The organism is Bradyrhizobium ingae, from assembly GCF_055791185.1.
Window position 1 is genome coordinate 56,119 of sequence record NZ_JBVUBB010000024.1, and the last position, 56,815, is coordinate 112,933.

Annotated in this window: 53 protein-coding genes, 1 tRNA gene and 1 riboswitch (1 of these 55 cut by a window edge); of the genes, 43 read left to right on the forward strand and 11 right to left on the reverse strand. The window is 63.2% G+C overall.

Annotated features, from left to right (window positions below; translation table 11 throughout):
* The 4 genes from ihpB to ACV1FX_RS28110 all read right to left on the reverse strand — a co-directional run.
* Positions 1-811 carry the 5' portion of a divalent metal ion exporter adaptor subunit IhpB gene (ihpB, locus tag ACV1FX_RS28095; RefSeq protein WP_473120807.1) on the reverse strand. Its footprint begins 161 nt before the window's first position, so only the first 811 of its 972 coding nucleotides appear in the window; it begins with the start codon at positions 809-811; its stop codon lies beyond the left edge, outside the window.
* Positions 808-2,082, reverse strand: coding sequence for a divalent metal ion exporter subunit IhpA (gene ihpA, locus ACV1FX_RS28100; protein ID WP_473120808.1), 1,275 nt, complete (start codon positions 2,080-2,082; stop codon positions 808-810). Before ihpA ends, ihpB begins: the two co-directional genes overlap by 4 nt.
* A gap of 57 nt (positions 2,083-2,139) precedes the next feature.
* Positions 2,140-2,502, reverse strand: a complete 363-nt coding sequence (locus ACV1FX_RS28105) for a hypothetical protein (protein WP_473120809.1) — start codon at positions 2,500-2,502, stop codon at positions 2,140-2,142.
* A gap of 135 nt (positions 2,503-2,637) precedes the next feature.
* Entirely contained in the window at positions 2,638-2,877 is a 240-nt protein-coding gene (locus tag ACV1FX_RS28110) for a hypothetical protein (RefSeq protein ID WP_473120810.1), read from the reverse strand.
* 362 nt (positions 2,878-3,239) lie between these two features.
* Between ACV1FX_RS28110 and ACV1FX_RS28115 the strand changes: the two genes are divergently transcribed.
* A complete protein-coding gene (locus tag ACV1FX_RS28115; protein ID WP_473120811.1) occupies positions 3,240-4,133 on the forward strand; it encodes a hypothetical protein in 894 nt (297 codons plus the stop codon).
* 71 nt (positions 4,134-4,204) lie between these two features.
* On the opposite strand, the gene ACV1FX_RS28120 is transcribed toward ACV1FX_RS28115, so the two are convergent.
* On the reverse strand, positions 4,205-4,564 hold the full coding sequence (locus ACV1FX_RS28120; RefSeq protein WP_473120812.1) for a hemerythrin domain-containing protein: 360 nt from the start codon (positions 4,562-4,564) through the stop codon (positions 4,205-4,207).
* Between the two features lie 223 nt (positions 4,565-4,787).
* Between ACV1FX_RS28120 and chrA the strand changes: the two genes are divergently transcribed.
* Positions 4,788-6,020 (forward strand): chromate efflux transporter, encoded by a 1,233-nt coding sequence (chrA, locus tag ACV1FX_RS28125; protein WP_473120813.1) that lies wholly within the window; start codon positions 4,788-4,790, stop codon positions 6,018-6,020.
* Positions 6,021-6,050: 30 nt separating this feature from the next.
* On the opposite strand, the gene pepT is transcribed toward chrA, so the two are convergent.
* Positions 6,051-7,298 carry a peptidase T gene (pepT, locus tag ACV1FX_RS28130; RefSeq protein WP_473120814.1) on the reverse strand — a complete coding sequence of 416 codons (1,248 nt, stop codon included), beginning with the start codon at positions 7,296-7,298 and terminating at the stop codon, positions 6,051-6,053.
* A 343-nt stretch (positions 7,299-7,641) separates the two neighbouring features.
* Here pepT and ACV1FX_RS28135 point away from each other — a divergent pair.
* Positions 7,642-7,718 (forward strand) — tRNA-Asp (locus ACV1FX_RS28135).
* Between the two features lie 99 nt (positions 7,719-7,817).
* Here the strand turns inward: ACV1FX_RS28135 and ACV1FX_RS28140 are convergent.
* Positions 7,818-8,021: a hypothetical protein gene (locus ACV1FX_RS28140; protein ID WP_473120815.1), complete on the reverse strand. Its 204-nt coding sequence runs from the start codon at positions 8,019-8,021 to the stop codon at positions 7,818-7,820.
* Positions 8,022-8,366: 345 nt separating this feature from the next.
* Here ACV1FX_RS28140 and ACV1FX_RS28145 point away from each other — a divergent pair, with 345 nt between their 5' ends.
* The 26 genes from ACV1FX_RS28145 to mtnK all read left to right on the forward strand — a co-directional run bounded on the left by ACV1FX_RS28145 (position 8,367) and on the right by mtnK (position 37,763).
* On the forward strand, positions 8,367-10,625 hold the full coding sequence (locus ACV1FX_RS28145) for a TonB-dependent siderophore receptor (protein WP_473120816.1): 2,259 nt from the start codon (positions 8,367-8,369) through the stop codon (positions 10,623-10,625).
* Positions 10,626-10,647: 22 nt separating this feature from the next.
* A complete protein-coding gene (locus ACV1FX_RS28150; RefSeq protein WP_473120817.1) occupies positions 10,648-11,784 on the forward strand; it encodes a PepSY-associated TM helix domain-containing protein in 1,137 nt (378 codons plus the stop codon).
* Positions 11,785-11,840: 56 nt separating this feature from the next.
* A complete protein-coding gene (locus ACV1FX_RS28155) occupies positions 11,841-11,990 on the forward strand; it encodes a hypothetical protein (RefSeq protein ID WP_473120818.1) in 150 nt (49 codons plus the stop codon).
* 261 nt (positions 11,991-12,251) lie between these two features.
* On the forward strand, positions 12,252-12,617 hold the full coding sequence (locus ACV1FX_RS28160) for an NADH-quinone oxidoreductase subunit A (RefSeq protein WP_008136158.1): 366 nt from the start codon (positions 12,252-12,254) through the stop codon (positions 12,615-12,617).
* A complete protein-coding gene (locus ACV1FX_RS28165; protein WP_473120864.1) occupies positions 12,614-13,198 on the forward strand; it encodes a NuoB/complex I 20 kDa subunit family protein in 585 nt (194 codons plus the stop codon). Before ACV1FX_RS28160 ends, ACV1FX_RS28165 begins: the two co-directional genes overlap by 4 nt.
* Before the next feature lie 11 nt (positions 13,199-13,209).
* The gene (locus tag ACV1FX_RS28170; protein WP_473120819.1) at positions 13,210-13,821 is read left to right on the forward strand and encodes an NADH-quinone oxidoreductase subunit C; all 612 of its coding nucleotides are present in this window, start codon (positions 13,210-13,212) and stop codon (positions 13,819-13,821) included.
* Between the two features lie 2 nt (positions 13,822-13,823).
* Positions 13,824-15,020 (forward strand): NADH-quinone oxidoreductase subunit D, encoded by a 1,197-nt coding sequence (locus ACV1FX_RS28175; protein ID WP_473120820.1) that lies wholly within the window; start codon positions 13,824-13,826, stop codon positions 15,018-15,020.
* Positions 15,020-15,982, forward strand: a complete 963-nt coding sequence (locus tag ACV1FX_RS28180) for an FkbM family methyltransferase (protein ID WP_473120821.1) — start codon at positions 15,020-15,022, stop codon at positions 15,980-15,982. Before ACV1FX_RS28175 ends, ACV1FX_RS28180 begins: the two co-directional genes overlap by 1 nt.
* A 12-nt stretch (positions 15,983-15,994) precedes the next feature.
* Complete coding sequence (gene nuoE / locus ACV1FX_RS28185; RefSeq protein WP_473120822.1) at positions 15,995-16,606, forward strand: NADH-quinone oxidoreductase subunit NuoE; 612 nt, start codon at positions 15,995-15,997, stop codon at positions 16,604-16,606.
* Positions 16,606-16,806, forward strand: coding sequence for a hypothetical protein (locus tag ACV1FX_RS28190; protein ID WP_473120823.1), 201 nt, complete (start codon positions 16,606-16,608; stop codon positions 16,804-16,806). The genes nuoE and ACV1FX_RS28190 overlap by 1 nt, the downstream gene beginning before the upstream one ends.
* Positions 16,807-16,821: 15 nt before the next feature.
* Positions 16,822-18,147: an NADH-quinone oxidoreductase subunit NuoF gene (gene nuoF, locus ACV1FX_RS28195; protein WP_473120824.1), complete on the forward strand. Its 1,326-nt coding sequence runs from the start codon at positions 16,822-16,824 to the stop codon at positions 18,145-18,147.
* Positions 18,148-18,152: 5 nt separating this feature from the next.
* Positions 18,153-20,228, forward strand: coding sequence for an NADH-quinone oxidoreductase subunit NuoG (gene nuoG, locus ACV1FX_RS28200; protein ID WP_473120825.1), 2,076 nt, complete (start codon positions 18,153-18,155; stop codon positions 20,226-20,228).
* A gap of 10 nt (positions 20,229-20,238) precedes the next feature.
* Positions 20,239-21,306: an NADH-quinone oxidoreductase subunit NuoH gene (nuoH, locus tag ACV1FX_RS28205; RefSeq protein WP_473120826.1), complete on the forward strand. Its 1,068-nt coding sequence runs from the start codon at positions 20,239-20,241 to the stop codon at positions 21,304-21,306.
* 14 nt (positions 21,307-21,320) lie between these two features.
* Entirely contained in the window at positions 21,321-21,809 is a 489-nt protein-coding gene (gene nuoI, locus ACV1FX_RS28210; RefSeq protein WP_026232873.1) for an NADH-quinone oxidoreductase subunit NuoI, read from the forward strand.
* A gap of 9 nt (positions 21,810-21,818) precedes the next feature.
* Positions 21,819-22,457 (forward strand): NADH-quinone oxidoreductase subunit J, encoded by a 639-nt coding sequence (locus tag ACV1FX_RS28215; protein WP_473120827.1) that lies wholly within the window; start codon positions 21,819-21,821, stop codon positions 22,455-22,457.
* Positions 22,454-22,762, forward strand: a complete 309-nt coding sequence (nuoK, locus tag ACV1FX_RS28220) for an NADH-quinone oxidoreductase subunit NuoK (protein ID WP_284263458.1) — start codon at positions 22,454-22,456, stop codon at positions 22,760-22,762. The genes ACV1FX_RS28215 and nuoK overlap by 4 nt, the downstream gene beginning before the upstream one ends.
* Positions 22,763-22,769: 7 nt before the next feature.
* On the forward strand, positions 22,770-24,845 hold the full coding sequence (gene nuoL, locus ACV1FX_RS28225) for an NADH-quinone oxidoreductase subunit L (RefSeq protein ID WP_473120828.1): 2,076 nt from the start codon (positions 22,770-22,772) through the stop codon (positions 24,843-24,845).
* Entirely contained in the window at positions 24,846-26,354 is a 1,509-nt protein-coding gene (locus tag ACV1FX_RS28230; RefSeq protein ID WP_473120829.1) for an NADH-quinone oxidoreductase subunit M, read from the forward strand.
* Positions 26,355-26,376: 22 nt separating this feature from the next.
* A complete protein-coding gene (gene nuoN, locus ACV1FX_RS28235) occupies positions 26,377-27,813 on the forward strand; it encodes an NADH-quinone oxidoreductase subunit NuoN (protein WP_473120830.1) in 1,437 nt (478 codons plus the stop codon).
* 2 nt (positions 27,814-27,815) lie between these two features.
* Positions 27,816-28,622 (forward strand): biotin--[acetyl-CoA-carboxylase] ligase, encoded by an 807-nt coding sequence (locus tag ACV1FX_RS28240; RefSeq protein WP_473120831.1) that lies wholly within the window; start codon positions 27,816-27,818, stop codon positions 28,620-28,622.
* A complete protein-coding gene (locus ACV1FX_RS28245) occupies positions 28,622-30,292 on the forward strand; it encodes a ribonuclease J (protein ID WP_473120832.1) in 1,671 nt (556 codons plus the stop codon). The genes ACV1FX_RS28240 and ACV1FX_RS28245 overlap by 1 nt, the downstream gene beginning before the upstream one ends.
* Before the next feature lie 91 nt (positions 30,293-30,383).
* Positions 30,384-30,788 carry a methylmalonyl-CoA epimerase gene (gene mce / locus ACV1FX_RS28250; RefSeq protein ID WP_284263465.1) on the forward strand — a complete coding sequence of 135 codons (405 nt, stop codon included), beginning with the start codon at positions 30,384-30,386 and terminating at the stop codon, positions 30,786-30,788.
* A gap of 8 nt (positions 30,789-30,796) precedes the next feature.
* Positions 30,797-31,072: a DUF1467 family protein gene (locus ACV1FX_RS28255; protein WP_473120833.1), complete on the forward strand. Its 276-nt coding sequence runs from the start codon at positions 30,797-30,799 to the stop codon at positions 31,070-31,072.
* A 321-nt stretch (positions 31,073-31,393) separates the two neighbouring features.
* Positions 31,394-32,770 carry an FAD-binding oxidoreductase gene (locus tag ACV1FX_RS28260; protein WP_473120834.1) on the forward strand — a complete coding sequence of 459 codons (1,377 nt, stop codon included), beginning with the start codon at positions 31,394-31,396 and terminating at the stop codon, positions 32,768-32,770.
* Between the two features lie 179 nt (positions 32,771-32,949).
* Positions 32,950-36,219 (forward strand): adenylate/guanylate cyclase domain-containing protein, encoded by a 3,270-nt coding sequence (locus tag ACV1FX_RS28265; RefSeq protein WP_473120835.1) that lies wholly within the window; start codon positions 32,950-32,952, stop codon positions 36,217-36,219.
* Positions 36,220-36,473: 254 nt separating this feature from the next.
* Positions 36,474-37,763, forward strand: coding sequence for an S-methyl-5-thioribose kinase (mtnK, locus tag ACV1FX_RS28270; RefSeq protein ID WP_473120836.1), 1,290 nt, complete (start codon positions 36,474-36,476; stop codon positions 37,761-37,763).
* Positions 37,764-37,897: 134 nt separating this feature from the next.
* Here the strand turns inward: mtnK and ACV1FX_RS28275 are convergent, their stop codons facing one another.
* The 4 genes from ACV1FX_RS28275 to ACV1FX_RS28290 all read right to left on the reverse strand — a co-directional run bounded on the left by ACV1FX_RS28275 (position 37,898) and on the right by ACV1FX_RS28290 (position 42,428).
* Positions 37,898-38,521 (reverse strand): histidine phosphatase family protein, encoded by a 624-nt coding sequence (locus ACV1FX_RS28275; protein ID WP_473120865.1) that lies wholly within the window; start codon positions 38,519-38,521, stop codon positions 37,898-37,900.
* Positions 38,522-38,854: 333 nt separating this feature from the next.
* The gene (locus ACV1FX_RS28280) at positions 38,855-39,883 is read right to left on the reverse strand and encodes an ABC transporter permease (protein WP_473120837.1); all 1,029 of its coding nucleotides are present in this window, start codon (positions 39,881-39,883) and stop codon (positions 38,855-38,857) included.
* A gap of 12 nt (positions 39,884-39,895) precedes the next feature.
* On the reverse strand, positions 39,896-41,398 hold the full coding sequence (locus ACV1FX_RS28285) for a sugar ABC transporter ATP-binding protein (protein WP_473120838.1): 1,503 nt from the start codon (positions 41,396-41,398) through the stop codon (positions 39,896-39,898).
* Positions 41,399-41,405: 7 nt separating this feature from the next.
* Positions 41,406-42,428, reverse strand: a complete 1,023-nt coding sequence (locus ACV1FX_RS28290) for a sugar ABC transporter substrate-binding protein (RefSeq protein WP_458147284.1) — start codon at positions 42,426-42,428, stop codon at positions 41,406-41,408.
* Between the two features lie 965 nt (positions 42,429-43,393).
* Between ACV1FX_RS28290 and ACV1FX_RS28295 the strand changes: the two genes are divergently transcribed.
* The 14 genes from ACV1FX_RS28295 to ACV1FX_RS28360 all read left to right on the forward strand — a co-directional run bounded on the left by ACV1FX_RS28295 (position 43,394) and on the right by ACV1FX_RS28360 (position 56,718).
* Complete coding sequence (locus tag ACV1FX_RS28295; RefSeq protein ID WP_473120839.1) at positions 43,394-43,768, forward strand: DUF2946 family protein; 375 nt, start codon at positions 43,394-43,396, stop codon at positions 43,766-43,768.
* Positions 43,769-43,823: 55 nt separating this feature from the next.
* Positions 43,824-44,825 carry a hypothetical protein gene (locus ACV1FX_RS28300; protein WP_473120840.1) on the forward strand — a complete coding sequence of 334 codons (1,002 nt, stop codon included), beginning with the start codon at positions 43,824-43,826 and terminating at the stop codon, positions 44,823-44,825.
* Positions 44,826-44,828: 3 nt separating this feature from the next.
* Positions 44,829-45,197 (forward strand): copper resistance CopC family protein, encoded by a 369-nt coding sequence (locus ACV1FX_RS28305; RefSeq protein ID WP_473120841.1) that lies wholly within the window; start codon positions 44,829-44,831, stop codon positions 45,195-45,197.
* Between the two features lie 14 nt (positions 45,198-45,211).
* Positions 45,212-46,138: a copper homeostasis membrane protein CopD gene (gene copD / locus ACV1FX_RS28310; protein ID WP_473120842.1), complete on the forward strand. Its 927-nt coding sequence runs from the start codon at positions 45,212-45,214 to the stop codon at positions 46,136-46,138.
* A gap of 89 nt (positions 46,139-46,227) precedes the next feature.
* Entirely contained in the window at positions 46,228-46,602 is a 375-nt protein-coding gene (locus ACV1FX_RS28315; protein ID WP_473120866.1) for a DUF2946 domain-containing protein, read from the forward strand.
* 83 nt (positions 46,603-46,685) lie between these two features.
* Complete coding sequence (locus ACV1FX_RS28320; RefSeq protein WP_473120843.1) at positions 46,686-49,169, forward strand: TonB-dependent receptor; 2,484 nt, start codon at positions 46,686-46,688, stop codon at positions 49,167-49,169.
* Between the two features lie 40 nt (positions 49,170-49,209).
* Entirely contained in the window at positions 49,210-49,734 is a 525-nt protein-coding gene (locus tag ACV1FX_RS28325) for a copper chaperone PCu(A)C (protein WP_473120844.1), read from the forward strand.
* A gap of 40 nt (positions 49,735-49,774) precedes the next feature.
* Positions 49,775-50,293 carry a YcnI family copper-binding membrane protein gene (locus ACV1FX_RS28330; protein ID WP_473120867.1) on the forward strand — a complete coding sequence of 173 codons (519 nt, stop codon included), beginning with the start codon at positions 49,775-49,777 and terminating at the stop codon, positions 50,291-50,293.
* Positions 50,293-51,855, forward strand: coding sequence for a copper resistance CopC/CopD family protein (locus ACV1FX_RS28335; protein WP_473120845.1), 1,563 nt, complete (start codon positions 50,293-50,295; stop codon positions 51,853-51,855). Before ACV1FX_RS28330 ends, ACV1FX_RS28335 begins: the two co-directional genes overlap by 1 nt.
* A gap of 175 nt (positions 51,856-52,030) precedes the next feature.
* Positions 52,031-53,350 carry a proline--tRNA ligase gene (gene proS / locus ACV1FX_RS28340; RefSeq protein ID WP_473120846.1) on the forward strand — a complete coding sequence of 440 codons (1,320 nt, stop codon included), beginning with the start codon at positions 52,031-52,033 and terminating at the stop codon, positions 53,348-53,350.
* A 74-nt stretch (positions 53,351-53,424) separates the two neighbouring features.
* Positions 53,425-54,705 carry a lipoprotein-releasing ABC transporter permease subunit gene (locus tag ACV1FX_RS28345; protein ID WP_473120847.1) on the forward strand — a complete coding sequence of 427 codons (1,281 nt, stop codon included), beginning with the start codon at positions 53,425-53,427 and terminating at the stop codon, positions 54,703-54,705.
* 4 nt (positions 54,706-54,709) lie between these two features.
* The gene (locus ACV1FX_RS28350; RefSeq protein WP_473120868.1) at positions 54,710-55,411 is read left to right on the forward strand and encodes an ABC transporter ATP-binding protein; all 702 of its coding nucleotides are present in this window, start codon (positions 54,710-54,712) and stop codon (positions 55,409-55,411) included.
* 221 nt (positions 55,412-55,632) lie between these two features.
* Positions 55,633-55,717, forward strand: a riboswitch (ZMP/ZTP riboswitch).
* Between the two features lie 36 nt (positions 55,718-55,753).
* Entirely contained in the window at positions 55,754-56,155 is a 402-nt protein-coding gene (gene folB / locus ACV1FX_RS28355) for a dihydroneopterin aldolase (protein ID WP_473120848.1), read from the forward strand.
* A gap of 56 nt (positions 56,156-56,211) precedes the next feature.
* Positions 56,212-56,718, forward strand: a complete 507-nt coding sequence (locus ACV1FX_RS28360; RefSeq protein WP_473120849.1) for a GNAT family N-acetyltransferase — start codon at positions 56,212-56,214, stop codon at positions 56,716-56,718.
* Positions 56,719-56,815 lie beyond the last annotated feature (97 nt).

Below are 56,815 nucleotides of genomic sequence, written 5' to 3' on the forward strand. Positions count from 1 at the left end.
CGCGAACGAAGACGATGGTCCGGTTTTCCAGCGTCTGGATGGCGCTGGTTCGGACCGCCACGGTGACGTTGCGCGCGGCAAGGATCAGCCGCGCGCTGACGAACAGGCCGGGCCGCAAGCGTCCGTCGGCGTTTCCCAGCACCACGCGCGCCAGCGCCGTCTGGGTCTCGCTGACGCCGACGGGGGCCAGGTAGGAGATCGTGCCCTTGATCTCGCCGCGGCCATCGTCGGGATCGATCAGGACTTCGTCGCCGAGGTGCACGCGCTTGATGTCCTGGCGATAGATCGAAAGGTCGACCCAGATCGTCGAGAGATCGGCGACGACGAAGGCCGGCTTCTGCTCGGAGGCATATTCGCCGAGCGAGATCTGCCGGTCGATGACCGTGCCGCCGATCGGCGCCTTGAGTTCGTACACCGTCAGGCTCTGGTTGCTTTCGATCGACGCCAGGAGGTCGTCCTTGGCGACGGTGTCGCCGATCCGCTTGCGGATCGACTTGGCGATGCCGGGAAAGCGCGGCGTCACCTGCACCACGGCCTCCTGGTTGGCGCGCAGCACGCCGTTGAAGGAGAGCGTATCGCTCAGCGTCGCGCTTGCCGCTTCCGCCAGCGTTACGCCGGCGGCGGCAAGCTTGACGTCGGAGATCCTGATGCGGTCGGCGCCGTGCTCGTCCTGCTCGACATGATCGTTCGCCGGCTTCTTCTCGTGCGCGTGCTCCGTCGTTTCGACCTTGGCGGGTGCGAGCATGGCGTAGCCATAGGCGCCGAGCGCAGCGGTGATGAGAGCCACGAGCATGGTTGAGGATGTCTTCATCTGGCGCTCTCCCGGGCGAGCGTAAAGGGATTGCCGACGAGGCCCTCGATGGTCGCGACCGCGGCATGAAAGTTCTGCTGCGCTTCCTGCTCGCGCAGCCGCGCCTGCGTCACGCTCGCCTGCGCATCGAGCACCTCGAGCAGCGTGAAGCGGCCCTGGCCGTAGCCCTGCGAGATCGCCTCGGCGGCTTCCTGCGCCTTCGGGATCGCGCTGTCGCGCAAAATTGCGAGCTCACGCAGCGATCCCTGCAGCGAGTCATAGGCGCGGCCGGCAATCACGATCAACGCGTTGCGGTTGGCCTCGCGCTCGGCCTTCGTCTTGGCGAGACTTTCCTGTGCCGAGAGGATGTTGCCCTGGTTCTGGTCGAACACGGGAATCGGCACCGAGACGGTGAGGCGCACCGCGTCGTCATTGGTCTCGTTGAAATGGCGCCAGCCGGCAGCAATCCGCACGTCCGGATACGGTTTCAGGCGCGCCAGCAGCAGCTCGGCATTGCGCTGCGCAAAGACGGCGGTCCAGCGCACCAGTTGCGGATTGGCGTCGATGGCGGCGACGACGGATTCGAATGCGGGTGGACGGCCGGTCGGGTCAAGCCGCCCGGAGACCTCGGAGAATTTCGGCGTCGGATCCCCCATCAACACGGCTAGCTCGCGCCGGGTGCTTGCAAGCGTCGCCTTGAAGCGCTCGCGGTCGGCCTTCACCAGCGTGGAGGCGACCTCGGCGCGGCCGGTCTCGGCGGGCGAAGAGGCGCCGGCCTCGACGCGGCGACGCAGCAGGGGCGTCAGGCGGTCGATTGCGGCCACCTGCTCGTCGAGGATCTGGATGCGGCGCTGGGCGCCGAGCACGCTGAGGAAGGCGATCGCGGTCTCGGACAGCACCTCGAGCCTGATCGCCTTGCGCTGGATCGCGGCAACTTCGACGCCGGCGCTACCCGCGGCGATCCGTGCCTCGCGCTTGCCGAACAGCTCGAAGGCCTGGCTGATCTGCAACGTGGTCTCGGCCGATTTGGTGCCGCGGTAGATGCCGGACCCGAAGGAATTGTCCTGCTCGTAGGAAAGCTCCGGATTGAGCAGCGTGCCGGCCTGGATGCGCTGGCCGTTGGCGATGCCGACGTCGCGCTCGGCGGCCGTCAGCCGCGGGCTCGCGGCCAGCGCGCGTGTCAGCGCAGTGCGCATGGTCAAGGTCTGCGCGTGTCCGGGCTGCGCGAGCAGCGCGTTGATCAAGAAAGCCGACGCGCACGCAAAGCGCGCGGCAGTTCGCCTGCAGAACATGGAAACGACCCGTGAAGGATGAAGCTGAGAGGCGCGCGAGCGCCCCGACCAATCCGTTCAGGCGATATGTTTGGGAGGCGGGGAATCCGTGTCGGGCACCACGCCGGCAATGGCGGGCAGGCGAGGTGGCTGGGGAGCGGCGACGAGCGCGGCCAGCATCTCGGCCTGCGCCGGCTGCGCGACCGTTACCGAGAAGCAGCCATGGCAATGATGACCGGCGAACGCCTTGTGATCGGCATGGCCGACGGTCCCATCGAGCACAGAGACGATCTCCGCCTTGCCGGAGGAGTTGGTCACATCGAGATCGTGCACGCCGTGCAGCAGACCCGACAGCAGGTAGATGGTAGCGACGAGCACAGCTAGCAGCCCGCGCAGATGGCGCGGGCGAAGCATCCCGAAGGGCCGGCAGATCGCGGACACGATGTCACTCTCGTTGCGGGTCGTGTCCCGCCTAGCACGCCCGCGGGAACAGTGTCGACCCGCAACATTGTTACGTCCCGGGAATAAACGCCGCAGTGACGACAGCCTGTTGCGATTGGTTCTCACGTGCGGAATTTATGAGAAGCTGCGCGTCGGGCCGGTGTGATGGGATCGTGCGTCGGCCGCTGCCATTGGCTCCGGAACGTTGCAGCCATCGTCGGCAGCGACCGTCACCGCGACGTGGCAGCTCGCTTCCATCGCCCGTTCCAGCCATTTGATGGCTTCATCGATCCATTGATCGTGGTGCTCGGGATCGGCGAGCGCCTTTTCCCGGAATGCGTTCGCCTGGTTCAGGCACGCCGTTCTGCGATCCACGCGGCTCTCCCTCTCCTGGAGGTTCCGCCCCGGCCCGCATCTTTGATGATCATTAGATCGGCGTCGTTAACATACGACAGCGAATGCAGTGCAAAACGGAAGGCCCCAGCTCCCGGCGAAGACCGGGCTGGGGCCTTTGTGCTCACAATCTATGTTTCCCTTGGACTTGTGCAGATAACCCGCATCTCGATGGTTCGTTCCCATCTGACAGTACCACTTAGGAACATTCTGTTGGCCTCTTCATTAGCGCCGCGGAGCATTTGAGGAGGACGGGCTTATGGACGGATTGATCTATCTCATCGGCTTGATCGTCGTGATCATGGCGATCCTGTCGTTCTTCGGCCTGCGCTGAGAACGCCGCGATGACTATCGAAGCTCTCGTGCAGGAGGAAGTCCTGGAAGGTGGGATGCCGGCCGCTGAAAGGCGCTCGGCGGTCCAGTGGAGTTCGGTGCTGGCAGGTGCGTTCGCTGCCGGTGCACTGTCGTTCATCCTGGTCGGCTTTGGCGTCGCCATCGGGCTCGGCGTCAGCTCGACCTCGCCGACATGGCGCGATGCGTCATCGGCGCTGGCGCTACTGTCGGGACTATATCTGATCCTTCAGGCGATCGTCAGCTTCGGTTTTGGCGGCTACATCGCCGGGCGGATCGCGCGGCCTGCGCCTGCGCTCGTAACGATCGAGGATGACGGCGAGCGGTGGGACGGGTTGCACGGACTGACGTCATGGGCTGTCGCGGTGCTGATCGGTGCGGCACTGCTTACGGTCCTCGGTGCGTCGGCGATCGAGCGCTCGCCGGTGCGTAGTTCGGCAAGCAACGCGACAGCCGCCGAACCCCTGTTGAGCTACGAGCTCGACAAGCTGTTCCGCGCGCCACGGCGGCCGCCGAACACCGATATGAGGGAGGCCCGCGCCGAAGCCGGTCGCATCCTCATGACGTCATCTAGCCATAGCGGCGTCAGCAGTGATGACCGAACCTATCTCGCGCAACAGACGGCCGCGTTGACGGGCCTCTCGCCCGCTGATTCCGAGCGGCGCGTCGATGCCGTGATCGCGGAGGCCCAGACGGCGATCAACCACGCGCGGCGGAACTCGATCATCGTCGCGTTCTGCATCGCCGCGGCGACCCTGATCGGAGCCGTTGTCGCCTGGGCGGCGGCGGTCGCCGGAGGACGCCACCGCGACGGTGAGCCCTTGCCGCACTGGATGGCGAGCTCAAACCGCTTCCACCGCGGCCGCCGCGCGATGCCGATGCCGTAGCCGGGCGGCTTGCGGCGGACCATGAAGATTGCAACGGGCGCGCCGAAAGGCAGCCCGTTGCGGCGCGACCGTCAGCGTGGGGTGAACTGGGCAAGATCGTGGATGCCCATCTTCTGCTCGAGGCCTGCGACGCGGGCTGCCATCTTCTCGAACCCGTCCTCCCCGAACAGCTGGTGCTCCTTTTTCTCGAACTCTTCCGCCATTGCATCGTACTCGTTCGACGAAACAACGTCCTTCAGCTTCGGAAAGAGATCGGTGTCCTCGCGCGCCGCATGCGGCCGGTACATCGTGATGAACGATTGCATCGCCGTCACGAGCTGCCTGCGATCGTCGGTATTGCTGCGGCCTGAAGGCGCCAGCTTGATGATCGTCTCGGTGACGTTCCGGCCGGCTTGATGCTGCCTCAGCAGCGTGTCGACCAGGTCGACCATCTGTCCGGCTTTCCAGATCGCGCAAGCAGGGAGCGGGCCGCACGGCGCGCAAATTTTACCGGGCGACGCCGCTGGGCAAGAAGGGGCTCGCTCTGGCGAAGGCACGGCTTCTTGAATTCACTGGCGAAGCCATGAAGGATTAGCTTGTTCGTCCCACTTGTTTATCGAAAACAGATAAGTGATTGGAGCCCCCGGGCCTTTGCAGCAGCGCGTAGAGGGAAGTATGGCCGAGGCGGCGTCACCGCAGGAGCGAACTGGAGCCTCATTGGCCGGCAGAGGGACCGCACTGGAAGTCCTTCTCGTGTTTCTCCGGCTTGGTCTCACGAGCTTCGGCGGCCCGATCGCCCATATCGGTTATTTCCGAGACGCGTTCGTCGTTCGACGCAAATGGATCGATGAACACGCCTATGCCGATCTCGTGGGGCTCTGTCAGTTCTTGCCGGGGCCGGCCAGCAGTCAGGTCGGATTTTCCATCGGGCTGATGCGCGCCGGTTATCTCGGCGGGCTTGCTGCCTGGACCGGATTCACGTTGCCGTCGGCGATCGTGCTGGTGCTGTTCGCCTATGGCGCATCCGCGCTGGGCGGCCCGGCCGGCGCGGGATTGCTGCACGGTCTCAGGCTGGTCGCGGTGGCGATCGTGGCGCAGGCGATATGGGGGATGGCGCGCACGCTGTGTCCGGACCGCCAGCGTGCTTCGATTGCCGTTGCTGCAACCTTGATCATCCTGTTCAGCAGCGCCTCGATCGCGCAGATCGGCGCGATCGCGCTTGGCGGCCTCGCCGGCCTGTGGCTTTGCCGAGATGTTCCCGCAACTCCGTCGGGGCATGTCGAAATGCCGGTGTCGCGAACCGCCGGAATCCTCGCCCTCATGGTCTTTTTCGCCCTGCTGACCGGGCTGCCGCTGCTGCGCGGTCTGACGTCATCCTCTGGTGTTGCCCTGTTCGAGGCCTTCTACCGCTCCGGCGCGCTGGTGTTCGGCGGCGGGCATGTGGTGTTGCCGCTGCTGCGCGAGGCGTTCGTGACACCCGGCTGGATCGGTGACGATGCATTTCTCGCTGGCTACGGTGCGGCGCAGGCGGTGCCGGGTCCGCTCTTCACCTTCGCCGCCTATCTCGGGAGCGTCGTCAAGACGACGCCGAACGGCATGGCCGGTGCGGTGCTCGGTCTCGTCGGCATCTTCCTTCCCGGCGTCCTGGTGCTCGTCGGGGCCTTGCCGTTCTGGGATGGTTTCCGCAGGCGAGCCGGCGCTCAGGCCGTGATGCGCGGCGTCAATGCCGCCGTGGTCGGATTGCTCGGAGCGGCGCTGTACAATCCGGTCTGGACGTCGTCCGTGAAGGCGCCCGGCGATTTCGGGATAGCTCTGGTCGGCTTCGTGCTTCTGACGGCCTGGCGCGCGCCGCCGCTTGCAGTCGTCGCGTTCAGCGCGCTGGCCGGGATCGCCCAGGCTTTGGTGTAGCCGGGGCGCAGGCATTGGCGCGGGGCGACCCTAGGCCCGCTCTTCCCAGATCATCGCCAGATGCACGATGGTCTGGACGGCCTTTTCCATGTCCTGCCGGCTGACCCATTCCAGGCGTGAGTGAAACGCGTGCTCGCCGGCGAAGATGTTGGGGCAGGGCAGGCCCATGAAGGAGAGACGCGAGCCGTCGGTGCCGCCGCGGATCGCGGTGCGCATCGGACGCAGCCCGGCGCGGCGGATCGCTTCGATGGCGTATTCGAGGATGTGCGGGTGACGGTCGATCACCTGCTTCATGTTGCGATACTGCTCGCGCACCTCGAACCTGTAGGTCGACCGCGGATAGTCCTTCATCACGTCCTTGACGATGCCCTCGAGCAACGTCTCCTTCTCCTTCAGGCCTTCCTCGGTGAAGTCGCGCACGATGAAGGACAGCGTCGCCTGCTCCAGCGCGCCCGAGATGCCGATCGGATGCAGAAAGCCCTGCTTGCCCGAAGTGGTCTCGGGCGAGCAGCCTTCCTTGGGCAGGCGTTCGACGATGGCCGCTGCGATCTTGATCGCGTGCTCCATCTTGCCCTTGGCGTAACCGGGATGGGCAGAGACGCCGGTGATGGTGATGGTGGCGCCGTCGGCCGAGAACGTCTCGTCCTCGACGCTGCCGGCGCTCTCGCCATCCATGGTGTAGCCGAAATCGGCGCCAAGCTTCTTCAGGTCGACATTGTCGACGCCGCGGCCGATCTCTTCATCGGGCGTGAACAGGATCTTGATGGTTCCGTGCTTCACGTCGGGATTGTTGATGAAGAAATGCGCGGCATCCATGATCTCGGCAACGCCGGCCTTGTTGTCGGCGCCGAGCAGCGTCGTGCCGTCGGTGGTGACGATGTCATTGCCGATCTGGTTCTTGAGCGCCGGATGCTCGGCGAAGCGGATCACCTGGGTGGGATCGGCCGACAGCGTGATGTCACCGCCGCGATAATTCTTCACGAGCTGTGGCTTGACGTCCTTGCCCGAGCAGTCGGGCGAGGTGTCCATGTGCGAGCAGAAACAGATCACCGGCACCTTCTTGTCGGTGTTGGACGGGATCGTCGCGTAGACATAGCCGTAGTCGTCCAGATGAGCATCTTCCACGCCCATGGCCTTGAGCTCTGTGACGAGCACGCGCCCGAGATCCTTTTGCTTCTCGGTCGAGGGCGAGGTGGGAGATTCGGGATCGGACTGGGTGTCGATGGTGACGTAGCGCAGGAAGCGCTCAGTCACGGTATGGGTAAAGGTGAGGGACATTTCTTCTCGTAACCGCCGGGTCGGGGTGAGGGGGCGGTATACCAGAAAAAGCGTCATTCCGGGGGACCGCATCGCCGCACAAGGAGGCGTGATCAGGCTTAACGAAGCGTAAGCGGGAGCAGGCTTCAGCCAGTTCCCTGAACGGACCGACAGCGGCTTCCGGCGCCGGAATGTGCCGCCTCCGGGCGGCAGACGATTCGGGACCTGAGGGGCCAGTGATCTGGCTGGATTTCGGCGAAGTCTCGCAGAAACACCCGATGTTTACGGGAGTGGCGCAACGTCCTTGACTTCACCAGATCGCACCTTTAAGTCCCCCCTCGTTCCGCATGGCTTTGCCCAGCACGCGGGAGTAGCTCAGTTGGTTAGAGCGCCGGCCTGTCACGCCGGAGGTCGCGGGTTCGAGCCCCGTCTCTCGCGCCATTGAATCAATGGCTTAGCTCAAAATTCTCTCAAATCACCGCAAACGAAAAGCCGCCCGGAGGCGGCCTTGGCGTGTGTCCGAAATGGTCCGTTTCGGCCTTAGCGGATTGCCGAGGTGCCTGAGCTGGTCACGGCCACGGGCTTGCCGGCCTTGATGACGTGGGTGGTCTGAGCAGTCTGGCTGAGATCGACACTGGTTCGCGCCGCGATTCCGAAGGCAGCCACGGCGATGCCGGCCACCAGCGCCACCACCACGATCTTCAGGTGCGTCGCACGATCAGCAGAGTGAATGGAGTGGTTCATCTGAGCCTCCCGACGGGCTTTCCCGCCCGTCTGTTGGCTCGTCTTCTAAGGACGATCTGTTTCCGGATGGTTTCGCGACGTCGGCAAAATGGTTTCATCTGCCGGGCGGCTTGGTTTCGCCAGGAGGGCCGTTTCAACCCGCCGCTCGGGGGCACTAGCGCCGAAGCCGGCCTCGGCGCGTCGCGGGCGTGCTTGGAAGTCGTCTAAGAGCTGTTCTAAGAGGCATTCAATTAGGTCTTCCGCACGCGCTCGCTTAAGCGTCGCCGCAACGCATGTCGTCATTCGCACTGACGACATGGAACAATAAGCGTTGCAGGTTGGGGTGGTGCGTTGAACTGTCTTGGAATGCTGCGGTCGGCGGGACTTGCGACCGCGTCCGCCTTGGTGCTGTTGCCGCAAGTTTCGGTCGCTCAATCCTCGGGAGCCTCGTCGCAGAGCGGCGCGCAGGCTTTGCCGCCGGTCACCGTGGCTTCGCCTGAGCCTCGCCGCCGCGCGGCGGCCGCGGCGCCGCGTCGAACGCCGCGCGCAGCGCAGAGCACGAGCGAGGGAAAGCCGCAGCCTGAGCGTAATGTCGGATTCGTCGAGACGCCGCGCGGCCCGGTCCACGGCTATGTCGCTGGCCGCAGTTCGTCCGGCACCAAGACCAACACGCCGATCATGGAGACGCCGCAATCGGTATCGGTCATCGGCGCCGAGCAGATCCGCGACCAGAAGCCGAACAAGCTGGACGAGGTGCTGCGCTATTCGGCGGGCGTGCGCGCCGGCACCTTTGGTGCCGATACCCGCAACGATTGGTGGCTGATCCGGGGCTTTAAATCGGACGACGTCGGCCTGTTCCTCGATGGGATGCAACTCTTCTACACGTCCTATGCAAGCTGGAAGCTGCAAACGCCGAACATGGAGCGCGTCGAGGTGCTGCGCGGCCCGTCCGCGGTGCTCTATGGCGGCTCGAGCCCGAGCGGCATCGTCAACGTCATCAGCAAGATGCCGCCCGCCGAGCCGATCCGCTACATCGAGACCGGCATCAACAATTTCGGCAACGCCTATGTCGGCTTCGATGTCGGCGGTCCCGTCGCGACGCAGCCGCAGGACGGCAAGCTGTTCTACCGCGTCGTCGGCCAGGTCCAGAACGGCGGCACGCAGGTCGACTTCACGCCTGACAACAATTACTTCATCGCGCCGTCGGTCACCTGGAAACCGGATGCCGACACGACGTTCACCGTCCTGGCGTCGGCATCCAGGCAGGATACCCGCGGCATCAACTTCCTGCCCTATCAGGGCACGGTGACCAATGCACCATTCGGCCGCATCCCGACGAGCACGTTCCTCGGCGATCCCAGCGTCGACAAGTTCACGCGCGAGCAGGAGATGCTCGGCTATCAGTTCGAGCGCAATCTCACCGACAGCCTGACGTTCCGTCAGAATGCGCGTTTCGCACATGTCGACGTGACGTATCGCGGCCTCGTCGCCAACGGCTATTCCAATGCCACGACGGGCGACATCGCGCGCTACAATTGGTATGCGAAGGACACGGCCAACCAGGCCAATCTCGACAATCAGCTGGAGTATCGTTTCGACACCGGCCTGTTGAAGCACACGATGCTGTTCGGCGTCGATCTGCGGGGCTACCAGATCGACGACTATCAGCAGTTCCAGTTCGGCACCACGCCGTCGCTCAACATCTTCAACCCAGTCTACGGCCTCAACGTGCCATTCACGACCGGACCGTTCCGCAACTACCTGATCACCCAGAAGCAGGCCGGCACCTATCTTCAGGACCAGGTCAAGCTCGGCAACTTCACGCTGGTGGTGAGCGGCCGCAACGATTGGGTCGAGACCACCCAGGCCGCTCGCGACACCGGTGCCACCGTCGCCAGTCGCGATGACAGCAGGTTCAGCGGGCGCGCGGGCCTGATCTACAATTTCGACAACGGTCTTGCGCCCTACGTCTCCTATGCGACGAGCTACAACCCGGTCATTGGCCTGAACGCCAGCAATCAGTTGCTCCTGCCGGAAACTGGCAAGCAGGTTGAGGTCGGTCTGAAGGTGCAGCCAAAATGGTTCGATGGCTACTTCACCGTCTCGGCCTTCGATCTGAAGCGCCAGAATGCGCTGACCACCGATCCGTCGAACGTGCTGTTGCAGAACCAGACCGGCGAGGTCACCTCGCGCGGCATCGAGCTCGAGGCGGTTGCCAATGTCACGAAGGAGCTGAAGCTGATCGGCGCCTTCACGAGCTATCATCTCTTCACCAGCAAGGACCTGAACTCGTCGCTGATCGGCAAGACGCCGACCAACACGCCTGAGCTCCTGGCCTCGGGCTGGGCCGATTACACATTCAAGGAGGGACCGCTGGCGGGCTTCGGCTTCGGCGGGGGCGTGCGTTACGTCGGCTCGTCCTGGGCCGATACCGCCAATACGCTCGAGGTTCCGGCCGTCGTGCTCGGCGATCTCGCGCTTCACTACGAATGGCAGAACTGGCGCACCGCGTTGAACGTGATCAACGTGACCGACAAGACCTACGTCGCGAGCTGCGCGGCGGCCACCGCCTGCTTCTATGGCGATCGCCGGCGCGTCACCGCCAGCGTGTCCTACAAATGGTGAGGGCAGGCGAGGGACACGCGTTGTGAAGGCGCGCACCGTCAGGCTCTGGTCTGGGGTCCACACCTGGACCAGCCTGATCTCGACCGCGTTCCTGCTTCTGCTCTGCCTGACCGGCCTGCCGTTGATCTTCCATCATGAGATCGACGAGCTTCTGGGCTATGCCCCCCAGCCCGAAGCTCATGCGGGCGCGGCGCCTGCGACGTCCCAAGCGGTCGCCGACGCCGCGCTCGCCGCCGATCCCGGCCGGGTGCTGCAATATGTCTCCTGGGACAAGGACGAGCCCGGGATCGTGTTCGCATTCACCAACAATGCGCCGGATGGGCCGCCGGACAATGCCACCGTGCGCGCCTTTGATGCGGTCTCGGCCAGACTGCTCGGACCTGTCGGCGTCGGTCCGATGCTGATCGTGCTCAAGCTGCACACCGACATGTTCGCCGGCCAGGCCGGAAAACTGTTTCTCGGTGCGATGGGACTGGTGTTCGCGGTCGCCGTCATCTCCGGCGTGGTGCTCTACTGGCCATTCACTCGCCGCCTGCGCTTTGCGACCATCCGCTACCCCGCCGCGCGCCGCGTGGTCTGGCTCGACTGGCACAATCTGATCGGCGTGGTCACGGTGGTCTGGGCTCTGGTCGTCGGGCTGACCGGCGTGATCAACACCTGGGCCGAGCTGATGCTCGACCAGTGGAAGGCGACCGAGCTCGCCAGCATGGTCGCGCCCTATGCCGGAAAGCCGCCGCCGGTGCATCTGGCCTCGCTGGACGGCGTCGTCGCCCGCGCCAGGGCGGCAGCGCCCGGCATGGACATCGCTTTCATTGCCTTCCCGGGCACCCCGTTTACATCATCGCACCATTTCGCGGCGTTCATGCGCGGCGATACCGCCCTCACGGCGCGCCTGCTGAAGCCTGTGCTGCTGGACGGGGAGACCGGGGAGGTCGCCGACAGCTGGGCGCTGCCGGTCTACCTGCAGGCGCTCCTGATTTCGCAACCGCTGCATTTCGGCAACTATGGCGGTATGCCGCTAAAGGTGATCTGGGCTGCGCTCGACGTGCTCACGATGATCGTGATCGGCAGCGGTCTCTACCTTTGGCTGGCACGGCGGCGGAAGCGGAGGCCTGCCCGGTCCGATGCATTCGCCAAACGAGCCCCGGTTCCGTCATGATGTGTGCCTCGCTCCCTCGCTCGCGCACGTGGATACAGGTCTTCGGCGCGCCGATTTTGATCGCCGCTGCGACCTCGATCGGCCTGCTCGCGGCGCTGCTGTGGGGTGAGATCGGCAAATATGTCGCCTGGGTGACGGTTGGCCTTCCCGTGCTCGTCATTCCCTGGGCCTGGCTGCGTCGCAGCAGGAAAGCAAAAGCGTCCTAAGCCTTGAGACGCGCCGGCATGCTCCGCGTGGAGCATCCGGCAACGGGCGGAAAGACCGGCAGGGATGCCCTTGCTGGAGCGGCCGTTCTGCTCCATACCAGCCGCGGGGCGATTCCGGGATTTCCACTGTTCTGGGGGCGGCAAAGGGCCTAAAAACAGCGCGTCTTGCACCCTTTGGTGCACTGCGCTAAGGCTCAGAATAATTCCAAATCGGGACGAATCCGCGAGCCACCCGAGGCTTGCGGGAAAAAGGGCTCGCCAATGAGCGGCATTCTGCAGAACTATCTTCCACTTGTGGTCTTTATAGGGGTAGCGGGCCTGATTGGCCTCGTGCTGCTGATCGCCCCCTTCATCGTGGCCTTCCAGCAGCCGGATCCGGAAAAGCTGTCGGCGTATGAGTGCGGTTTCAACGCCTTCGACGACGCCCGGATGAAGTTCGATGTCCGCTTCTACCTGGTCGCCATCCTCTTCATCATCTTCGACCTCGAGGTGGCGTTCTTGTTCCCCTGGGCGGTGGCGTTCGGAAAGCTTGGAGCTACCGGCTTCTGGTCCATGGTGGTGTTCCTCGCCGTGCTGACGGTGGGGTTTGCCTATGAATGGAAGAAAGGGGCACTGGAATGGGATTGAACCCTGCCGCATCGTCCACGGGTACGGTTCTCGCGCCGGCCCCGAAGGGCATCCTGGATCCCTCGACCGGAAAGCCGGTCGGGGCCAACGATCCGTTCTTCCTCGAGGTCAATCACGAGCTGTCCGACAAGGGCTTCTTCGTGGCTGCCACTGACGACCTCATCACCTGGGCACGCACCGGCTCGTTGATGTGGATGACCTTCGGTCTCGCCTGCTGCGCGGTCGAGATGATGCAGGTCTCGATGCCGCGCTACGACGTCGAGCGCTTCGGCTTCGCGCCGCGTGCCTCGCCGCGCCAGTCCGACGTGATGATCGTCGCAGGCACCCTGACCAACAAGATGGCCCCGGCGCTGCGCAAGGTCTACGACCAGATGCCTGAGCCGCGTTACGTCATCTCGATGGGCTCCTGCGCCAATGGCGGCGGCTATTATCACTATTCCTACTCGGTCGTGCGCGGCTGCGACCGCATCGTGCCGATCGACATCTACGTGCCGGGCTGCCCGCCCACGGCGGAAGCACTGCTCTACGGCGTGCTGCTGCTGCAAAAGAAGATCCGGCGCACCGGCACCATCGAACGCTAAGGTTTTACGTCATGGACGACGGCAAGCTCGACGCCCTTGGGCAAACGATCGTTAGCGCGCTTCCGGGCGCCGCCACCGGTCATTCGGTGGCCTTCAACCAGCTCACGGTGGATGTTGAGGCTGCCAAGATCGTCGAGGTGGTCAAGTACCTCCGCGACGATCCGAATTGCCGCTTCGTCAATTTCACCGACGTGACGGCGGTGGATTATCCGTCGCGCGAGAAGCGTTTCGACGTCGTCTATCACCTGATGTCGCCGACGCTGAACACGCGGATCCGGCTCAAGGCTCAGGCCGACGAAACCACCCAGGTGCCGTCGTTGATCGAGGTGTTTCCCGGCGCCGACTGGTTCGAGCGCGAGACCTATGACCTTTATGGCGTGATCTTCGTCGGCCATCCCGACATGCGCCGCATCCTCACCGACTACGGTTTCGAGGGGCATCCGCTGCGCAAGGACTTTCCGCTCACCGGCTTCGTCGAGGTCCGCTACGACGACCAGGAGAAGCGGGTCGTGTATGAGCCGGTCCGGCTCAACCAGGAATTCCGCAAGTTTGATTTCCTCTCGCCGTGGGAAGGGGCCGACTATCCGCTGCCCGGCGATGAGAAGGCGGGGCCGAAGGTCTGATCATGAACGAACAACCCGAACAGCTTCGCAACTTTACGATCAATTTCGGTCCGCAGCATCCTGCGGCGCACGGCGTGTTGCGCCTGGTGCTGGAGCTTGACGGCGAAGTCGTTGCGCGCGTCGATCCGCATATCGGGCTCTTGCACCGCGGCACGGAAAAGCTGATCGAGCAGAAGACCTACCTGCAGGCGATTCCTTATTTCGATCGCCTCGACTACGTCGCGCCGATGAACCAGGAGCACGCTTTCTGCCTGGCGGCTGAAAAGCTGCTCGGCATCGAGGTGCCGCGGCGCGGCCAGTTGATCCGCGTGCTCTATTGCGAGATCGGCCGCATCCTCTCGCATCTTCTCAACGTCACCACGCAGGCGATGGACGTCGGCGCGCTGACCCCGCCGCTGTGGGGCTTCGAAGAGCGCGAGAAGCTGATGGTGTTCTACGAGCGCGCCTCGGGCAGCCGTATGCACGCAGCCTTCTTCCGCGTCGGCGGCGTGCACCAGGACCTGCCGCCCAAGTTGATCAATGACATCGAGGCGTGGTGCGATCCGTTCCTGAAAGTCGTCGAAGACCTCGACCGCCTGCTCACCGCCAACCGCATCTTCAAGCAGCGTAACGTCGACATCGGCGTGGTGCCGCTGAAGGAGGCCTGGGAGTGGGGTTTCTCGGGCGTGATGGTGCGCGGCTCCGGCGCGGCCTGGGATCTGCGCAAGTCGCAGCCCTATGAGTGCTACGCCGAGATGGAATTCGACATTCCGATCGGCAAGAACGGCGACTGCTACGACCGCTACCTGATCCGGATGGAAGAGATGCGCCAGTCGGTGCGCATCATGAAGCAGTGCATCGAGAAGCTGAAGGCGCCGGACGGGCAGGGGCCGGTCGCGGTCGAGGACAACAAGGTCTTCCCGCCACGGCGCGGCGAGATGAAGCGTTCGATGGAAGCGCTCATCCATCACTTCAAGCTCTACACCGAAGGCGTCCACGTGCCGGCCGGCGAGGTCTATGCCTCGGTCGAGGCGCCGAAGGGCGAGTTCGGCGTCTATCTGGTCTCCGACGGCTCCAACAAGCCCTACAAGTGCAAGATCCGCGCGCCGGGCTTTGCCCATCTGCAGGCCATGGACCACATCTGCAGGGGCCATCTGCTCGCCGACGTCTCGGCCATCCTCGGCTCGCTCGACATCGTGTTCGGAGAGGTCGATCGGTGATGGCGCAGGCGCCAATCCAGTTTGACCGCGCCTCGGGGGCCCTTGAAGGGGCTAACCTGTGGGAGCGGACGGCTGCCTTGGCGCTGGTGACGGGATCGAAGATCTCCTCGCACTTTTCGCACATGGGCTACATCGCCTGCGCCAATCTGCTGCGCAAAACGCTGCCCGCGCGCAACATCGCGATCAAGCTCAACGCGGACGCGGTGTTCGAATTCCCTTACGGCGACGGCTACTGGAGCAAGCTGCTCAACCGCTCCTACAATTACGAGGACGAGCTGGAGCTCTTGTTCGCGGACTCCGTCGACGTCGATTACACGCTGCTCGATTGCGGCGCGAACTATGGCTACTGGTCGGTGTTGGTATCGAGCAAGCCGTTCGGCGCGCACAAGGCGATCGCGATCGAGCCGTCGGGGCAGAACTACCCGAAGCTCGCGAACAACGCGCGCGTCAACGGCGATCGTTTCGAGACCATGAAATGCGCGATCGGTGCCCAGCGCGGCACCGCGCGGCTCTCCGGCACCAAGCACGAGGCGTTCAGCATCGCCGGCGCCCCCTCGGCAGGCGGTGAGGAAGTACCGGTGATCGCGCTCGACAATCTGCTCGACGACGGCAAGGTCGAAGCGAGCGGCAAATATCTGATCAAGCTCGATGTCGAAGGCGTCGAGATCGAGGCCATCAAGGGCGGCAAGCGACTTCTTGAAGGCGACAGCGTGATCATGTGCGAGGAGCACGGCAGCGATCGCAGCCACGCTGTGTCGCGCTACATCCTTGAACATACCCCGCTGAAGCTGATCGTCTACGATCCCAGCACCCATCGCATGGAGACAGTGACCGAGCTTTCGATCCTCGATCGCATCAAGGTCTCCACCCATGTCGGCTACAACGTTTTCGGCACCGCAAGCGCATTCTGGCAGGACAGGATCGATGCCCTGAATGCGAAGGCCGCGCGCCGTATCCAGTGAGAGATTGAAGAGATGTCCGTTCGCCGCCTAGCGCCCAAGGAAGTCCAGCCCGCGAGCTTTGCGTTCACGGACGAGAACCTCGCGTTTGCGAAGCAGCAGATCGCCAAATACCCGGCCGGGCGTCAGGCGTCGGCCGTGATCGCGATCCTGTGGCGCGCGCAGGAGCAGAACGATGGCTGGGTGTCGGAAGCCGCGATCCGCGTGATCGCCGACATGCTCGACATGCCCTACATCCGCGTGTTGGAAGTCGCGACCTTCTACACGATGTTCCAGCTCGCGCCCGTCGGCAAGAAGGCCCACGTTCAGGTCTGCGGCACCACGCCGTGCCGGCTGCGTGGCGCAGAAGACTTGATCCACGTTTGCGAGAGCCGCATCCACCACGAGCCCTTCCACCTCTCCAAGGATGGCAATTTCAGCTGGGAAGAGGTCGAGTGCCTCGGAGCCTGCGTGAACGCACCGATGGTCCTGATCGGCAAGGACACCTACGAGGACCTGACCAAGGAAAGCTTCGGCAAGGTGCTCGACGGCTTTGCCTCGGGCAGTCCGCCCAAGCCGGGCCCGCAGAACGGGCGACAGTTCTCGGCCCCGATCACCGGACCAACCACGCTGAAGGAGACCACCTGATGCGTGATCTCCCCGCAACTGGAGGGAGCGAGGCCGTGAAGAAATGGGGCTTCGTTGCCATGCACGCCGCGGTCGCGGCGGCCTTCATGTTCCTGCTGCAGCGCTTCATGACGAATGCGTCGCAGGAGACCAGCCTGCTCTGGGCGCTGACCTTTGCCGTCTGCGCCGCCGGACTTGCCTACAAGCAGTCCAATCGTTGATCGGAAAGCACTGATATGCTCGAGGACAAGGACCGCATCTTCAAGAACCTCTACGGCCTCCATGACTGGGGGCTCGAGGGGGCGCGGCGCCGCGGCGCCTGGGATGGCACCAAGGCCATCATCGACAAGGGCCGCGACTGGATCATCAACGAGATGAAGGCTTCGGGGCTGCGCGGCCGCGGCGGCGCCGGCTTCCCGACCGGCCTGAAATGGTCCTTCATGCCGAAGGAATCGACCGACGGCCGTCCGAGCTATCTCGTCGTCAATGCCGACGAGTCCGAGCCCGGCACCTGCAAGGACCGCGAGATCATGCGTCATGATCCGCATCTCCTGATCGAGGGCTGCCTGATCGCGAGCTGCGCGATGAATGCGCATGCCTGCTACATCTATGTCCGCGGCGAGTTCATCCGCGAGCGCGAACACCTCCAGGCCGCGATCGACCAGGCCTACGAGGCCAAGCTGGTCGGCAAGGACAACGTCAATGGCTGGCCGTTCGACATCTACGTCGCGCACGGCGCCGGCGCCTATATCTGCGGCGAGGAGACTGCGCTGCTGGAGAGTCTCGAGGGCAAGAAGGGCCAGCCGCGCCTGAAGCCGCCGTTCCCGGCGAATGTCGGCCTGTTCGGCTGTCCGACCACCGTCAACAACGTCGAGTCGATCGCGGTTGCGCCTGATATCCTGCGGCGTGGCGCAGCCTGGTTCGCCGGAATCGGCCGTCCCAACAACGTCGGCACGAAACTCTTCTGCATCTCCGGCCATGTCGAGCGGCCCTGCAACGTCGAAGAGGCCATGGGCATTCCGTTCCGTGAGCTGATCGACAAGCATTGCGGCGGCATCCGCGGCGGCTGGGATAACCTCAAGGCCGTGATCCCCGGCGGCTCCTCGGTGCGCATGGTGCCGGCCGAGCAGATCATCGACACGCCGATGGATTTCGACAGCCTGAGCAAGCTGCGCTCGGGCCTCGGCACCGCGGCCGTGATCGTGATGGACAAGTCGACCGACCTGATCCGCGCGATCGCCCGCATCTCCTATTTCTACAAGCATGAGAGCTGCGGCCAGTGCACGCCGTGTCGCGAGGGCACGGGCTGGATGTGGCGCGTCTTGACCCGCATGGCCGAGGGCCGCGCCCACAAGCGCGAGATCGACATGCTGCTGGAAGTCACCAAGCAGGTCGAGGGCCACACCATCTGCGCGCTCGGCGACGCAGCCGCCTGGCCGATCCAGGGCCTGATCGCGCATTTCCGTCATGAGATCGAAGCGCGCATCGACCAGTATTCGCACAAGGCCGACATCGACGATGCCGGCGTCCGCGATCCCGTGAACATGGTCGCGGCGGAGTAGGAAGAATGACAAAGCTCATCATCGACGGCAAAGAGATCGATGTCCCGCCGGAGTACACGCTGCTCCAGGCGTGCGAGGCCGCCGGCGCCGAAATTCCGCGCTTCTGCTATCACGAGCGGCTGTCGATCGCCGGCAATTGCCGGATGTGCCTCGTTGAGGTGAAGGGTGGCCCGAAGCCGGTCGCAAGCTGCGCCTGGGGCGTCCGTGACTGCCGTCCGGGCCCGAAGGGCGAGCCGCCGGAGATCTCGACGCGTTCGCCGATGGTGAAGAAGGCGCGCGAAGGCGTGATGGAATTCCTTCTCATCAACCATCCGCTGGACTGCCCGATCTGCGACCAGGGTGGCGAGTGCGACCTTCAGGACCAGGCGATGGGCTATGGCGTTGACACCAGCCGCTTCGCCGAGAACAAGCGCGCCGTCGAGGACAAGTATCTCGGCGCGCTGGTCAAGACGTCGATGAACCGCTGCATCCAATGCACCCGCTGCGTCCGTTTCTCTGCGGAAGTCGCGGGGGCCCCCGAGATGGGTGCCACGGGTCGCGGCGAGGACATGGAGATCACGACCTATCTCGAGCACGCACTGACGTCCGAGCTTCAGGGCAATCTCGTCGACATCTGCCCGGTCGGCGCGCTGACCTCGAAGCCGTACGCTTTCGCCGCGCGCCCCTGGGAGCTCGGCAAGACCCAGTCGGTCGACGTCATGGACGGCGTCGGCTCGGCGATCCGCGTCGACACGCGTGGCCGCGAGGTCATGCGCGTGCTGCCGCGCGTCAATGAGGCCGTGAACGAGGAATGGATTTCCGACAAGACGCGTCACGTCGTCGATGGCCTGCGCACCCAGCGGCTCGACCGGCCCTATATCCGCGAGGCCGACAAGCTGCGCCCGGCTTCGTGGACCGAAGCCTTCGCTGCGATCGCCGCCAAGGCAGGCCGTACCGACGGCAAGCGGATCGGCGCGATCGCAGGTGATCTCGCTGGTGTCGAGGAGATGTTCGCGCTGAAGGATCTGCTGGCCAAGTTCGGCTCAGGCAATCTGGCGGTGCAGGGCGGCGACGCCTTCGATCCCGCACTCGGTCGCGGCTCCTATATCTTCAATCCGACGCTCGTCGGGATCGAGCAGGCTGACGCGTTGCTGATCATTGGCGCCAATCCGCGCAAGGAAGCGGCTGTGTTCAACGCCCGCATTCGCAAGCGCTGGCGCGCCGGGGGCTTCAAGATCGGCCTGATCGGCACCAAGGCCGACCTGACCTACGACTACGATCATCTCGGAGCGGGTACGGAGACGCTCGCCGATCTCGCCGCCGGCAAGCACTCCTTCGCCGACGTCCTGAAGAACGCCAAGCATCCGGTCATCCTGGTCGGCGCCGGCGCGACTTCGCGCCACGACGGCGCGGCGATCCTCGCGCAGGCGGCCAAGCTGGCGCTCGATATCGGCGCGCTGAAGGACGGCTGGAACGGCTTTGGCGTCCTTCACGAGACGGCCTCGCGCGTCGGTGCGCTGGATATCGGCTTTGCGGCGGGTGGCGGCGGCCTGAACGCCGCGCAGATGTCGACGTTCGGCACGCTGGACCTGTTGTTCCTGCTCGGGGCCGACGAGATCAAGGCGCCGGACGGCACCTTCGTCGTCTATATCGGCACCCATGGCGACCGCGGCGCGCACCGCGCCGACGTTATCCTGCCGGCCGCGGCCTATACCGAGAAGTCGGCCATCTACGTCAACACCGAAGGGCGTGTGCAGATGACGGGCCGCGCTGCGTTCCCGCCGGGTGAGGCCCGCGAGGACTGGGCGATCATCCGTGCGCTGTCGGAAGCGCTCGGCAAGAAGCTCGGTTATGACTCGCTGGCGGCCCTGCGCCAGGCGGTCTTCAAGGCGGTGCCGCATCTGATCCGCCTGGATCAGATCGAGGCGGGCACAGCCGACCAGGTCAAGGCCCTCACAGGCAAGGGCGGCACGCCGGAGAAGGCGCCGTTCAAGCCCCTGATCGAGGACTTTTACCTCACCAACCCAATCGCGCGTGCGTCCGCCGTGATGGCGGAATGCTCGCGGCTTGCCTCCGGGCAGATGCTGACCGCAGCGGAGTAAGCGTGATCTGATGGAATTCTTCGAAAGCGCATTCTGGACCGGATTCCTCTGGCCGCTGATCATCATGGTCGCGGAGAGCGTTTTAGTGCTCGTCGTCCTGCTGGTCGCGATCGCCTATATCCTGCTCGCCGACCGCAAGATCTGGGCTGCGGTGCAGATCCGCCGCGGTCCGAACGTAGTCGGCCCCTGGGGTCTGTTCCAGTCCTTCGCCGACCTGTTGAAGTTCGTGCTGAAGGAGCCGATCATTCCGGCCGGCGCCAACAAGGGTGTCTTCCTGCTGGCTCCCCTGGTCTCCTGCGTGCTCGCGCTCGCGGCCTGGGCGGTGATCCCGACCAATCTCGGCTGGGTGATCTCCGACATCAATGTCGGCATCCTTTTCATCTTCGCGATTTCGTCGCTGTCGATCTACGGCATCATCATGGCCGGCTGGTCGTCTAACTCGAAGTACCCGTTCCTGGCGGCGCTGCGCTCGGCCGCGCAGATGGTGTCCTATGAAGTCTCGATCGGCTTCGTCATCATCACCGTCCTGCTCTGCGCCGGCACGCTGAACCTCTCGGCCGTCGTCGAGGCGCAGCATGCACGCGGCCTTGCAAGCCTGATCGGCCTGCCGCAGCTCACCATCCTGAACTGGTATGTGTGGCCGCTGTTCCCGATGTTCGTCGTGTTCTACGTCTCGGCGCTGGCGGAAACCAACCGTCCGCCGTTCGACCTCGTCGAGGCCGAGTCCGAGCTGGTCGCCGGCTTCATGGTCGAGTACGGCTCGACGCCGTATCTGCTGTTCATGCTCGGCGAGTATGTCGCGATCGTCACGATGTGTGCGATGGCGACGATCCTGTTCCTGGGAGGCTGGCTGCCGCCGGTCGATCTACCGCCTTTCAACTGGGTGCCGGGGATCATCTGGTTCTCGCTCAAGCTGTTCTTCATGTTCTTCCTGTTCGCGATGGCGAAGGCGATCGTGCCGCGCTACCGCTACGATCAACTGATGCGTCTCGGCTGGAAGGTGTTCCTGCCGCTGTCGCTGGCGATGGTGATCGTGGTGGCCGGCGTGCTGCAGTTTGCCGGCATCGCGCCGAAGTGAGGTCCGCCATGGGTATCAACATCAACGCCACCGCGCGCTCGCTTCTGCTGTCGGAATTCGTATCGGCGTTCTTCCTCGCCATGCGTTACTTCTTCCAGCCGAAGCCGACGCTGAACTATCCCTTCGAGAAGGGCCCGATCTCGCCGCGCTTCCGCGGCGAGCATGCTCTGCGCCGCTATCCCAACGGCGAGGAACGCTGCATCGCCTGCAAGCTGTGCGAAGCGGTCTGCCCGGCGCAGGCCATCACCATCGAGGCCGGCCCGCGCCGCAACGACGGCACCCGCCGCACCGTGCGCTACGATATCGACATGGTGAAGTGCATCTATTGCGGCCTCTGCCAGGAGGCCTGCCCGGTCGACGCCATCGTCGAAGGCCCGAACTTCGAGTTCGCGACCGAGACCCGCGAGGAACTGTTCTATGACAAGGCCAAGCTGCTCGCCAATGGCGATCGCTGGGAACGCGAGATCGCGAAAGCGATCGAGCTCGACGCGCCGTACCGGTGAGGTGAGGGCATGATCCTTCCCGCGCTGTTCTTCTATCTGTTCGCCGGCATCTGCGTCGCCTCGGCGGTGATGGTGATTGTCTCGCGCAATCCCGTGCACTCCGTGCTGTACCTGATCCTGGCCTTCGTCAACGCCTCCGGCCTCTTCGTGCTGATGGGCGCCGAGTTCCTGGCGATGATCCTGATCGTCGTCTATGTCGGCGCGGTCGCCGTGCTGTTCCTGTTCGTGATCATGATGCTCGACGTCGACTTCCTCGAGCTGCGCGAGGGCTTCATCGAGTACCTGCCGGTTGGCCTCGTGATCGGCGGCATCTTCATGTTCGAGCTGCTGCTGGTCGTCGGCGCCTGGGTGATCAATCCGACCGTGGCCAAGACGATCACGGCGGCCATCCCGACCAACGTCTCCAACACCGAGGCGCTCGGGCTCGTGCTCTATACGAAGTACATCCATTACTTCCAGCTCGCCGGCATGGTGCTGCTGGTCGCGATGATCGGCGCCATCGTGCTGACGCTGCGCCACAAGGCGAGCGTCAAGCGGCAGGACATCAATGTGCAGAACGCGCGCACGCCCGAGATGGCGATGGCGCTGCGCAAGGTGGCCTCGGGGCAGGGGCTTTCGGATACTGACGCGGCGGAGTGGGTGAAATGACGATCGGGCTCGGACACTATCTTGCCGTCGGCGCGATCCTGTTCACGCTCGGTATCCTCGGCATCTTCCTGAACCGCAAGAACATCATCGTCATCCTGATGTCGATCGAGCTGATCCTGCTTGCCGTCAACACCAACCTGGTGGCGTTCTCGACGTTCCTCGGCGACATCGTCGGCCAGGTCTTCGCGCTGCTGGTGCTGACGGTCGCGGCTGCGGAAGCCGCGATCGGTCTCGCCATCCTGGTGGTCTATTTCCGCAACCGCGGCTCGATCGCGGTTGAGGACGTCAATCTGATGAAGGGTTAACCCGGCTATGGTTCAGGCAATTGTCTTTCTGCCTCTGCTGGGCGCCATTCTCGCCGGCCTGATCGCCATTTTCGGCGCGCATGGCCGCAACCCCAGCGGCGATACGGTCGAGCATCACGGCGACGATCACGGTCATGGCGATGCCCATGCCGCGGCCGCCCATGATGATCATTCTCATGACGATCATGGTCACGACGACCACCACGTCTCCGAGCCGCCGGCTCAGGGCTCGCGCGCGGCCGAGCTGATCACGACGACGCTGCTGTTCGTCTCGGCGGCCCTGTCGTGGTTCACGCTGGTCGACGTCGGCTTCATGCACCACGACGCGCGGATTCCGCTGCTGCCCTGGATTCTCTCCGGGGACCTCCAGGTCTATTGGACGCTGCGGGTCGACACCCTCACGGCCGTGATGCTGGTGGTGGTCAACACCGTGTCCTCGCTCGTGCACCTCTATTCCATCGGCTATATGGACCAGGATCCGAACCGGCCGCGCTTCTTCGGCTATCTCTCGCTGTTCACCTTCGCCATGCTGATGCTGGTGACGGCCGACAACCTCGTGCAGCTGTTCTTCGGCTGGGAAGGCGTGGGCCTCGCCAGCTATCTGCTCATCGGCTTCTGGTACCAGAAGCCTTCGGCGAACGCGGCCGCCATCAAGGCCTTCGTCGTCAACCGCGTCGGCGACTTCGGCTTTGCGCTCGGCATTTTCGCGGTTTTCGCGCTGGTCGGCTCGACTGATTTCGAGACGATCTTCCATGCGGCCCCCGGCCTCACCGGCAAGACCATCAACTTCTTCGGCTGGCACGCCGACGCCCTGACGTTCGCCTGCGTGCTTCTGTTCATGGGGGCGATGGGCAAGTCGGCGCAGTTCCTGCTGCACACCTGGTTGCCGGATGCGATGGAAGGCCCGACCCCGGTGTCGGCGCTGATCCACGCCGCGACCATGGTGACCGCGGGCGTGTTCATGGTGGCCCGGCTGTCGCCGCTGTTCGAGCTCGCGCCGAACGCGCAGGCCGTCGTGATGTTCTTCGGCGCAACCACGGCGTTCTTCGCCGCGACCGTCGGCCTCGTTCAGAACGACATCAAGCGCATCGTCGCCTACTCGACCTGTTCGCAGCTCGGCTACATGTTCGTGGCGATGGGAGCAGGGGCCTATTCGGTCGGCATGTTCCACCTGTTCACCCACGCCTTCTTCAAGGCGCTGTTGTTCTTGGGCTCCGGCTCGGTGATCTACGCGATGCACCACGAGCAGGACATCCGCAACATGGGCGGCCTGTGGCGCAAGATCCCCTACACCTACGCGGTGATGGTGGTCGGCACGCTTGCCCTGACGGGATTCCCGCTTACCGCCGGCTACTTCTCCAAGGACGCGATCATCGAGTCCGCCTACGCCTCGCACAATCCGTTCGCGGTGTACGGCTTCTTGATGACGGTCGTTGCCGCCGGCCTGACCTCGTTCTATTCCTGGCGCCTGATCTTCAAGACCTTCCATGGCGAGCCGCATGACGAGCATCACTACGAGGCTGCGCATGAGAGCCCGATCTGGATGCTGATCCCGATCGGCGTGCTCGCGGTCGGTTCCTTCGTCGCCGGATTGCCGTTCAAGGAATTGTTCGCCGGTCACGGCATCGAGGAGTTCTTCCGCGAGTCCGTGAAGATGAACCCGCACATCATCGAAGAGATGCACCACATCCCCGAGACCATCGGCTTCCTGCCGACGGTGATGATGATCGTGGGCTTCCTGATCTCGTACCTGTTCTACATCCGCCGGCCATATCTGCCTGTCGAGCTCGCGAAGACCCAGCCGATGCTGTATCAGTTCCTGCTCAACAAGTGGTACTTCGACGAGCTCTACGACATCATCTTCGTCCGTCCGGCGAAGTGGATCGGCTACCAGCTCTGGAAGAAGGGCGACGGCTTCATCATCGACGGATTCGGTCCGGATGGTGTTTCGGCGTCGGTTCTGCGCGTCACCCGCAACGTCGTGAAGATCCAGACCGGCTATCTCTATCACTATGCATTCGCCATGCTGATCGGCGTCGCCGGCCTGATCACCTGGTTCATGTTCGGCTTTGGAGGCCAGTAAATGACAACCTGGCCCATCCTTTCCGTCACCACGTTCCTGCCGCTGGTCGGTGCGCTGCTCGTCTACGCCGTGCGTGGCGATGACGAGGCGGCGCGGCGCAATGCGCGCTGGATTGCGCTCTGGACCACACTGATCACCTTTGCGGTGTCGCTGCTGCTGGTCGCCCGCTTCGACCCGTCGATCGCGGATTTCCAGTTCGTCGAGAAGGCCAACTGGATGGCTGCCGGCATCACCTACCATATGGGTGTGGACGGCATCTCGCTGCCCTTCGTGATCCTGACCACCGCCCTGATGCCGTTCTGCATCGTCGCGAGCTGGAAGGCGATCCAGAACCGGGTGCGCGAATACATGATGGCGTTCCTCATCCTGGAAACGCTGATGATCGGCACCTTCTCGGCGCTCGATCTCGTGCTGTTCTATCTGTTCTTCGAGGGCGGCCTGATTCCGATGTTCCTGATCATCGGCGTCTGGGGCGGCCCGCGCCGGGTCTACGCGTCGTTCAAGTTCTTCCTCTACACGCTGCTCGGCTCGGTCCTGATGCTGCTCGCCATCATGGCGCTCTACTGGAACGGCAACACGACCGACATCCCGACCCTGATGCACACGGCCGTGCCGCGGTCGTTGCAGACCTGGGCGTGGCTGGCCTTCTTCGCCTCCTTCGCCGTGAAGATGCCGATGTGGCCGGTGCACACCTGGTTGCCCGACGCACACGTCGAGGCGCCGACTGCGGGCTCGGTGATCCTGGCCGCGATCCTCCTGAAGATGGGTGGCTACGGCTTCCTGCGCTTCTCGCTGCCGATGTTCCCGCTCGCCTCGCATGACTTTGCGCCGCTGATCTTCACGCTCTCGACCATCGCCATCATCTACACCTCGCTGGTGGCGATGATGCAGGAGGACATGAAGAAGCTCATTGCGTATTCATCGGTCGCCCATATGGGCTTCGTCACCATGGGCATCTTCGCCGGCACCATGCAGGGCGTCGCCGGCGGCGTGTTCCAGATGATCTCGCACGGCATCGTCTCCGGCGCGCTGTTCCTCTGCGTCGGCATCGTCTACGACCGCATGCATACCCGCGAGATCGCGGCCTATGGCGGCCTCGTCAACCGGATGCCGCTCTATGCGCTGACGTTCATGGTGTTCACCATGGCCAATGTCGGTCTGCCCGGCACCTCCGGCTTCGTCGGCGAATTCATGACGCTGCTCGGCACCTTCAAGGTCTCGCTCCCGACGGCGTTCTTCGCCACCACGGGCGTGATCCTGTCGGCATGCTACGCACTCTGGCTCTACCGCAAGGTCGTGTTCGGGGCGCTGGTGAAGCCGTCGCTGATGACCATCAAGGACCTCACCTTCCGGGAGTGCCTGACGCTGTTCCCGCTGATCGCGCTGACGATCCTGTTCGGCGTCTATCCGAAGCCGGTGCTCGACATGTCGGCCGCCTCGGTCCAGCAACTCGTCAACAACTACAACACTGCGGTGACGGCCGTGAAGGCCGCCGCACTGCTCCAGTGAGCGGGCAGGTCAGGATATCGCCATGAGCTTTGAGACAGCAGGTTATCAACTGGCGCCGGTCGTGCCCGAGCTCGTGCTCGCGGTCGGCAGCATGGCGCTCCTGATGCTCGGCGCGTATCGCGGGCAGGGGAGCACGAAGGCGATCACGACACTCGCCGTCCTGCTCCTGGTCGCAACCGGCGTGCTGGTACTTCTGTTGCCCGCGGGCAAACAGGTGACCTTCGGTGGCAGCTTCATCGTCGACGATTTCGCGCGCTTCCTGAAGATCCTGGCGCTGATCGGATCGGCGGTGACGCTGATCCTGTCGACGGAGTTCTTGTCCGATCCGTCGCGCCGCATCTTCGAATATTCGATCCTCGTGCTGCTCTCCACCCTCGGCATGATGGTGCTGATCTCGGCCGGCGACCTGATCTCGCTCTATCTCGGTCTCGAGCTGATGTCGCTGGCGCTCTACGTCGTCGCGACCAGCAACCGCGACAATGCGAAGTCCAACGAGGCCGGCCTGAAGTATTTCGTGCTGGGTGCGCTCTCCTCGGGCATGCTGCTGTATGGCGCCTCGCTGATCTACGGTTTCACCGGCACGGTCAGCTTTGTCGGCATCGCGGCGTCTGCCACGACCGCCAGCGTCGGCCTGGTCTTCGGTCTCGTCTTCCTGCTGGCCGGCCTCTGCTTCAAGGTCTCGGCGGTGCCGTTCCACATGTGGACGCCCGACGTCTATGAGGGCGCGCCGACGCCGGTGACCGCCTTCTTCGCCTCGGCGCCAAAGGTCGCGGCACTCGCGGTCTTCACTCGCGCGACGCTGACCGCTTTCCCGGGCATCGTCACGCAGTGGCAGCAGATCCTGGTGTTCGTCTCGATCGCCTCGATGGCCCTCGGCTCCTTCGCCGCGATCGGCCAGACCAACATCAAGCGCCTGATGGCCTATTCCTCGATCGGCCATATGGGCTTTGCGCTGGTCGGCCTTGCCTCCGGTACGGTCGAGGGCGCGCAGGGCGTGCTGACCTACATCCTGATCTACGTCGCGATGACGCTCGGTTCCTTCGCCGTCATCCTGGCGATGAAGCGCAACGGCCAGGCCGTCGAGCAGATCAGCGATTTCGCCGGCCTCTCGCGCACCAACCCGCTGCTCGCCTTCTTGTTCGCAATGCTGCTGTTCTCGCTGGCCGGTGTTCCGCCGCTCGCGGGCTTCTTCGCCAAATGGTACGTCTTCGTCGCCGCGATCAAGGCCAACCTCTTTACGCTCGCGGTTCTGGGCGTGCTGGCGAGCGTGGTGGGCGCCTACTACTACCTCACCATCGTCAAGACGATGTATTTCGACGAGCCTGCCGGGCAGGTCGATCCGGTGCGCATCGAGGTGCGGGCTGTGCTGGCGGTGGCGGGCCTGTTCAACATCCTGTTTGCGCTGTTTGCGGGACCCGTCGTGAGTGTCGCCAGCGCAGCGGCAAAGTCGCTGTTCTAGGGATGGGCTTCGCGCTCGGTCATCGCGCTCTCAACGCGGGCTACCGCCTCGCAGCCTTCGACCAGATCGGCTCAACCAACACGGAAGCCCTGGTGCGCGCCCGCCAGGGCGAGCGCGGCCCGATCTGGTTCGCGACCTCGGAGCAGACGGCCGGGCGTGGCCGCCGCCAGCGTGCTTGGATCGCGCCGCGGGGTAATCTGGCGGCCAGCATCCTCGAGGTGATGGACGTCGCGCCGGCCGTCGCTGCCACGCTCGGCTTTGCGGCGGGGCTGGCTGAGGAGGCCGCGCTGGAGCGGGTCAGCGTCGAAGCCGCGCTTCGCCTGGGGCCCGACCGGCCCCGATATACCCTGAAATGGCCGAACGACGTGCTTGCTGATGGCAAGAAGCTCGTCGGCATCGGCCTCGAAGCCGAGGCCATCGGCAATCGCCTTGCCGTCGTGGTCGGCATCGGCACCAATGTCGTCGCGGCCCCCGAGGGAACGCCGACGCCCGCAGTGTCGCTGGCTGCTCTCGGGGTCCACATCAGCGCGGAGGAACTGTTCACGGCGCTTTCGGACGCCTGGGTTGAATTCCGGGGCATCTGGGACGATGGCCGCGGCTTTGCGGAGATCCGCCGTCTCTGGTTGGACCGCGCTGCTGGCCTTGGAGGGAAGGTTGCGATCCAGACCGGGAGCGCGACGCTCGAGGGCACCTTCGACACCATTGACGAGGCCGGTTGCCTGATCGTTCGTACTGCCGATGGCGGGCGCGTGCCGGTGGCCGCAGGCGAGGTGTTCTTCGGCGCGGCCGCGTCCGTGGGAGCGGCATGATGGCAAGACCCGACGAACTCGTGTTTGCCCCGCTCGGCGGCGTCGGCGAGATCGGCATGAACCTGTCGATCTACGGCCTCGGCAACCGCCACCAGCGCGCCTGGCTTGCGGTCGATCTCGGCGTCTCCTTCGGCGACGAGGAGCACCTGCCGGGCATCGACCTGATCATGCCCGACATCAGCTTCCTGGAGAAGGAGCGTAAGAACCTGATGGGCCTGGTGCTGACCCACGCCCATGAGGACCATTTCGGCGCCATCATCGACCTCTGGCCCAAGCTCAAATGCCCGATCTTCGCCACCAAGTTCAGCGCGGCGCTGTTCGAGGCCAAATGCGCGGCCGAGCGCAATGCACCGAACATCCCGGTGACGGTGATCCCATCCGGCGGGCGTGTCGATGTCGGCCCATTCAATGTCGAGTTCATCCCCGTGGCGCATTCGATTCCGGAAGCGCACGCACTGGCGATCCACACCACAGCCGGCACGGTGCTGCATACCGGCGACTGGAAAATCGATCCGACCCCGACCTTGGGAAGTCCGACCGATGAAAAGCGGCTGCGCGAGCTGGGCGAGGAGGGCGTGCTTGCTCTGATCGGCGATTCCACCAATGCGGTGCGCGACGGCCGCTCGCCCTCGGAAGCCGAGGTTGCCAGAACCATCATCGAGCTCGTCAAGGAAGCCAAGGGCCGCGTCGCGGTAACGACCTTCGCCTCCAATGTCGCGCGCATCAAGGCCGTTGCCGAAGCGGCCAAGGCGGCGGACCGCGAGGTCGTCGTGGTCGGCCGTGCCATGGATCGGGTCGTGCAGGTCGCGCGCGAGACCGGCTATCTCGACGGCGTGCAGAATTTCCGCTCGCCCGAGGTCTACGGCCACCTTCCGCAGAACAAGGTGCTGGCGCTGTGCACCGGCAGCCAGGGTGAGCCGCGCGCGGCACTGGCGCGGATCGCCAATGACGATCATCCCGAGATCACCCTCAACCGCGGCGACAGTGTGATCTTTTCCTCGCGGACCATCCCGGGCAACGAAAAGGCGGTCGGCTCGATCATCAACAACCTGGTCCTCCAGGGCATCGAGGTCATCACCGACCGTGACCACCTGGTTCACGTCTCCGGCCACCCCCGCCGTGACGAATTGCGCGACCTGATCGCCTGGACCAGGCCGCAGCTCCTGATCCCCGTCCATGGCGAGGCGCTGCACCTGCACGAGCACGCCAAGCTCGCGCGCGCTGCCGGCGTGCCGCGGGTGCTGGTCTGCCGCAACGGCGATCTGGTCAAGCTCGGCCCGGGCGATCCCGGCATCGTTGGGGAGGTGCCTTCCGGGCGGCTCTACAAGGACGGCACGATCCTGGAGGATTCCAAGTCCCGCGCGGTGGTCGAGCGGAGGCGGATGGCCTTCTCCGGCTGCGCTTTCGTCGCCATCGCCGTGACCGCGCAGGGCGAACTCGCGGACGAACCCGAGGTCGATCTCGTCGGCATCCCCGAGAAGAACAGGGCGGGCGAGACGTTCGACGACCTCGTCTTCGATGCCGTGATGTCCACGATCGAAGGCCTGCCGAAGCCGCGCCGCCGCGATCCCGATGCTTTGGCGGAGTCGGTGCGACGGGCCGTGCGCGCCGTGATCAACGAACACTGGGGCAAAAAGCCCCCCTGTCTGGTACATGTACTGACAGTCTAAATTGTTTGAGCATGAGCTTTCCGGAAAACCGCTTCGCACTTTGCGCTAACGCGGCCCTTCGGATCCGGATCATGCTCTAAGGGAGAGAACCATGCTGGGCCGGCTTAACCACGTCGCGATCGCGACCAAGGATGCCGTGAAGGCCGCCAAGATCTACGGCGCAGCGTTCGGGGCACAGATATCGGAGGCCGTCGCATTGCCCGAGCACGGCGTTACCACAGTCTTCGTGACCCTCCCCAATACGAAGATCGAGTTCATCGAGCCCTATGGCGAAGGTTCGCCGATCGCAAAGTTCCTTGAGCGCAATGCCGACGGCGGCATCCATCACGTCTGCTATGAGGTTGCCGACATCATCACCTCGCGTGACGTGCTGGTGAAAGAGGGCGCGCGGGTGCTCGGCGACGGCGTGCCGAAGATCGGTGCGCACGGAAAGCCGGTGCTGTTCCTTCATCCGAAGGACTTTTCCGGCGCGCTGGTCGAGATCGAGCAGGCGTAGGGCGGCGCATGGCCTACCAGATATCGACGGCAGTCGCGATTTACTTTGTCATCTGGTGGATTGCGCTGTTCTTGACGCTGCCATTCGGCATCCGGAGCCAGCACGAGGACGGCGAGGGCGCGCCCGGCACCGATCCCGGCGCGCCGATCCTGACTGGAATGCGCCGCAAGCTGATCTGGACCACGCTGATCTCGGCGGTCATTTTTGCCATCGGCATGTCTGCCTACCATGCCGGTTATCTCTCGATCGAACGCTTGTCGAAACTGATGGGAATGCCGTTCTAGCTAGGGCGCGGAATCATTAGTGCAAAGCCACTGCCTGAACGCCGTGGCTTTGGAGTAAGAGCTGACCTCAAGCGCAGCCTCGGTTCATTTGCGACCATGTCTGCTGATGTTGCGTACCTGACCATCTGATCGCGGCAACCCACGTTCCTTTTCTGGATGATCCGATAGCGACGATTCGACGCATGACTTGCGGTTTGGGCAAGCTCGTTGAACCTCGCGGACTTCACGCCAGACGAAAGCAATGGCGGAGAATTTAACTGCCTAGCGACCAGCCTAGATCGCCAAGCGAGCATGCTCCGCTTGTGAAATAGGAGGGACGACATGACCGACCTGGCAGCCCTGGCGAAGGGATTTCGCGGCCAGATGGTAACCCCGTCAGACGCGACCTACGACGCCGCACGCAAGCTCTACAACGGTATGATTGACAAGCGTCCGCGCCTGATCGCGAAATGCGTCGATGTTGCCGACGTGATTGCCGCGGTCAATTTCGGCCGCGATACCGGTGTTGCCGTTGCAATCCGCGGCGGTGGCCACAATGGCCCAGGGCTCGGTAGCGTCGAAGATGGTTTGGTCATCGATCTGTCCGCAATGAAGGGCGTGCGGGTCGATCCGGTTGCCCGGACCGCAGAGGTGGCTGCCGGATGCACCCAGGGCGACGTCGACCACGCGACCCATGCGTTCGGATTGGCTACTCCGGCTGGCATCATATCCACCACCGGCATCGCTGGACTGACGCTGAGCGGAGGTCACGGGTATCTGTCACGCAAGTACGGCTTGGCGATCGACAATTTGATGGAGGCGGACGTCGTTCTCGCCGACGGTCGCTTCGTGAGAGCCAACAAGGATACGAATCCTGACCTGTTTTGGGCCCTGCGCGGCGGCGGCGGCAATTTTGGCGTGGTCACGAATTTCGTCTTCCGGCTTCATCCGGTCAGTCAGGTCTACGCTGGGCCGCTCGCCTGGGATCAGAGGCATGCACGCGCGATCATGCAACGCTATCGCGAGTTCCTGCCCCAAGCGACGGAGGACCTCGGAATTTTCCTTGGCTTGAAGACGGTTCTGTCATCCGCTCCCTTCCCGCAGGAGCTGTGGGGAAAGCCGATTTGCCTTCTGATGTGCTGCTACAATGGCGGGGAGGACGATGGCAAGAAGGCGCTCGAGCCTCTACTTGGTGGACTGCCCGATCCATGGATCAACTGGATGGGGATGATGCCATATCCCGCCGTACAGAGCATGTTCGACGGGCTCTACCCGGCAGGAATGCAATGGTACTGGCGCGGCGATTTCGTCAAGAATCTACCAGACGAGGCGATCGACGCGCATCTCGCGCAGGCCGCAAACACGCCGAGCGAATTGTCGCTTATGCACCTTTACCCCATCGACGGAGCCGTTCATCGCATCGACAGTGGGGCGACCGCCTGGAATTGCCGCGACGCCACCTGGTCAATGGTTATCGCGGGGATTGATCCGAATCCGCAAAAGGCGGGCCCGGTCACGCGTTGGACCAAAGCTTATTGGGAAGCGGTTCATCCCTATAACCTGGCGGGGGCGTACCCGAACTTCATGATGGACGATGAGGGTGACGCGAGGCTCAAAGCGAGCTTTGGCAACAACTACGACCGCCTGGCCGCTGTAAAGAAGAGCTACGATCCGACCAACCTCTTCCGTGTAAACCAGAATATCAGGCCTGCGGCCTGAACGAACCGCAACTGCACAAGGCTCCCAGGTGCACGGCCCAACTGGTCGGTTCGCGCCTTGCGAAGTGCGAATGCGTACCCGGCGCCTGCGCCGGCAAAGGATCGGCTGGACTCGCGAGATTATCTAAACCGTGAGCCGGATCGTTCTGCAGACCGCGGTCGCCTCGCGAGGGCTCCAGGATGCGCTGCGCGAGCTGTAAGACAGAAAACAGTTCAGACCGTCGGTTCTGTGCCGAGTGCGGCTGCGCGCTACCCATTCCATGCCGAAATTGCGGCTTCCTAAATCAATCGAGCGTGAAATTTTGCGGCGGCTGCGGCGCCGCTTTCGCAACTGTCCTCTCGGGGCCTGACCTGCTTCCGCCTGCCACCGAGAGCCAGTCTGCGGCGGGCGATCGGCGACAGGTCACCGTCCTTTTTGCTGACTTGTCTGGCTTCACCCGCCTCAGCTCGGCACTCGACCCGGAGGAGACTCACCGTCTGCTCAACTCCTACTTCGAGCTCATCGACGATATCGTCGTGAACTACGGCGGCACGATAGACAAGCACATCGGCGACTGCGTGATGGCAGTATTCGGCGCGCCCACCGCCCACACCGATGACCCGGAACGAGCGGTGCGCGCCGCGCTCGATATTCATCCAGCGATCGAGAGGCTCAGGGACAAGGCTGGCCGCATTTTGAAGGTCCACCTGGGGCTTGCCTCAGGCCAGGTGGTCGCAAGCAAAACCGGCAGTCGCGAGCGGCAGGAGTACACTGTGACAGGGGATTCGGTGAACCTTGCCTCGCGCCTGACCGCGATGGCCGGGCCAGGCGAGACTTTCGTTTCCAGCGCCGTCTACCACTCTTTACTGGATCGCTTCGAAGGAGAAGAGGTCGGCGCAATATCGATCAAAGGTCTCGACAAGCAGGTCCCGGTCTGGCGCGTTCACAGCCTGCGGATCGCCGATTTACAGCGCATTCATAGGCGCGTGGTGGGCAGACACGGCGAACTGGTCCAGTTCAAGGGTGTTATTGCCAGCTGTCGAGACGCGGGTACGGGACTCGCCCTGTACATTCGCGGCGAGGCCGGGATCGGCAAATCGCGGTTGGTTGAGGAGTTTCAGCGGATCGCCTCGGGTCAACACTTCGCCTGCCATGTCGGCCGCGTGCTCGATTTCGGGGTCGGCAAAGGTCAGGACGCTATTCGAGCGGTGGTCCGCAGCTGCCTTGGATGCTCAGGACAGGACGAGAGAGCCGCTCGCGCGGCGGCGGAACGGCTTCTCTCGAATGAGCTCCTGAACCCCGACCAGCTGGTCTTTTTGAACGATCTACTCGACTTGCCGCAGCCGACGGAACTGCGGGCATTGTATGACGCCATGGATAATTCGGCGCGCAATCTCGGAAAACGCAAGACCGTGGCCGAGATACTCAAACGGCAAAGCGCAAGCCAGCCGCAGATGGTCACAATCGAAGATCTGCACTGGGCCGACGCCATCGCTCTTGCACATGCAGCTGAGCTGGCAAGGCTCACCGCACTTTGTCCATTCGTCCTGGTATTGACCTCACGCACGGAAGGAGACCAACTCGACGTGATGTGGCGCAGCCGGACACGCTCCGCGCCTCTTATCACAATCGATCTTGGTCCCCTGCGCGAGCAAGATGCGCTTGCCCTCGCGGGCGAATTCAGCGACGTGAGCGAACCGTTTGCGCTCGCATGTGTGAAAAGATCCGATGGACATCCGCTGTTTCTGGAGCAGCTCCTGCGCAGCGGTGGCGAAGGCGATCTGAACAGCATTCCGGCATCCATTCAGAGCCTCGTGCAGGCGAGGATGGACACCCTGGAGCCAGCGGATAAACACGCCCTTCAGGCAGCCTCGGTGCTGGGCCAACGCTTCTCACTCGATCTCCTGCACCAACTCATCAACAACGACCGTTATGTCTGTAAAGGCCTCATCGAGCAGGATCTCGTCCGTCCGGACGGCAATGATTTTCAATTTGCTCATGCCCTCGTCCAGGAGGGCACCTATTCCTCGCTGTTGACCGCAACCCGCCGGGAGCTGCATCGACGAGCCGCCGAATGCTTCGCCGAAAGCGATCCTGTGCTTCATGCGGCTCATCTCGATCGCGCTGGCGATCCCGCTGCACCTCGTGCCTACCTGTCGGCGGCTCGATCGCAGGCCGCCGCTTACCATAATGAGCGGGCACTGCACCTTGTCGAACGTGGTCTCGCTCTCGCAATCGAGCGGCCCGATGTCTACGCGCTGACCCAATTTCGAGGTGAGCTTCTACATGATCTCGGTGCAATCGCCGAAGCGCGGCAGGCTTTTCAACGAGCTCTCGAAGTCGGCGGAGATACCATTGACCGTTGCCGGGCGTGGATCGGCCTGGCTGCCGTGATGCGGATCAGCGATCAGATTCAGGACGCACTTCAAGCTCTGGAACAAGCCCAGGCGCTTGCGTCCGCTGAGAACCTGGTCGTCGACCTATCTCGAATACACCATCTCCGAGGCAATCTGTACTTCCCCCTCGGCGAGATCGAGAGCTGCGTCAAGCAGCACGATCTGGCCTTGCGGTACGCCCGGCAAGCCGGCTCGGCTGAGCGCGAAGCGCAGGCGCTGGGTGGCTTGGGCGACGCCGCCTATGTTCGGGGGCGGATGCTAACGGCGCGCCGTTACTTCGATCAATGCGTCGCCGTCAGCCGCCAGCATGGATTCGGCCGCATCGAGGTCGCCAATCTCAACATGGCTGCACTGACACGCCAATATGCGAACGAGTTGCCGACGGCAGCGGAGGACGCACTCACAGCCGCTGAAGCAGCCGTGCGCGTGGGTCACCAGCGCGCGGAATTGCTCGCTCGGAATATAGCTGCGTTTGCCTTGTATGATATGGCCGAGCTGCAGCGAGCGCGAGACCAACTACGACACGCCGGGGAGCTTATTGAGCGCATCGGCGCACGTCGTTTCGTGCCGGAAAACTTGACATATCTGGCGAAGATCAGTCGGGCGGAGGGCCGACAGTCCGAAGCCCGACGGTTGCTGGATGAGGCCATCGCTGTGAGCCGGGAGACCGGAATCACGTTTTTCGGGCCGCGTGTTCTGGCCGAGCAGGCGCTTGCCGTGGAAGACCTCGCCCAGCAACAGAAAGCACTGAGCGAGGGGGAGCAAATTCTGACCGCAGGCTGTGTTGGACACAATCACCTTTGGTTCTACCGGGACGCCATGGAGGCCGCGCTCAGCGTCCGGGACTGGAGCTCGGTCGATCGATATGCCTCCGGCTTGGCAACCTTTACGGAAGCTGAGCCACTTCCCTGGAGCGCTTTCTTCATCGCGCTGGGGCAAGCGTTGGCGGATTTTGGTTGCGGACGGGGCAATGACAGAACGTTGTGCGAGCTGCGGCATCTACAGGATCAAGCGGGCCAAGCTGGCCTCAAGCTCAGTGCGATAAGGATTGAGCAGGCGTTATCCACGGGCTGATCGTGCTACAGCCGAGACCGATTTTGTTATCTCCATAGCGGTCGCCGCTCACTGGTAAGGGGCTAGAGTCAGACGATCGAGAGCGCCGGCCTGAACTCGGTCAAGCCTGACAAATATACGGTCATTGCGAGCTTCACGCTGGTGGCGGACGGCGTCTATTGCGATTACGATCCGATCGAAAGAAAGGCCGACATCGGCTCGAGCTTCCCAAAGCGCGACTGACGATCCGGCCAAGACCATGGGCAGGAAACGTCATGACGCAGGGGCAGGCGGAGAACTATCGGATTTTGCATGAGGCGGATTTGCGGGACTATCTCGCGGGCCGTCCGAAGCTGGTGGCGGCTCTCGGCGGTGCGCCGGACGACTGGTCGATCACGGAGGTCGGCGACGGCAATCTCAATCTCGTCTTCATCGTCAAGGGAGCGCGCGGCGGCGTCGCCGTGAAGCAGGCGCTGCCCTATGTCCGCCTGGTCGGGGAAAGCTGGCCGTTGCCGCTGTCTCGTGCGCACTACGAATATCTGGCGCTGACGCGACAGGCCGAGCTCGCGCCAGGCCTCGTGCCGGTGGTGCTGCATCACAACGACACGCTTGCGCTCACGGTGATGGAGCTGCTGGAGCCGCACATCATCATGCGCAAGGGGTTGATTGCGGGCACGCAATATCCGCGCTTCGTCGACGACGTCTCCGCCTTTATGGCGCGGACGCTGTTCTTCACGTCCGATCTTGCGCTCGTTGCCGCGGAGAAGAAGGAGGGGATTGCGGCCTTTGCCGGTAACCACGCGCTCTGCAAGATCACCGAGGATCTGATCTTCACCGATCCCTATCGGATCGCGGAGCAGAACCGTTGGACCGCGCCCTATCTGGACGCGACGGCCGCGGCCTTGCGCGACGACATGGAGCTGCATGTCGCGATCTCCCGGCTGAAGCTAAAATTCATGGCGAGCCCAGAGGCGCTGATCCACGGCGATCTCCACACCGGTTCGATCATGGTCACTGAGAGCGAGACGCGGGTCATCGATCCCGAATTCGCGTTCTTTGGCCCGATGGGCTTTGACGTCGGGGCCGTCATCGCCAACCTGCTGATGGCCTACCTGGCCTCATCCGGACACGAGCGCTCGCCGGACGACCGGGCGGCGTTCGAGGCCTGGATACTGGAAACGATCGAGGGCGTCTGGAACGAGTTCGCACGCAAATTTCTCGACTTGTGGCGACGTGAGGCAAGGGGCGATGGCTATCCCGTTTCGCTATTCCCCGGTGAGGCCGGCGCCGCGCGACTGGAGACCGAGCGGCAGGCCTACATGGCGCGGCTGTTCCAGGACACCATCGGCTTCGCCGCGGCCAAGACCATTCGCCGTATCCTTGGCCTCGCGCACAATCTCGATTTCGAAGCGATCGCTGACGAGAAGCAGCGGGCGATCTGTGAGGCGCGCGCTCTCCGGCTCGCACGCAGGATGATGCTGGAAGCGCCGTCGTTCACGACGATCCGGGCGGTGACGGCGGCGGCGCGTGAAGTGGGCGACTGGCGGCCGGATTTTGCAAGGTAGTTAGGCGCGCACACATAAATCGTCAGTGATGACCGCTTCGCCCTGACACCGGCGCTTTTATGCTACCGCAGCAATTGCCGCCGTGGGGCTAATAGCGGAATGCTCGGAACCTCTGCCAATTTTGTGAGAAGGCCTCAACGTCCAGCGCGAATGCCGTCTTGGCAGAAACGCATCACCGCCCAGTATCCTGAGCCGGTGGCTTCAACACGCCGCATTCCGTTTTGGACCAACGCGCCAGCAATCATGCGGTTCATCCAGCCGTGCCCAACGAGAAGAACACCGCCTTTCGTGGCTTCCGTGAGCAAGATTGACGCTGCTCGCGATGCCCTGATTTTGGCCCCCGAATGAGTTTCTTGTGCAACCCCGCCCGCAAGCCAAAAAAGTCGACCTGCTGCCGTCCAAAACCCAGGCGGAAGCGACAAACTCAATGGTACGATCGCAACATCGGTCTCGTTGAAAACCGCGTCGGTTCGGATAGGCCGATCACCGGCTAACATCGCCGCCGAGTCCTTAGCTCGCGGCAGTTCGCTAGCAAAAATTGCTTGCGAAACACGTGCGGCCGCATGGCATATCGCTGAATTGGGCGGTGTTTGCGAAACTCTCGCCGCTGCATAAGTGTCAAGCCAGTCGATGAAAGCAGTTCGCGATAGGCGGTGTCGTCGATCGCAATCCGGCCTGCCGTGTCGCACCAAGTAAATGTCGAAGCGATTCATCTGGCTAGTGTAACACGTGGACAAGCTGCACGACCTTTTTTGCATCGGAGAACCATGCACGTCCGCTCCGGCTCATTTTCTACGGTTTCATCGGGGATTATCGACAGGGTGACGTCCGCGTTCACGAACCGAGGCCGAGCCAGAAGAGTTGCGATTGGCCAGATCTCTACCTTGCCTTCGTTCAACTCGCGTCAATCAGGCTATGGCCGCGTCTTGCTCACCCTACGGTTTTATACAGCGGCGCCATGATGCCATTGTGTCACTGATTTGCCCCCATGCATCAAAATAAATTTCGCAGAACAAAAGTTTGGGTTGGCCGTTATCGACTACTTTGCATGGGGTTGTTTTCGATATTTTGAAAGGAGGTTATCGCGTCCTCTACTCCGCCGCTTTCTCCCGCAGCCGCTGCGCGTAGACGTTGATGATCAGCGCCGCGAGCAGGATCAGGCCGCGGATCAGGATCTTCAGGAAGCTGTCGATGTTGACGTGGTCGAGGCCGTTGTTGAGCACGCCCAGCACGAACAGGCCGACGATGGTGTTGCCGATGCCGCCGCGGCCGCCGAACAGGCTGGTGCCGCCGACCACGACGGCGGCGATGGAGTCGAGGAGGTAAGTGTCGAACTCGTTCTGCTGCGCGCTGCCGAAATGGGCAACGCCGAGCATGCCGCCAATTCCGGCGCAGACCGCCGAAATGACCATCACGACGCCGAGGATCAGCTTGACGTTAAGGCCGGAATATTCGGCCGCCTCGCGGTTTCCACCGACCATGTAGACGTAGCGGCCGAAGCGCGTGTAGGTGAGCACGAGGTGGCCGGCGAGCAGCATCACGGCAGCGACGATGACGATCCAGGGTATGCCGCCGATCGAGCTTGAGCCGAGGGTCGCGATCAGATCGGGCACCTTGTAGGCGATCTGTCCGCGCACCAGCAGCGCGGAGATGCCGGCCGCGATCTGCATCATCGCCAGCGTCATGATGAAGGAGGGGATGCCGATCACGGTCAGCCCCAGTGCGTTGACGAAACCGAGAGCCGCGCAGAGCAGCAGCGAAAGCAGGATCGCGACGGCGCCGGGAAGGGGAATGTTGGCGATGTTGACGTAGGATTCCTGCATGGTGAAATAGGCCACCGCAATACCGGTAACGTTGGCGATGCTGGCGATCGAGAGATCGATCTCGGCGCAGAGGATCACGAAGGTGAGGCCGACGGCGATCACGCCGGTCACAGAGACCTGGGTGAGGATGTTGCCGAGATTGTCCAGCGTGGCGAAGGAGGGGCTTGCGAAGGCGAAGAACAGGCTCAGGAAGATCAGCGTCAGGAATGGCGCGATGTTGCGCATCTGCGATCGCAGGAAGGAACCGACGCCGCGAGGTCTGCGGGCCGCTCCGGAAACTGCTTCACTGCTCGCCATTGTGCTTCTCCGTCACGCCGCCTCCAAAAGGCGGTCTTTGCTGACAGGCTCGTTTTTGAATTCGCGCACCACCGCGCCGCGCTTGAGCACGAGAATGCGGTCGGCCAGCGACAGCACCGTCTCCGGTTCCGTCGACAGCACGATGATGGCAAGGCCCTTGGCGCGGAGGTCGCGCACGATGTTGATGACGTCGTTCTTGGCGCCGACGTCCATGCCGCGCGTTGGTTCGCAGAGGACCAGAAGCCGCGGCGGATAGGTCAGCCATTTGGCCAGCGCCACCTTTTGCTGGTTGCCGCCGGAGAGCATGCCGAGGTCGAGGCCCACCACGGGCGGCCTGATCTGAAGCTGCTCGACCTGGCGCTGTGCGATGTCGCGCTCCTGGGTCGGCTTGAGGAGCATGGCCGAGATGCGACCCAGAATGCTGATCGAGATGTTCTTGTAGACCGGCTCCTGGTGGAACAGCATCGCGCGCCGGCTCTCGGGGACAAGCGCCACGCCCGCACGCCGCGCGGCTGCGGTGGAAGCGAAGGACTTTGGCGTGCCGTCGACGATGAGGGCGCCGCTGTCCGGCTTCAGCTTGCCGAACAAAATGCGCGACAGCTCCTGCTGTCCGCAGCCCATGAAGCCGTAGATGCCCAGCACCTCGCCGGAACGCGCCTCGAACGAGACGTCCTGGAGGCTGCGTGCGAGTGAGAGCTGGTCGACCTTGAGGACGACCGGGCCCCCGTTGGCGGCGGGCAGCATCAGGTCGTCGGTGTAGCTGTGCTCGAGAGCTTCGCCACCGCGGCCAATCATGGCCTCGATCAGGGCGCCCTTGGTGGTCGCGCTCGCCGCGGTCTCGGCGACCTTCCGCCCGTTGCGGAAGACTGTCACCGTGTCGGACACGCGCAAGATGTCCTCGATGAAGTGCGAGATGAAGACGATGCCGGTGCCTTCGTCGCGCAGGCGCCGCAGCGTCGCGAACAGGCGCTCCACTTCGGGCGGCGAGAGGGCGGAGGTCGGCTCGTCCAGGATGACGATGCGTGCCCCGGAGAACAGCACGCGGGCGATCTCGATGAGCTGCTGGAGGCCGATCGGGAGGTCACCGAGTCGCGTCATCGGATCGACGTCGATGCCGAAGCGGGCGAGCTGCTCGCCGGCCTCGTGTGCCATGCGCCGCCACTGCACGAGGCCAAGCCGGTTGGTCGGCTGGTTGCCGAGGAAGACATTCTCGGCAACCGTGAGATCGGGCGCGACGCTGAGCTCCTGATGCACCATGGCGATGCCGGCCGCGTGCGCGTCGCGGGCCGAGCGGAACCGGGTCTCTTTCCCGTCGACCAGGAAGCGGCCCGAGAATTCCGGGTGCACGCCGGCGATGATCTTCATCAGCGTGCTTTTTCCCGCGCCGTTCTCGCCGACGAGACCATGGATCTCGCCGGCGTACAGCGCAAAGTCCACACCCCGAAGCGCTTCGACGCCGCCGAAGCTCTTCGTGATGCCCTGTAGTTCCAGGATCGGCGAACGGCCTTCAGGCATGGAGCAATCAGATCAGGAAGTGATCCTCCATCCACTGCATGCCGGCGGCGTTGGCCTTGGTCACGACCGGACCATCCGTCACCACGCTTTTCGGAATGCCCTGGCCGCTCTTTTCCCCGCCCACGACCGCAGCGACGCCCGCGATGATGGCGCCGCCATGGATGCGGCATGAGGGATTGCGGACAGTCGCGTACATCCGGCCCTCGCTTACCGCCTGGATCGCGGGCGGCATGGCGTCGACGCCACCGATCAGGATGTTGGTGCGGTTGTGCGCCTTCATGATGTTGGCGGCCGCGAGCGCCATGTCGTCATTGTGGAAGAAGGCCGCATCGATCTGCGGATACTTCGTCAGATAGGTCTCCCACAGGCGCGCGGTCTTGGAGACGTCCCAATCGGCCGGCTGGGTGTCGAGCACCTCGATGTTGGGGAATTGTTTGACGACCGAGTTGAAACCCTTCGCACGGCCTTGCGCGCCGGTGTGGCCGAGCGCGCCTTGCGTCATGATGATCTTGCCCTTGCCGCCCATGGCATTGCAGAGCGCCTGGGTCACCGATGCACCCATGAACTCGTTGTCCGGCGCCAGGAAGGAATGCACGTTGATCTGATCGAGCGGTGCGATCAGCGTGTCCATGTCGATGACGGGCGTGCCGGCATCGATCATCTTCTGCACGGGCTGGGTGAGGGTGCCGATGCCGAAGGCCTGGATCGCGACGAAGTCCCATTTCTGCGAGGCCATGTTGTCGATGGCCGCGCGCTGCTTCACCGCGTCGAGCTGACCGTCGAACCAGGTCACGTCGACGTTGAACAGCTTGCCCCAGAATTCTGCCGCCTGCTTGCCCTGCGCACACCATGTGGCCTGCAGGCCTGCATTGGAGAATGCCGCCTTCAACGGCTTCTCCGAACGTCCCATCTCGGCTGCAAGTGCAGGGTTGATCCCCATGCCGCCGAGGATGGCCGCCGCGGCGCCGGCGGTCGTTGCCGCCTGAAGAAGATCGCGCCTGGTTGTCGAGAAATCTTTCGTCTCGGACATCGCTCGCTCCCATGATTTTATCGTTGGCAGCGTCATTGTTTGCGCTACCAAGGCGGGCAGTGTCTCACAATCGACGAGTTCACGCCACCCGTTCTCGCGAACCGCGACATTGCACCTTGGTGCAACGCAAAGAGAGCTGGGCCGAAATGCCGGCGAAGCCCGCGCTCTCGGAGCGCATTACAGGCAGCACATCACGGGTCGCGCGAAAGAAGACGACGAGCAACTCTTGTGGTGTGCCGTAGGCGTCGTGCGAGGATATTTCTCGCAGCGCCGTGCGGAAATGTCCGCAGCGCTTGCTGACGAAATCGGGGGGCGCCCGATCATGAGGGCGACTATCGATCTTGGAATCGGCTCGCCGCCGTCATTGCGACACCTCGCCTGCGCTTCCGGATGTTCGGAAAACGGCCGCTGATGGACGAGTGATGTCAGATCGTCGCAGCGCGTCGCTGCAAGTCTTTCGACTAAATTGGCTGATGCGTCGATCGGCGTTGAACACCGGCACAAAAAAAGAGAGCGGGGCCCTAGCCCCGCTCAAAAATTGTGTCGACCCTATTATCCCCGATATCTGAGATTTGATCTTGATTGAACGGGGCGACGCTGCGTTTTGCGCGCCAGGGGCTCCTCCCGAGACTTGGACCACCAGACTTCGACCTCGCGGCCAGCCTGAGCAAAGAGATGCTAGATCAACTTTTCTCACTTGTCATCATTTTCGGCAACGATTGTTCAAAATTCATGCAGTTAACGAAATGATCAGGCTTTTCCGCCCCTAAGTATATGACAAATATAAGATATCTGTGGATATGGGGTTGCCCTGCATCTGCCTCAAATGCCGGACGTCAGCCTCCGGTCGGGCGTGGCGAACACAGTTTTCGAGAAATTTGTGATCGCGCAAGCAAAGCGGCGAACTGACCTCGACTCGGGCTCGGCGCGGTGTTTAGTTTCTCGGCGAACGAATGGTTCGGCGAATGCGCGCGCGGCTGCAAAAATTCCTGCCCCTGGTCCTGCTCGCTCTCGCGATGCAGGTGCTGGCGCCGATCGCCGCCTGCTGGGCCGCGGGTCTTGCGGCCGCCGATCCGTTTCCGAATGTGGTGATCTGCCACAGCACCGATGCATCGGGCGTAGGTGCGGCCGGCCAAACGAATCTGCCGGCGACGCATGCAGGAAGCTGTTCGATCTGCTGCCTGGCGCAGGCCAATGCGACGCTTGATTCGCCGCAGGCCACGTTCGCGACCCCGTTGCGGCTCGCAGAACCTTTGGTGTGGCATGAGCAAGCCGTGCTCGCGGTAACATCGCACGGCGGATCCAACGCCCGCGCACGAGCGCCTCCGCAGTTGACGTGAGCCTGGCGGCCGACCGGCCGCCGAATTCGCATGTCAGCATCGCGGAGATTCTCAAATGTCCAACTGTCATAAGCGTGCGGGCCTTCTGGGGCTCGCGCTTGCGCTCGTCCCTCATTCTGGAAGCGTTGCCCACGAGATCGTTGGCAACCGCTTCTTTCCGGCAACGCTGGGCATCGATGATCCCGGCGTCAACGATGAACTGTCCATTCCGACGGTCGACAGTTTCAAGACCGGAGACGTGCCGCCCGTTCGGCAGCACGACATCTCCGGCGAGTTCTCCAAGCGCATCACCGAGGACTTCGCCATTTCCTTCGGCTCGACCTACACCTTTCTCAATCCGACGGACCCGACCATCCCCGGCGCCAACGGATTTCAGAACCTGGAGACCACGTTCAAGTACCGGGTCTTCAAAGATCCCACGCATGAATTCGTGATGTCGGTCGGCCTCAACGTCGAATGGGGAGGCACCGGCGCGCAAAATGTCGGTGCCGATCCCTTCAACACCTACACACCGATGCTCTGGTTCGGCAAAGGCTTCGGCGACCTGCCTGATACGTTCTCCTGGCTTCGTCCCGTCGCCGTCACCGGCCAGGTCGGCTACGCGATCCCGGCCAGGAATTTCACAACGACGTTTGGGATCGATCCCGACACCGGCGGCCTGACCGGCGATACTGAATTTCATCCGCGCGTCCTGAATTGGGGCGGGACGCTCCAATACAGCATGCCGTACCTGAAATCCGCCGTCGTGGACCTCGGCCTGCCGGAGTTCGTCAATCACCTGATCCCGCTGGTCGAAGCCAATCTGCAAACACCGATTTCGAACACGCTCACCTCGGGCACAACGACGACAGGCACCATCAATCCCGGCGTGATCTGGGTCGGCAGCAAATATCAGGTGGGTGTTGAGGCGCTGATTCCGATCAATCGGCAAAGCGGGACGCATGTCGGCGTGATCGGACAGTTGCACTTCTATCTCGATGACATTGATCCTCGCGGCATCGGCAAGCCGCTTTTCGGTGGCCCGGTCCAATCTGCCAACCCTTTCGCAAGGAATTGACCGATGCGACGATCATCCCTCAATTCGATGATACTGTTCATGGTCCTCTTGCTGGCTTCGCTGACGGCCGGCGAAGCCAGCGCCCATGCCGAGCTCGACCACGCGGAGCCGCGCGTCGGCAACAAGGTGGCAAGCCCCCCGCGCGAGGTGACGCTCTGGTTCACCCAGAAACTGGAGGCCGCGTTCAGCTCGATCAACGTCACGGGTCCCTCCGGTCAGCGCGTTGACGCCGGCAAGGCACGCGTCAGCGGTAACCAGATGTCGATCCCGCTGAAGTCGGGTGGGCCGGGCACATACCACGTGAACTGGCGCGTGCTGTCTGTGGACACCCACACGACGGACGGCAGCTTCACCTTCCAGGTCGGTCCATGAAGGCCTGACCGCTCATGGATTGGTTAGCAGTACAAGCGCCGTTGGTTGCGACACGCGCGGTGCACTTCGCGGCAACCGCGATCATGGTTGGAGGCGTGATATTTCGGACCGTCATCGTTGCGCCGGTCGTGCGCTCGGAGGAGGCCGCGGCTGTGTCGTTCGAGGCTCCCACCTTGTGGCTCTCGTGGCTCGGTCTTGCCTTCGCGGTGATCTCCGGTGCGATCTGGCTGATGCTTCAGGCTGCCTCGATGAGCGGGATGCCGCTCGATGAGGCAATGTCCACGGATGTGTTGTCGACGGTGATCAACGAAACGCAATTCGGCCTGGTGACGATGCTTCGAGCAGGCCTTGCCATCTGTCTGGCGGCTTGCCTGACCTATGATCGTATCGCGATCGCGCGATGGGGTGGATTTGCGGCTGCGCTCGCATTCGCCGCAAGCCTCGCCTGGAGCGGCCATGCCGGCTCGACCCCCGGCGACGAAGGGTACCTGCATCTTGCCGCGGATGCACTGCATCTGGCCGCCAGTGCGGCCTGGATCGGTGGCCTGGCGTCATTGATCCTGTTCCTGGCTGCGGCCTGCCGAAAGAAGGCGATCTCGCTCGCGCGTGACGTAGTGCAGCGGTTTTCGATCGTGGGCATGGTCAGCGTGACAACCCTGCTGCTCACAGGATTCATCAACGCCACCATCCTGGTGGGCTCGGTTCACGCGCTGGTCGTCACCGAGTATGGACAGCTGCTACTGCTCAAGCTGGTCTTGTTCGCCCTGATGCTGGCGCTCGCCCTGATCAACCGGCTGGTGCTGACGCCGCGGCTTGCCGGGGGCGGCGCGTTGCGCTGGCTTGCGCGCACCAGCACCGCCGAGCTTGCTCTCGGCCTTGCCATCCTCGCCATTGTCGGGATGCTTGGCACGATGCATCCCGCGATACACCTGGTGAACTGAATGGTTGGTCTGCGTCAATCTGGTGAAAGAGCGATCTCGACTCCAGGGCGGTTCGTGTCTAGTGAGTAAACGAACGAATGGTTCGGCGGATGCGGGCGCGGCTACAAAAATACTTACCCTTGGTCCTGCTCGCCCTGGCGATGCAGGTGCTGGCGCCGATTGCCGCCTGCTGGGCGGCCGGCGTTGCGGTCGCCGACCCGCTTCAGAACGCCGTCATCTGCCACGCCAATGGTGATTCAGCCGCAGGCGTTGACGACCGGAGCAGTCTGCCCGGCGCGCATGCTGGTGCTTGCTCGCTCTGCTGCCTGGCACAGGCAAACGCGTCCCTCGATGCGCCGCAGACCGTCTTCGCATCACCTGTCCGACCTGCCGAATGTGCGGCGTGGCAGGATGCGGCAGACCGTGTCGCCCAGCACCACGGCGGCTCCAACGCCCAGGCGCGCGCACCACCTCGATTTTCCTGACGATCCTCGTGACCGCCCGGCCCATCTGCCGGCGGTTGGTACCGTTGAATGGCCGGAGAGAAAGCCGGCGTCAGGAAATTCCCATGTTACTTCGTCATGCCCGCTGCGGCGTGAGCGTCGTTGCCGTCCAGGCCGCGCTGCTCGTATCGCTGAGCGGAGCCGCCGCGCAGAGCGGCGCAAGCGTATTGCCGCCGGTGACGGTCGATGCGCCAATTGCGACGCCATATAAGCCGCGCAAGCCGGCCATCCAATCCACGGCAGCGCGAGACCGGAGCGCGAAACCTGCAAGCTCCGCGAACGGGCCGCCCGCAGCGGCTGTCGCTAGCGGGCAGGGCACGGGCGCTGCTCGTGCGTCGCTGGATACTCCACCGGCGGTCGTACGTTATCAACTGCCTCAGCGCTCCTTCAGCATTACTGCCAAGGAGATCGACGAGACGATCAACCTCAAGGACCCCGAGGATGCCGTCAAGTACATGCCGAGCCTGTTCGTCCGGAAACGGCACGACGGCGACAATCAGGCGGTACTGGCGACGCGAAGCTGGGGCCTCAATTCCAGCGCGCGCACGCTGATCTACTACGACGATCTCCTGATCTCGGCGCTGATCGGCAACAATAATTCGGGTGCCTCGCCGAAGTGGAACCTGATCGTGCCGGAGGCAATCGGCCGGGTCGACTATCTCAATGGTCCATTCGCCGCGTCCTATCCCGGCAACTCGATCGGCGGTGTCTTGCTGATCACCTCGAAAATGCCGGACAAGCCGTTCGCGACGGCGAAGGAAACGGTCTCGGTGATGCCGTGGAGTCAGTACGGCACCAGGAGCACCTACGTCACCAGCCAGACCAGTGCGGCTGCGGGCAACCGCGACGGTGCGTTGTCGTGGCTCATCAGCGCCAACTATCGTGACAGCTATCAGCAGCCGCTAAGTTATGTGACGAATGGCTCGGTCCCGGCCAGGACGACAGGCACCTTCATCGCGCCGAGCCGGACTGGCGGGGTGGCGGATGTCGTCGGCGCCGGCGCGGTGGCGCACTCGCAGCAGACGTCGGGAAATATCAGGCTCGCCTACGACCTGACCCCGCTCGTGCAGACGACCTATTCGTTCGCAGTCTGGAACAATCATCAGACCTCGGAACCGCAAACCTATCTGCGATCGACGGTGACGGGCCAGCCGACGTTTGCAGGGCTTTCCGGGTTTGCTCCCAACAAATACACTTGGGACGAGCTCCACGTGAGCAACGCCGTCTCGCTCCGGAGCGATACCAAGGGCGTCTTTGATTTTGATCTTTCGGCGTCGAGCTACAATTACCTCGAGGATATTCTTCTCAACCCGTACACCGTCGTGGCGTCGCCCGGGCTCGGCTACTCGCTGAACGGCAAGGTGACGCGGATGGACGGCACCAACTGGCAGAACGCCGATGCCAAGGGCATCTGGCGTCCCGAAGGGATCGATGGTCCGCACGAGATCAGCTTCGGCCTTCACGGCGACCGCTATCGGCTCGAGAATCCCGTCTACGCCTCCACGGTTTGGTATACGGCTTCCCCGACAGGGAACGGGCAGCTCTACTCAAGCGGTGTCGGCGAGACGCGGACCGAGGCGTTCTGGGTTCAGGACGCCTGGAAGATCACACCGAACGTCAAGCTGACGCTTGGTGGACGATTGGAGAGTTGGCAGGCGGTCGACGGATTCAACCTTTATAGCAATGTCCTCAGCGGTGGGACGCCTCTGGTCCCGGTTCCGGTCATTCAAACGTTTCCGAAAAATCAGCCGGAGCTAAGTGCGACCAATTTCTCGCCGAAGGTCTCGCTGTCGTATGACCCCAACAAGGATTGGAACATCACTGCGAACTTCGGCGAGGCGTATCGCTATCCGACGGTGACGGAGCTCTATCAGAACATTTCCGTCAGCAACATCACCTACCTTGCCAATCCGCTCCTCGCGCCCGAACAGGATTTCACCGGCGAACTCAATCTCGAGCGACGTTGGCAGGACGGCCGGATCAGATTCACGGTGTTCGACGAACGCACGAACAACGCGCTGATCTCACAGACGACTGCCGTGACTGACGTGGCCGGAAACCAGTCGTTCCAGACTGCGGTCGGCAATGTCGCCGCCATCCGCATGCGAGGCGTCGAATTGTCGGCCGACAAGGACAATGTCCTGATCAGCGGGCTGCAGCTCTTTGGCAGCGTCACTTACGTCGATTCCAGGATCATCTCGGATCCGAGCTGGGCGGGAGCGACCACTGTCGTCGGCAAACGCGTGCCCTATGTTCCGGACTGGCGCGCGAAAGTCGGCGTCAGCTATCGTCCGAACCAGAGCTGGGTCTACACCGTTGCCGCGCGGTACAGCGGCAAGCAGTATGCGACCCTCGACAATACCGACGTCGTTCCCCACGTGTACCAGGCGTTCGATCCATTCTTCGTCGTCGACATGAAGATCCACTACAATGCGACGAAGAATTTCTCGTTCGATTTCGGCATCGATAATCTGTTCAACTACCAGTACTTCCTCTTTCATCCATTCCCGGGACGAACCTTCGTCCTTGCCGGCAAGTACACGTTCTGAAGGATGGATGAGTGCAGCGATGACAAGAAAGGTTAGTCCCATGAACAAGCTTTCCCGCATGCTCGCGCTCGCAGCGCTCTCGGCCCTGGCGTTCACTGCGCCCGGCCGCGCCGACGACGTCAGGGCTGGTGATCTCGTGATCACGCAGGCCTGGAGCCGGGCGACACCCGGCGGCGCAAAGGTCGCCGGCGGTTATCTGACGATCGAGAACAAGGGGAGTGCGCCGGATAAGCTGGTCGGCGTCTCAGCCGAGATCGCCGGCAAGATCGAGGTCCACGAGATGGCGATGGACAACGGCGTGATGAAGATGCGCCCGCTGGACAAGGGCCTCGCGATCGAGCCGGGGAAGACCGTGAAACTCGCGCCGGGCGGCTATCATCTGATGATGCAGGAGCTGAAGGGGCCGCTCAAGCAAGGCGACAAGGTCCCGGTCACACTTCAGTTCGAGAAGGCCGGAAAGGTAGTCGTCACCCTCGACGTCCAGGCCGTCGGCGCCCAGGCACCTGCCGGTGCCGGTCACATGGACATGAAAAAAATGCCGGACCATTCGGGAATGAAGATGTGATGGGCATGATCTGCTCTTTTTTAGGAGACCGAACATGAACATGTCGAAGCGATCCGGCCTGATCCTGATTGCCGCGCTGGCCGCATCGCCGGCGGCAGCGCACGTCTCGCTCGAGACCAAGCAGGCGACGGTCGGCGCGTCCTACAAGGCCGTGTTCGCCGTCCCGCATGGCTGCGCCGGCTCGCCGACGGTGAAGATCCGCGTGCAGATACCCGAAGGGGTCATCGCCGCAAAGCCAATGCCAAAGGCCGGCTGGAGCGTCGATATCGTCGAGGGCAAGTACACGGGCGAATACGATTTCCACGGCAACAAGGTTTCATCCGGGCCGAAGGAAGTGGTGTGGTCGGGCGGCAAGCTGCCGGATCACAATTATGATGAGTTCGTCATCAGCACGTTTCTCACCGACAGCCTGAAGCCGAACACGACGCTGTATTTCCCGGTCGTGCAAGAATGCGAGAAGGGCGTCAGCCGCTGGATCGAGATCCCCACGGAGGGGGCTGCCAATTCGCATGAGGGCAAATCGCCTGCGCCCGGCGTGAAGCTGCTGCCAAAGCCCTGATGCGCGTCCTCGCCGCGCTTGCTACGCTGCTGGTCTGTATCGGCTTTGCGACCGGTGCGTGGGCGCATGCGGCGCTGGTCTCGGTCGAGCCGGCCAATGGCAGCATCGTTGCGAGCGCGCCGAAGAGCGTCGAGCTGCGCTTCAACGAGGCGGTGACACCCGGCGCGATCCGGCTGATCGACGGGACCGGAAAGGTGCGCGAGGAGGCACGAGTCAGTGTATCCGGTGAGAGCATTTCGGTCGCGGTGCCGCAGGATCTGCCGGCGGGCACAGCGGTCGTCAGCTATCGCGTGATCTCGCAGGACGGCCATCCCGTCGCGGGCTCCGTCATCTTCTCGATCGGCGCGCCGTCGGCGACGCAAGTTCCCGCGGCTGCCAATGGCGGCGTGAACGCACTGATCTGGCTGACGCGGATAGGGCTCTATCTCGGGCTCTTCGCGGGCGTCGGCGGCGTGTTCTTTGTGGTCTGGATCGCGCGATCGATGAACGGCATGCTTGTGCCGCGCGCTGCGCTTTTTGTGGGGGTGCTGAGTGCGATCGCTTCGCTTCCCCTGTTGGGACTCGATCTCCTCGGTCTGTCGCTCACCGCACTGCTGACGTCAGCGCCCTGGACGATTGCATTGACGACAAGCGCCGGCCCCGCGCTTCTGATCGCGATCGGCACGATGCTGGTCGCCTGCATCGCGCTGCGCGGAGGGCAGGGCGCGCGCGTTCTCTCGGCCATCGCGCTCGCCGGCGTCGGCCTGTCGCTTGCCAGCACCGGCCACGCCGCGACTGCACCGCCGCAGGCATTGACCCGGCCGGCGATCTTCATCCACGGCCTCGGTATCGCGTTCTGGACCGGCGCGCTGGCACCGCTGGCCGTTTTGATGTCGAGACCGACGGCCGCCGCGCTGCCGATCCTGAACCGGTTTTCACGCCTTGCCCTGCCGGTCGTCGCCATCCTGGCGCTGACGGGCTTGACGCTCGCCGTCATTCAGCTCGAGAGCTTTGCTGCCCTGGTCGAGACCAGGTACGGCATCATCCTCTCGATCAAGCTCGCGCTCCTCGCGCTGCTGTTGGCGCTCGCAGCGTTCAACCGCTTTCGCCTGACGCCCGCGCTGGCCAAGAACCTCAAGGCGGCCTTCGCTCTCAGGAGCTCGATCATTGCGGAATGCGTGCTTGCGCTTGCCGTCTTCGCCGTCGTCGCCGGCTGGCGCTTCACGCCGCCGCCGCGGACGATCGTCCCGGAGACGCCGCTGGCGATCCATATCCATGGCGAGAAGGCGATGTTCCAAGTCCTCGTATCGCCCGGCAAGGCCGGTACCGATGACTTCGTCCTCCAGCTCATGACAGGTGAGGCGACGCCGCTTTCCGCCAAGGAGGCGACGCTGACCCTGAGCCTGCCGGAGCGCGGCATCGAGCCGATCGAATATGACGCCGAGCGTGGCACTGACGGCTACTGGCACGTGCGCAAGGTCGAGCTGCCGTTCGCCGGCCGCTGGCATGTGCGCATCGATGCGCTGGTGACCGATTTCGAGAAGATCACGCTGGAGGACGAACTCGACGTCGCGCCGCGCTAGAGAGGGCGGCGACCGGTTCCAGGAGGGGCCTTGAACGTCTTCATCCGACATCTGAAGGAAACAGAAAAATGACAGGAGTTTCGTCGCGTTAGCGCGTTTTCTTCATTCCCGGCCTTGTGTTTTCGCTCCCAATCCGGTTTCACTGCAACCCCTCACTGATTCTTCGAGTGTATCCATGCGGTTGTCCCGGTTCTTTCTGCCCATCCTGAAAGAAAATCCGAAAGAGGCGGAAATCGTCTCGCATCGCCTGATGCTGCGCGCAGGCATGATCAGGCAGGAGGCCGCCGGCATCTATGCCTGGCTGCCGCTCGGCTTCCGCGTGCTGAAGAAGATCGAGCAGATCGTGCGCGAAGAGCAGGACCGCTCCGGCGCGATCGAGGTGTTGATGCCGACCTTGCAGCTTGCCGATCTCTGGCGCGAGAGCGGCCGTTATGATGCCTATGGTCCGGAGATGCTGCGCATCGCCGACCGCCACAAGCGCGAGCTTCTGTACGGGCCGACCAACGAGGAAATGATCACCGAGATCTTCCGCGCCTATGTGAAGTCCTACAAGAACCTGCCGCTCAATCTCTATCATATTCAATGGAAATTCCGCGACGAGCAGCGTCCGCGCTTTGGCGTGATGCGCGGTCGCGAATTCCTCATGAAGGATGCCTATTCCTTCGATCTCAACGAGGCGGCCGCGCGCGTCGCCTACAACAAGATGTTCGTCGCGTACTTGCGGACCTTCGCGCGCATGGGGCTGAAGGCGATCCCGATGCGTGCCGAGACCGGCCCGATCGGCGGCGATCTCAGCCACGAGTTCATCGTGCTCGCCGAGACCGGCGAGTCCGGCGTCTTCATCAACCGCGACGTGCTCGATCTGCCGGTTCCCGGCGAGGACGTCGATTATGAGAGTGATCTGACGCCGATCATCAAGCAGTGGACCTCGGTCTATGCCGCGACCGAAGACGTGCACGATGCTGCGCGCTTCGAGCAGGAGGTGCCCGAGGCCAAGCGGCTCAACACCCGCGGCATCGAGGTTGGCCAGATCTTCTATTTCGGCACGAAGTACTCCGAGCCGATGAAGGCGATGGTGGCGGGGCCCGACGGCGTCGACGTGCCGATCCACGGCGGCTCCTACGGCGTCGGTGTCTCGCGTCTCGTCGGCGCCATCATCGAGGCCTGTCACGACGAGGCCGGCATCAAATGGCCGGAAGCCGTGGCGCCGTTCCGCGTCTCGATTCTCAACCTCAAGCAGGGCGATGCCGCCGTCGATGCGGCCTGCGAGAAGCTGTATGCCGACCTCCAGGCGAAGGGCGTCGACGTGCTCTATGACGACACCGACCAGCGCGCCGGGGCCAAATTCGCTGCCGCCGACCTGATCGGCATCCCCTGGCAGATCATGATTGGGCCGAAGGGGCTTGCTGACGGCAAGGTCGAGATCAAGCGGCGCGCCGACGGTTCGCGCGAGACCATGTCGCCGGCCGACGCGGTCGCTCGCCTGACCGGCTGAATATTATCCACCGCGCCATTTGCGGGGCAGGCAATCCGGCCACAATTGACCCCGAATCATGGGATTATCGAGCGATGGATGAGACCATGACAGAGCCAGTGCACACCGCGCCCTTCGCGCCATTCGAGTGGATGTTATCGGCGCGCTACCTGCGGGCGCGCCGCAAGGAAGGATTCATCTCGGTCATCGCCGGGTTCTCCTTCCTCGGCATCATGCTTGGCGTCGCCACGCTGATCATCGTCATGGCCGTCATGAACGGCTTCCGCAAGGAGCTGCTCGACAAGATCCTCGGCCTCAACGGCCATATCCTGGTGCAGCCGCTGGAATCGCCGCTGACCGACTGGAAGGACGTTGCCGAGCGCATCAGCCAGGTGGATGGGGTGCGGCTCGCCGCGCCCGTGGTCGACGGCCAGGCGCTGGCGTCCTCGCCGTTCAATGCCTCGGGCGTGCTGGTCCGCGGGATCCGCGCCGACGACCTGAACAACCTCACCTCGATCGCCAAGAACATCAAGCAGGGCTCGATCGAGAATTTCGACGAAGGGCAGGGCGTGGCGATCGGCCGGCGGCTTGCCGACCAGTTGTCTCTGCATGCGGGCGACAGTATTACCCTGGTCGCGCCGAAGGGCGCGGTGACGCCGATGGGCACGACGCCGCGGATCAAGCCTTACAAGATCGTCGCCGTGTTCGAGATCGGCATGTCCGAATACGACGCGGGCTTCGTCTTCATGCCGCTGCCTGAGGCCCAGGCCTATTTCAACCGTAACAACGACGTTACCGCGATCGAGGTGTTCACCACCAATCCCGATCGCATCGACGCGTTTCGCAAGTCGGTGACGGAGGCTGCCGGCCGGCCGGTGTTCCTGGTCGACTGGCGACAGCGCAACTCGACCTTCTTCAACGCGCTGCAGGTCGAGCGCAACGTGATGTTCCTGATCCTCACCATGATCGTGCTGGTGGCCGCGCTCAACATCGTGTCCGGCCTGATCATGCTGGTGAAGGACAAGGGCAGCGACATTGCGATCCTGCGCACGATGGGCGCCTCGCAAGGATCGATCATGCGCATCTTCCTGATCACGGGCGCCTCGATCGGCGTGGTCGGCACGCTCGTCGGCTTCTGCGTCGGCCTCGTCATCTGCCTCAATATCGAATCGATCCGACAGTTCCTGTCCTGGCTCACCAGCACGGAACTGTTCTCGCCGGAGCTCTATTTCCTGTCCCGGCTGCCTGCCGAGATCGACGTCGGCGAGACCACCGCGGTGGTCATCATGGCGCTGACCCTGTCGTTCCTTGCGACGCTCTACCCGTCCTGGCGCGCCGCGCGTCTCGATCCCGTCGAAGCGCTGCGGTACGAGTGAGGGCCTGATGGAGCAGGGGGCGGAAGATGTACCGGTCATTTATCTCCACGAGATAAAGCGGCAGTACGTGCAGGGCGAGAACGTGCTGACCATCCTGGACGGCGCCAAGCTCGCGCTGTGGGCTGGGCAGTCGGTGGCGCTGGTGGCGCCGTCAGGTTCGGGCAAGTCGACGCTGCTGCACATCGCAGGGCTGCTGGAGGCGCCCGATTCCGGCGAGGTCTATGTCGGGGGCTCGCCGACCTCACAACTGCCCGACATCGAGCGCACGCAGCTTCGCCGCACCGAGATCGGCTTCGTCTACCAGTCGCATCGGCTGCTGCCGGAGTTCTCGGCGCTGGAGAACGTCATGCTGCCGCAGATGATCCGAGGCTTGAAGCGCTCCGAGAGCGTCAAGCGCGCCAAGGATATCCTGTCCTATCTCGGGCTCGGCGACCGTATCACCCATCGTCCGGCCGAGCTGTCGGGCGGCGAGCAGCAACGCGTCGCGATCGCCCGCGCGGTCGCCAACGCCCCGCGGGTGCTGTTTGCGGACGAGCCGACCGGCAACCTCGATCCCGGCACCGCCGAGCACGTGTTCCAGGCCCTGATGCAGCTCGTCAAGGCAACCCAGGTCTCGATGCTGATCGCGACCCACAACATGGAGCTCGCCGGCCGTATGGACCGGCGGGTGTCGCTTTCCAACGGCCAGGTGGTCGAGCTCGACTAAAAAGCCCGAAAACAATCCCGCCGGGCGCAGCGTGGATGCACCTTGCCCACGGGAGAGGTGACTTGTGACCCGGGCTTGCACCGATTCAATCAGAACCAATCGAGCTTTACAGCCGGATCACCGGCATCTTGAACGGACCGGCATAGGCGGCTGCGTGCGCGACCGCTTCGTTGGCTACCTGCGGAAGCGATTGCATTTCGTGAACCCTGAAGCTATGAAATTGATGGTCGCGTGACTGGCGAGGCAAGGTGGACAACCACCGGGGAACGCGAGCAATTCACTGTGCCGTTCGCCTGGGCAATTGGGACATTCCCAATCAAAACGCTTCTTCCGGAGCTGCCCATGCTGACGTCGATCAGAATTACCGGACTTCAGACTTACGGCTATCACGGTCTGTTCGAGGAAGAGCGCAGGCTCGGACAAAAATTCAACTTTGACATTTTGGCCACGCTACAAGAGGTGCGGACCCACCTCGGGGACGATCTGGACTCGTCCGTGAGATATGACGCGGTCGTCGACGAAGCCGTCCAAATTGCAGCGTCAAGTAAGTTCCAGACTCTGGAGGCTCTAGGTGAAACGATCGCCGCAAGTCTGCTGCGGCGCTTCGCCATCATGGACAGCGTTACAGTCGCGGTTGCGAAATGCAGTCCACCTATTGCGCATTCGATAGAACAGGTCGGTGTCGAGGTCAGCCTGCGGCGTGCCGACCTCACGCTATCCCAGGATGGGATCGTCGGCATCTGACTCTCTCTACGTCCCCGCGTTCATGTCAGCGACTTTCATCACGGGAAGGGGATGCCATGGCGATCCTCACACGCATCGAACCAGATTGGGCAATTCGACCATTCCAGCCTGGTGAAGCGCCGGCGGTTCGGCGGCTCATCGAGGCCGTCTGGCATGAGCATTTTGCCGATCACCCTGAATCCTTTGTACGGGACTTCATTTATTCGCGTCTCTCGGACGTCGACAACGCGGAAACCATCTACGCTCAGCGGGGTCTCTTCTTGTGCGCGGTCGCCGAAAGCACAATCATCGGCACCGGTGCGATCAAAGGTGTCGACGATCGAGAGTGCGAAATGGTTCGCATGTTTGTCTCCCCAATCTACCGAGGTCGCGGGATCGCACGGTCCATCGCAGATGAACTCATCAGCTTTGCCCGTAGCGCAGGATATGATCGCGTTCGCCTGTCCAGTAACAACGCGCTGACGGCCTCCCATCGTCTCTACGAAAAGATGGGCTTCCGACCAGTGTCCCCCTGGGACCGAGGCGGCGAAACCTACTCACGGTACTACGCCCTCAGCATATGAAAGGCCAATATCAAGGCGGTCGCTCATCCCACCGAGGGTGTGCTGCATTTCGAGCTCATGAGCTTTCAGGCCAATGACGATCCCGGGTTGAAGCTCG

Excerpts from the sequence above, each read along its gene's own strand:
- ACV1FX_RS28240 (WP_473120831.1), top strand. The coding sequence starts at position 27,816 with ATGGGCTTCGCGCTCGGTCATCGCGCTCTCAACGCGGGCTACCGCCTC.
- nuoF (WP_473120824.1), top strand. The coding sequence starts at position 16,822 with ATGCTCGAGGACAAGGACCGCATCTTCAAGAACCTCTACGGCCTCCAT.
- ACV1FX_RS28315 (WP_473120866.1), top strand. The coding sequence starts at position 46,228 with ATGCGGGCGCGGCTACAAAAATACTTACCCTTGGTCCTGCTCGCCCTG.
- mtnK (WP_473120836.1), top strand. The coding sequence starts at position 36,474 with ATGACGCAGGGGCAGGCGGAGAACTATCGGATTTTGCATGAGGCGGAT.
- ACV1FX_RS28115 (WP_473120811.1), top strand. The coding sequence starts at position 3,240 with ATGACTATCGAAGCTCTCGTGCAGGAGGAAGTCCTGGAAGGTGGGATG.
- ACV1FX_RS28120 (WP_473120812.1), bottom strand. The coding sequence starts at position 4,564 with ATGGTCGACCTGGTCGACACGCTGCTGAGGCAGCATCAAGCCGGCCGG.
- nuoL (WP_473120828.1), top strand. The coding sequence starts at position 22,770 with ATGGTTCAGGCAATTGTCTTTCTGCCTCTGCTGGGCGCCATTCTCGCC.
- ACV1FX_RS28335 (WP_473120845.1), top strand. The coding sequence starts at position 50,293 with ATGCGCGTCCTCGCCGCGCTTGCTACGCTGCTGGTCTGTATCGGCTTT.
- ACV1FX_RS28345 (WP_473120847.1), top strand. The coding sequence starts at position 53,425 with ATGGATGAGACCATGACAGAGCCAGTGCACACCGCGCCCTTCGCGCCA.
- ACV1FX_RS28320 (WP_473120843.1), top strand. The coding sequence starts at position 46,686 with ATGTTACTTCGTCATGCCCGCTGCGGCGTGAGCGTCGTTGCCGTCCAG.
- ACV1FX_RS28360 (WP_473120849.1), top strand. The coding sequence starts at position 56,212 with ATGGCGATCCTCACACGCATCGAACCAGATTGGGCAATTCGACCATTC.
- nuoG (WP_473120825.1), top strand. The coding sequence starts at position 18,153 with ATGACAAAGCTCATCATCGACGGCAAAGAGATCGATGTCCCGCCGGAG.
- ACV1FX_RS28300 (WP_473120840.1), top strand. The coding sequence starts at position 43,824 with ATGTCCAACTGTCATAAGCGTGCGGGCCTTCTGGGGCTCGCGCTTGCG.
- nuoE (WP_473120822.1), top strand. The coding sequence starts at position 15,995 with ATGTCCGTTCGCCGCCTAGCGCCCAAGGAAGTCCAGCCCGCGAGCTTT.
- ACV1FX_RS28175 (WP_473120820.1), top strand. The coding sequence starts at position 13,824 with ATGAACGAACAACCCGAACAGCTTCGCAACTTTACGATCAATTTCGGT.
- ACV1FX_RS28295 (WP_473120839.1), top strand. The coding sequence starts at position 43,394 with ATGCGCGCGCGGCTGCAAAAATTCCTGCCCCTGGTCCTGCTCGCTCTC.
- ACV1FX_RS28325 (WP_473120844.1), top strand. The coding sequence starts at position 49,210 with ATGAACAAGCTTTCCCGCATGCTCGCGCTCGCAGCGCTCTCGGCCCTG.
- ACV1FX_RS28330 (WP_473120867.1), top strand. The coding sequence starts at position 49,775 with ATGTCGAAGCGATCCGGCCTGATCCTGATTGCCGCGCTGGCCGCATCG.
- ACV1FX_RS28170 (WP_473120819.1), top strand. The coding sequence starts at position 13,210 with ATGGACGACGGCAAGCTCGACGCCCTTGGGCAAACGATCGTTAGCGCG.
- ACV1FX_RS28275 (WP_473120865.1), bottom strand. The coding sequence starts at position 38,521 with ATGCAAAAAAGGTCGTGCAGCTTGTCCACGTGTTACACTAGCCAGATG.
- ACV1FX_RS28255 (WP_473120833.1), top strand. The coding sequence starts at position 30,797 with ATGGCCTACCAGATATCGACGGCAGTCGCGATTTACTTTGTCATCTGG.
- ACV1FX_RS28245 (WP_473120832.1), top strand. The coding sequence starts at position 28,622 with ATGGCAAGACCCGACGAACTCGTGTTTGCCCCGCTCGGCGGCGTCGGC.
- ACV1FX_RS28265 (WP_473120835.1), top strand. The coding sequence starts at position 32,950 with ATGCGCTGCGCGAGCTGTAAGACAGAAAACAGTTCAGACCGTCGGTTC.
- pepT (WP_473120814.1), bottom strand. The coding sequence starts at position 7,298 with ATGTCCCTCACCTTTACCCATACCGTGACTGAGCGCTTCCTGCGCTAC.
- ACV1FX_RS28215 (WP_473120827.1), top strand. The coding sequence starts at position 21,819 with ATGATCCTTCCCGCGCTGTTCTTCTATCTGTTCGCCGGCATCTGCGTC.
- nuoK (WP_284263458.1), top strand. The coding sequence starts at position 22,454 with ATGACGATCGGGCTCGGACACTATCTTGCCGTCGGCGCGATCCTGTTC.
- ACV1FX_RS28280 (WP_473120837.1), bottom strand. The coding sequence starts at position 39,883 with ATGGCGAGCAGTGAAGCAGTTTCCGGAGCGGCCCGCAGACCTCGCGGC.
- ACV1FX_RS28290 (WP_458147284.1), bottom strand. The coding sequence starts at position 42,428 with ATGTCCGAGACGAAAGATTTCTCGACAACCAGGCGCGATCTTCTTCAG.
- ACV1FX_RS28305 (WP_473120841.1), top strand. The coding sequence starts at position 44,829 with ATGCGACGATCATCCCTCAATTCGATGATACTGTTCATGGTCCTCTTG.
- mce (WP_284263465.1), top strand. The coding sequence starts at position 30,384 with ATGCTGGGCCGGCTTAACCACGTCGCGATCGCGACCAAGGATGCCGTG.
- ACV1FX_RS28230 (WP_473120829.1), top strand. The coding sequence starts at position 24,846 with ATGACAACCTGGCCCATCCTTTCCGTCACCACGTTCCTGCCGCTGGTC.
- ACV1FX_RS28160 (WP_008136158.1), top strand. The coding sequence starts at position 12,252 with ATGAGCGGCATTCTGCAGAACTATCTTCCACTTGTGGTCTTTATAGGG.
- ACV1FX_RS28190 (WP_473120823.1), top strand. The coding sequence starts at position 16,606 with ATGCGTGATCTCCCCGCAACTGGAGGGAGCGAGGCCGTGAAGAAATGG.
- nuoN (WP_473120830.1), top strand. The coding sequence starts at position 26,377 with ATGAGCTTTGAGACAGCAGGTTATCAACTGGCGCCGGTCGTGCCCGAG.
- ACV1FX_RS28140 (WP_473120815.1), bottom strand. The coding sequence starts at position 8,021 with ATGAACCACTCCATTCACTCTGCTGATCGTGCGACGCACCTGAAGATC.
- chrA (WP_473120813.1), top strand. The coding sequence starts at position 4,788 with ATGGCCGAGGCGGCGTCACCGCAGGAGCGAACTGGAGCCTCATTGGCC.
- ACV1FX_RS28145 (WP_473120816.1), top strand. The coding sequence starts at position 8,367 with ATGCTGCGGTCGGCGGGACTTGCGACCGCGTCCGCCTTGGTGCTGTTG.
- ACV1FX_RS28180 (WP_473120821.1), top strand. The coding sequence starts at position 15,020 with ATGGCGCAGGCGCCAATCCAGTTTGACCGCGCCTCGGGGGCCCTTGAA.
- copD (WP_473120842.1), top strand. The coding sequence starts at position 45,212 with ATGGATTGGTTAGCAGTACAAGCGCCGTTGGTTGCGACACGCGCGGTG.
- ACV1FX_RS28260 (WP_473120834.1), top strand. The coding sequence starts at position 31,394 with ATGACCGACCTGGCAGCCCTGGCGAAGGGATTTCGCGGCCAGATGGTA.
- proS (WP_473120846.1), top strand. The coding sequence starts at position 52,031 with ATGCGGTTGTCCCGGTTCTTTCTGCCCATCCTGAAAGAAAATCCGAAA.
- nuoH (WP_473120826.1), top strand. The coding sequence starts at position 20,239 with ATGGAATTCTTCGAAAGCGCATTCTGGACCGGATTCCTCTGGCCGCTG.
- ACV1FX_RS28285 (WP_473120838.1), bottom strand. The coding sequence starts at position 41,398 with ATGCCTGAAGGCCGTTCGCCGATCCTGGAACTACAGGGCATCACGAAG.
- ihpA (WP_473120808.1), bottom strand. The coding sequence starts at position 2,082 with ATGTTCTGCAGGCGAACTGCCGCGCGCTTTGCGTGCGCGTCGGCTTTC.
- folB (WP_473120848.1), top strand. The coding sequence starts at position 55,754 with ATGCTGACGTCGATCAGAATTACCGGACTTCAGACTTACGGCTATCAC.